The 57,671-nt window shown below is 55.0% G+C and carries 49 protein-coding genes and 1 riboswitch (1 of these 50 running past the window's edge); of the genes, 8 read left to right on the top strand and 41 right to left on the bottom strand.

All coding sequences use genetic code 11. The annotated features are described in order from the left end of the window. From KQX66_RS13570 to KQX66_RS13540, 7 genes are all read right to left on the bottom strand, one after another. On the bottom strand, window positions 1–699 hold the 5' end (the start) of the coding sequence (locus tag KQX66_RS13570) for an alpha-glycosidase (protein WP_216793205.1). It extends 1,044 nt beyond the left edge of the window; the window shows 699 of its 1,743 coding nt (coding positions 1–699); the start codon lies at window positions 697–699; its stop codon lies off the left edge, out of view. 30 nt (window positions 700–729) lie between these two features. Continuing rightward, on the bottom strand, window positions 730–1,563 hold the full coding sequence (locus KQX66_RS13565; protein ID WP_216793203.1) for a sugar ABC transporter permease: 834 nt from the start codon (window positions 1,561–1,563) through the stop codon (window positions 730–732). Window positions 1,564–1,581: 18 nt separating this feature from the next. After that, window positions 1,582–2,880 (bottom strand): sugar ABC transporter permease, encoded by a 1,299-nt coding sequence (locus KQX66_RS13560; protein ID WP_216793201.1) that lies wholly within the window; start codon window positions 2,878–2,880, stop codon window positions 1,582–1,584. A 43-nt stretch (window positions 2,881–2,923) separates the two neighbouring features. After that, window positions 2,924–4,216 (bottom strand): sugar ABC transporter substrate-binding protein, encoded by a 1,293-nt coding sequence (locus KQX66_RS13555; RefSeq protein WP_216793199.1) that lies wholly within the window; start codon window positions 4,214–4,216, stop codon window positions 2,924–2,926. Between the two features lie 237 nt (window positions 4,217–4,453). Then, window positions 4,454–4,876 carry a hypothetical protein gene (locus KQX66_RS13550; RefSeq protein ID WP_216793196.1) on the bottom strand — a complete coding sequence of 141 codons (423 nt, stop codon included), beginning with the start codon at window positions 4,874–4,876 and terminating at the stop codon, window positions 4,454–4,456. 147 nt (window positions 4,877–5,023) lie between these two features. Further along, entirely contained in the window at window positions 5,024–5,446 is a 423-nt protein-coding gene (locus KQX66_RS13545; protein WP_216793194.1) for an SRPBCC family protein, read from the bottom strand. Next, entirely contained in the window at window positions 5,443–5,772 is a 330-nt protein-coding gene (locus KQX66_RS13540; protein WP_216793192.1) for an ArsR/SmtB family transcription factor, read from the bottom strand. The genes KQX66_RS13545 and KQX66_RS13540 overlap by 4 nt, the downstream gene beginning before the upstream one ends. 381 nt (window positions 5,773–6,153) lie before the next feature. Between KQX66_RS13540 and KQX66_RS13535 the strand changes: the two genes are divergently transcribed. Then, a complete protein-coding gene (locus KQX66_RS13535) occupies window positions 6,154–6,600 on the top strand; it encodes a MarR family winged helix-turn-helix transcriptional regulator (RefSeq protein WP_216793190.1) in 447 nt (148 codons plus the stop codon). Between the two features lie 67 nt (window positions 6,601–6,667). Beyond that, window positions 6,668–8,959: an ATP-binding cassette domain-containing protein gene (locus KQX66_RS13530; protein WP_216793188.1), complete on the top strand. Its 2,292-nt coding sequence runs from the start codon at window positions 6,668–6,670 to the stop codon at window positions 8,957–8,959. Window positions 8,960–9,116: 157 nt separating this feature from the next. Here KQX66_RS13530 and KQX66_RS13525 read toward each other — a convergent pair whose 3' ends face one another. The 8 genes from KQX66_RS13525 to KQX66_RS13490 all read right to left on the bottom strand — a co-directional run bounded on the left by KQX66_RS13525 (window position 9,117) and on the right by KQX66_RS13490 (window position 15,615). Further along, on the bottom strand, window positions 9,117–9,542 hold the full coding sequence (locus tag KQX66_RS13525; RefSeq protein ID WP_216793186.1) for a hypothetical protein: 426 nt from the start codon (window positions 9,540–9,542) through the stop codon (window positions 9,117–9,119). 2 nt (window positions 9,543–9,544) lie between these two features. Continuing rightward, a complete protein-coding gene (locus KQX66_RS13520; protein WP_216793185.1) occupies window positions 9,545–10,045 on the bottom strand; it encodes a MauE/DoxX family redox-associated membrane protein in 501 nt (166 codons plus the stop codon). Window positions 10,046–10,059: 14 nt separating this feature from the next. Next, a complete protein-coding gene (locus KQX66_RS13515; protein WP_216793183.1) occupies window positions 10,060–10,473 on the bottom strand; it encodes a hypothetical protein in 414 nt (137 codons plus the stop codon). A 311-nt stretch (window positions 10,474–10,784) separates the two neighbouring features. Continuing rightward, window positions 10,785–11,243, bottom strand: a complete 459-nt coding sequence (locus KQX66_RS13510; RefSeq protein ID WP_216793181.1) for a TlpA family protein disulfide reductase — start codon at window positions 11,241–11,243, stop codon at window positions 10,785–10,787. 24 nt (window positions 11,244–11,267) lie between these two features. Further along, the gene (locus KQX66_RS13505) at window positions 11,268–13,016 is read right to left on the bottom strand and encodes an ATP-binding cassette domain-containing protein (RefSeq protein ID WP_253957128.1); all 1,749 of its coding nucleotides are present in this window, start codon (window positions 13,014–13,016) and stop codon (window positions 11,268–11,270) included. A 17-nt stretch (window positions 13,017–13,033) separates the two neighbouring features. Then, complete coding sequence (locus KQX66_RS13500) at window positions 13,034–13,528, bottom strand: hypothetical protein (RefSeq protein ID WP_216793177.1); 495 nt, start codon at window positions 13,526–13,528, stop codon at window positions 13,034–13,036. A gap of 428 nt (window positions 13,529–13,956) precedes the next feature. Then, a complete protein-coding gene (pdxS, locus tag KQX66_RS13495; protein ID WP_216793176.1) occupies window positions 13,957–14,838 on the bottom strand; it encodes a pyridoxal 5'-phosphate synthase lyase subunit PdxS in 882 nt (293 codons plus the stop codon). A gap of 18 nt (window positions 14,839–14,856) precedes the next feature. Beyond that, window positions 14,857–15,615 (bottom strand): type 1 glutamine amidotransferase, encoded by a 759-nt coding sequence (locus tag KQX66_RS13490; protein WP_216793174.1) that lies wholly within the window; start codon window positions 15,613–15,615, stop codon window positions 14,857–14,859. Window positions 15,616–15,721: 106 nt separating this feature from the next. Here KQX66_RS13490 and KQX66_RS13485 point away from each other — a divergent pair, with 106 nt between their 5' ends. Beyond that, window positions 15,722–16,618: a LysR family transcriptional regulator gene (locus KQX66_RS13485; protein ID WP_216793172.1), complete on the top strand. Its 897-nt coding sequence runs from the start codon at window positions 15,722–15,724 to the stop codon at window positions 16,616–16,618. Window positions 16,619–16,669: 51 nt separating this feature from the next. Here the strand turns inward: KQX66_RS13485 and argD are convergent, their stop codons facing one another. The 3 genes from argD to KQX66_RS13470 all read right to left on the bottom strand — a co-directional run bounded on the left by argD (window position 16,670) and on the right by KQX66_RS13470 (window position 20,304). Then, window positions 16,670–17,866 (bottom strand): acetylornithine transaminase, encoded by a 1,197-nt coding sequence (gene argD, locus KQX66_RS13480; RefSeq protein WP_216793170.1) that lies wholly within the window; start codon window positions 17,864–17,866, stop codon window positions 16,670–16,672. 17 nt (window positions 17,867–17,883) lie between these two features. Next, on the bottom strand, window positions 17,884–19,128 hold the full coding sequence (gene glyA, locus KQX66_RS13475) for a serine hydroxymethyltransferase (RefSeq protein ID WP_216793546.1): 1,245 nt from the start codon (window positions 19,126–19,128) through the stop codon (window positions 17,884–17,886). Between the two features lie 306 nt (window positions 19,129–19,434). Continuing rightward, window positions 19,435–20,304, bottom strand: a complete 870-nt coding sequence (locus tag KQX66_RS13470; protein ID WP_216793168.1) for a helix-turn-helix transcriptional regulator — start codon at window positions 20,302–20,304, stop codon at window positions 19,435–19,437. A 129-nt stretch (window positions 20,305–20,433) separates the two neighbouring features. Here KQX66_RS13470 and KQX66_RS13465 point away from each other — a divergent pair, with 129 nt between their 5' ends. Beyond that, complete coding sequence (locus tag KQX66_RS13465; protein ID WP_216793166.1) at window positions 20,434–21,798, top strand: MATE family efflux transporter; 1,365 nt, start codon at window positions 20,434–20,436, stop codon at window positions 21,796–21,798. 315 nt (window positions 21,799–22,113) lie between these two features. Here KQX66_RS13465 and KQX66_RS13460 read toward each other — a convergent pair whose 3' ends face one another. Further along, complete coding sequence (locus KQX66_RS13460) at window positions 22,114–22,560, bottom strand: hypothetical protein (protein ID WP_216793164.1); 447 nt, start codon at window positions 22,558–22,560, stop codon at window positions 22,114–22,116. Between the two features lie 227 nt (window positions 22,561–22,787). Between KQX66_RS13460 and KQX66_RS13455 the strand changes: the two genes are divergently transcribed. Then, window positions 22,788–24,011 carry a hypothetical protein gene (locus tag KQX66_RS13455; RefSeq protein ID WP_216793161.1) on the top strand — a complete coding sequence of 408 codons (1,224 nt, stop codon included), beginning with the start codon at window positions 22,788–22,790 and terminating at the stop codon, window positions 24,009–24,011. A 1-nt stretch (window position 24,012) separates the two neighbouring features. Here the strand turns inward: KQX66_RS13455 and KQX66_RS13450 are convergent, their stop codons facing one another. The 11 genes from KQX66_RS13450 to KQX66_RS13400 form a co-directional block, all read right to left on the bottom strand. Then, complete coding sequence (locus tag KQX66_RS13450) at window positions 24,013–24,678, bottom strand: MBL fold metallo-hydrolase (RefSeq protein ID WP_216793544.1); 666 nt, start codon at window positions 24,676–24,678, stop codon at window positions 24,013–24,015. A 211-nt stretch (window positions 24,679–24,889) separates the two neighbouring features. Then, window positions 24,890–25,294: a DoxX family protein gene (locus tag KQX66_RS13445; protein WP_216793159.1), complete on the bottom strand. Its 405-nt coding sequence runs from the start codon at window positions 25,292–25,294 to the stop codon at window positions 24,890–24,892. A 194-nt stretch (window positions 25,295–25,488) separates the two neighbouring features. Beyond that, window positions 25,489–26,337 (bottom strand): M56 family metallopeptidase, encoded by an 849-nt coding sequence (locus KQX66_RS13440; protein ID WP_216793156.1) that lies wholly within the window; start codon window positions 26,335–26,337, stop codon window positions 25,489–25,491. 3 nt (window positions 26,338–26,340) lie between these two features. Beyond that, window positions 26,341–26,754, bottom strand: a complete 414-nt coding sequence (locus KQX66_RS13435; RefSeq protein WP_216793154.1) for a BlaI/MecI/CopY family transcriptional regulator — start codon at window positions 26,752–26,754, stop codon at window positions 26,341–26,343. A 116-nt stretch (window positions 26,755–26,870) separates the two neighbouring features. Next, complete coding sequence (ptsP, locus tag KQX66_RS13430; protein ID WP_216793152.1) at window positions 26,871–28,607, bottom strand: phosphoenolpyruvate--protein phosphotransferase; 1,737 nt, start codon at window positions 28,605–28,607, stop codon at window positions 26,871–26,873. Window positions 28,608–28,609: 2 nt separating this feature from the next. Continuing rightward, complete coding sequence (locus KQX66_RS13425) at window positions 28,610–28,891, bottom strand: HPr family phosphocarrier protein (protein WP_010492478.1); 282 nt, start codon at window positions 28,889–28,891, stop codon at window positions 28,610–28,612. A 68-nt stretch (window positions 28,892–28,959) separates the two neighbouring features. Beyond that, the gene (locus KQX66_RS13420; protein ID WP_216793150.1) at window positions 28,960–30,426 is read right to left on the bottom strand and encodes a PTS transporter subunit EIIC; all 1,467 of its coding nucleotides are present in this window, start codon (window positions 30,424–30,426) and stop codon (window positions 28,960–28,962) included. Window positions 30,427–30,455: 29 nt separating this feature from the next. Beyond that, complete coding sequence (locus tag KQX66_RS13415) at window positions 30,456–30,956, bottom strand: PTS sugar transporter subunit IIA (RefSeq protein WP_216793148.1); 501 nt, start codon at window positions 30,954–30,956, stop codon at window positions 30,456–30,458. Between the two features lie 3 nt (window positions 30,957–30,959). Beyond that, the gene (locus tag KQX66_RS13410) at window positions 30,960–31,844 is read right to left on the bottom strand and encodes a BglG family transcription antiterminator (RefSeq protein ID WP_216793147.1); all 885 of its coding nucleotides are present in this window, start codon (window positions 31,842–31,844) and stop codon (window positions 30,960–30,962) included. A gap of 218 nt (window positions 31,845–32,062) precedes the next feature. Then, on the bottom strand, window positions 32,063–32,338 hold the full coding sequence (locus KQX66_RS13405) for a hypothetical protein (RefSeq protein WP_216793144.1): 276 nt from the start codon (window positions 32,336–32,338) through the stop codon (window positions 32,063–32,065). A gap of 74 nt (window positions 32,339–32,412) precedes the next feature. After that, window positions 32,413–33,735, bottom strand: coding sequence for a globin-coupled sensor protein (locus KQX66_RS13400; protein WP_216793142.1), 1,323 nt, complete (start codon window positions 33,733–33,735; stop codon window positions 32,413–32,415). A gap of 108 nt (window positions 33,736–33,843) precedes the next feature. Continuing rightward, window positions 33,844–33,935: riboswitch (cyclic di-GMP riboswitch) on the bottom strand. Window positions 33,936–34,098: 163 nt separating this feature from the next. Between KQX66_RS13400 and KQX66_RS13395 the strand changes: the two genes are divergently transcribed. Further along, on the top strand, window positions 34,099–35,694 hold the full coding sequence (locus tag KQX66_RS13395) for a stalk domain-containing protein (RefSeq protein ID WP_216793141.1): 1,596 nt from the start codon (window positions 34,099–34,101) through the stop codon (window positions 35,692–35,694). A gap of 393 nt (window positions 35,695–36,087) precedes the next feature. Here KQX66_RS13395 and KQX66_RS13390 read toward each other — a convergent pair whose 3' ends face one another. From KQX66_RS13390 to KQX66_RS13355, 8 genes are all read right to left on the bottom strand, one after another. Beyond that, window positions 36,088–36,963: a carbohydrate ABC transporter permease gene (locus tag KQX66_RS13390; RefSeq protein ID WP_216793139.1), complete on the bottom strand. Its 876-nt coding sequence runs from the start codon at window positions 36,961–36,963 to the stop codon at window positions 36,088–36,090. 18 nt (window positions 36,964–36,981) lie between these two features. Then, window positions 36,982–37,890, bottom strand: coding sequence for a carbohydrate ABC transporter permease (locus KQX66_RS13385; protein WP_308647235.1), 909 nt, complete (start codon window positions 37,888–37,890; stop codon window positions 36,982–36,984). 109 nt (window positions 37,891–37,999) lie between these two features. After that, window positions 38,000–39,382, bottom strand: coding sequence for an ABC transporter substrate-binding protein (locus KQX66_RS13380; protein WP_216793137.1), 1,383 nt, complete (start codon window positions 39,380–39,382; stop codon window positions 38,000–38,002). A gap of 356 nt (window positions 39,383–39,738) precedes the next feature. Then, a complete protein-coding gene (locus tag KQX66_RS13375) occupies window positions 39,739–41,373 on the bottom strand; it encodes a response regulator (protein ID WP_216793136.1) in 1,635 nt (544 codons plus the stop codon). Further along, window positions 41,348–43,198, bottom strand: a complete 1,851-nt coding sequence (locus KQX66_RS13370) for a cache domain-containing sensor histidine kinase (RefSeq protein WP_216793134.1) — start codon at window positions 43,196–43,198, stop codon at window positions 41,348–41,350. Before KQX66_RS13370 ends, KQX66_RS13375 begins: the two co-directional genes overlap by 26 nt. A gap of 159 nt (window positions 43,199–43,357) precedes the next feature. Beyond that, the gene (locus KQX66_RS13365) at window positions 43,358–44,083 is read right to left on the bottom strand and encodes a response regulator transcription factor (RefSeq protein ID WP_216793132.1); all 726 of its coding nucleotides are present in this window, start codon (window positions 44,081–44,083) and stop codon (window positions 43,358–43,360) included. A gap of 35 nt (window positions 44,084–44,118) precedes the next feature. Continuing rightward, window positions 44,119–46,266, bottom strand: coding sequence for a sensor histidine kinase (locus tag KQX66_RS13360; protein ID WP_216793129.1), 2,148 nt, complete (start codon window positions 46,264–46,266; stop codon window positions 44,119–44,121). A 382-nt stretch (window positions 46,267–46,648) separates the two neighbouring features. Next, a complete protein-coding gene (locus KQX66_RS13355; protein ID WP_216793127.1) occupies window positions 46,649–48,550 on the bottom strand; it encodes a DUF2334 domain-containing protein in 1,902 nt (633 codons plus the stop codon). A 214-nt stretch (window positions 48,551–48,764) separates the two neighbouring features. Between KQX66_RS13355 and KQX66_RS13350 the strand changes: the two genes are divergently transcribed. Beyond that, window positions 48,765–48,956 carry a hypothetical protein gene (locus KQX66_RS13350; protein ID WP_216793125.1) on the top strand — a complete coding sequence of 64 codons (192 nt, stop codon included), beginning with the start codon at window positions 48,765–48,767 and terminating at the stop codon, window positions 48,954–48,956. Window positions 48,957–49,353: 397 nt separating this feature from the next. After that, window positions 49,354–50,898, top strand: a complete 1,545-nt coding sequence (locus KQX66_RS13345; protein ID WP_216793123.1) for an ATP-binding protein — start codon at window positions 49,354–49,356, stop codon at window positions 50,896–50,898. 87 nt (window positions 50,899–50,985) lie between these two features. Here the strand turns inward: KQX66_RS13345 and KQX66_RS13340 are convergent, their stop codons facing one another. Genes KQX66_RS13340 through KQX66_RS13330 form a run of 3 tightly spaced genes read right to left on the bottom strand, consistent with a single transcriptional unit; the run spans window position 50,986 to window position 57,408 of the window. Further along, complete coding sequence (locus KQX66_RS13340) at window positions 50,986–52,935, bottom strand: hypothetical protein (protein WP_216793121.1); 1,950 nt, start codon at window positions 52,933–52,935, stop codon at window positions 50,986–50,988. 27 nt (window positions 52,936–52,962) lie between these two features. Then, the gene (locus tag KQX66_RS13335; RefSeq protein WP_216793119.1) at window positions 52,963–54,279 is read right to left on the bottom strand and encodes an efflux RND transporter periplasmic adaptor subunit; all 1,317 of its coding nucleotides are present in this window, start codon (window positions 54,277–54,279) and stop codon (window positions 52,963–52,965) included. A 21-nt stretch (window positions 54,280–54,300) separates the two neighbouring features. After that, the gene (locus tag KQX66_RS13330; RefSeq protein WP_216793116.1) at window positions 54,301–57,408 is read right to left on the bottom strand and encodes an efflux RND transporter permease subunit; all 3,108 of its coding nucleotides are present in this window, start codon (window positions 57,406–57,408) and stop codon (window positions 54,301–54,303) included. Window positions 57,409–57,671: the final 263 nt, after the last annotated feature.

Genomic DNA, 57,671 nt, shown 5'->3' with positions numbered 1-57,671 from the left:
AATCCCGCGCTCGTGACAGGCCTGAACCAGCTTCTTCAGCATTCCGGTATCCCCGAACTGCGGATCGATCTTCAAATAGTCCGTCGTGTCGTACTTATGGTTCGTCTCCGCCGCAAACAGCGGGGTAAAATAAATCGCATTAACGCCAAGCGAGCCAAGGTAATCCAGACGGTCCAATACGCCCTGCAAATCTCCGCCGTAGAAATCGTGCGGCCCCGGGTCGGCCTCCTCCCATGAACGAACGCCGGCCGGATCGTTCGACGGATCGCCGTTCGCAAACCGCTCGGGAAATATTTGATAAAACACAGCCTCTTTTACCCACCCCGGCGGCTTCAACACTTCATCCGACCACAGAAACGGATAGTCGAAGAAGGAAAGCGGGTCCAGCGGCTTTTCCTTCTGAAAGCCGGTCTCCGTGTACCAGACCGTTTCGTCGTCCGAGATCAATGCAAACGCATAGCGCAGTCTGCGATGCAGCGGGACGAGCTCCGCCTGCCAATAATCGAATCGTTCATCGCTTGCCAGCTTATGAAGGTATTGCTCGCTGGCGGTTTGCTCCCAGTCGTACTTGTCGCCGTAGAGCGCTTTTACCGCGCGCAGATCATTTTTCTTCGTCCGCAGCCGGATATGGATCGTCCGGTCGTCGTAAGCGTAACAATCCGCATTGCCGGACCGGTGATAAACCGCTTCTAATAGCATGTCATACGCCTCCTTTGGAATAAATTTGTGCTACCCTTTATCCGCGCCGGCCGCGATTCCGTGAATTAAGTACTTCTGGAAATACATGTACAGCAGTGTGATCGGCAGCGCTACAAGCACGGCTCCGGCCGCAAATAATGTAAAGCTGGAATTGGTCTCGTTGGCGACCATCGCATACAGCCCTTGCGCCAGCGTCATTTTGTCCGAAGACCTGAGCACGATTTGCGGTAAAATAAAGTCCATAAACGGCGTGATGAAGCTGTTCAGGGCTACGAACGTAATCGCCGGCAGCGATAAAGGAAATATAATTTTGAAGAATGCGTCGGCATGGCTTGCACCGTCGATAAACGCGGCTTCCTCCAGACTTTTCGGGATCGTGTCGAAGTGCCCTTTCATGACCCAGGTGCCCATGGACACCGCTCCGCCGGCATAGATGAGAATCAATCCCAGATGCGTGTCGAGCAGCTTCGTTTGCAGCAGCAGCACAAAAATCGCCATGACGGATAGAAACCCCGGAAACATTTGCAGGACCAGCAGCATCATCAAGCCTTGCTGTCTCCCTTTAAATCGGAATCTGGAAAAAGCATACGCCGTCGCTGCTACCAATGCCGTCGATACGATCGCATTCACCAGCGCGATCTTGATCGTATTTTGATACCACAGCACAAAATCGGTCGTTTGCATCAGCTCGATGTAATGCGCGATCGTCGGATGGTCGGGAATCATCTTGCTGACGAGCAAGTTATCGCCCGGATTCAGAGACGTGCCTACGATCCACACGATCGGGTAAACCGTCGTGACGAGCAGCACCGCAAATACTAAGTAAATTCCTGTGACGACCAGGTTGTTTTTGAATTTGGACATCCAGATCAAATCCTCTTCTTAAACGGACTTCATCCGCTTGTAATTCCATAAAGAAAATGCCGCAATGAGAATGAACATAATGATAGATACGGCCGAGGCCATATTAAACTGGCTTTGGTTCAGCGTCATCTTGAAGATCCACGAGATCAAAATATCCGTGCTTCCGGCGTAGTAATAATCCGGATTATTCGGCTTCCCGTCCGTCAGCAAGTAAATCAGGTTGAAGTTATTGAAGTTAAACGCAAACTGCATTATAAAGATCGGCGCCGTCGCCATCAGCACGAGGGGCAGCGTAATTTTGACGAACTTTTGCAGACCCGATGCCCCGTCGACGTCCGCCGCTTCGTACAGATCGCGCGGCAGGGTCGTCAAAATTCCCGACATCAACGCCATCAGGAACGGCGTCGAGAACCACAAATTCACCAGAATGACGGATACTTTCGCCATCGTCGGATCGGAAAGCCAAGGCACGGGAGAGAAGCCGAGCTTCACGATCAGATCGTTCACCGGGCCGAACGTCCCGTTCAGCAGCACCCGGAAAACGAGGATCGAGATAAACTGCGGGATCGCCCAAGGCAGGATGAACACCGTTCTCCAAAATTTTTTGAACCGGACCTGTGGGTGGTTCACCATCATCGCGAGCAACAGTCCGCTGAGAAAGACGGTGGAGGTCGAAGCCGCCGCCCAGACGATGTTCCAAACGGAGATGCCGAGGAACGTGGACCTCCATGCATCCTGCGTGAACAGATCGTAAAACGTGCGGAAGCCGATCCAATCCACCAGCGCCCGGTCCGGAATATGCGACGGAGCCGAATAGTTGGTGAAAGCGATCAACACGTTAAATACGAGCGGAATGACCGTAACGAACAAAATGAAAAATGCGGCAGGAATCAGCAGCAAATAAGGAAAATGCCGGAACTTCGCCTGCTTCACCGATTCGACGAAGCCGAGGACATGGCCGCCTTCGTCCCGAAGCTCCCCGTTCTTCTTCGCATCGTAAACATTCATCGCATAAAACCCAAGGAACAGCAGGATGACGACGAGGGTAATGAGACCGTTGATCAGTAGAAAGATCGAATGGTCGCCCTGTACGATTTTTCCCCGGATAATCCGGGTCGGCACATCGCCTAGCGTGATCAGCCCCAGAATGCCTTTCCATGCGATCGAATAATAGTTCCAGAAAAACAATTGGGCCAAGACGATAAACAGCAAGCCTTTGATATATTGTCTGTTGTAGAGCTGGCCCAAGCCTATGAACGCCGCGGAACAAACGGCTGCCGTGACCTGATGCCGCCGGACGCTTGGTTGTGATTGCATACGTAAAACCGCCTTAGCCGAGTTTTGAGGATGAATCCGTGCGTTACTTCGTCGTTTTCATGGCTGTCTTGATCTGCTCCACCGCGGTAGTCAGAACGGCTGCCGGATCTTGACCGTCGTTCCAGATCGCAGCGAGCGCGGCGCCTGCGGGCACCCATACATTGCCCATTTCCGGAATGGACGGCATCGGCGTCGAATATTTCGCCTGCTCCAGAAACGCCGCCGCTTTCGGGTCTTGCGTAATGATGGGATCGTCCATCAGGTCCTTCCTCGGAGGAAGCTGGGTTGTCATCTTGAACCGCTTGATCAGATTGTCCTTGCTGGTCGCGTAGCTAGCGAACAGCTTGGCGGCAGCCGGATACTTCGTGTACGAATTGACGTACAAGGCCCGAATGCCGGAGAAGCTGACCGGATGCTCGCCGTTCGGCAGCAGGGGCAGCGGCGCTACGCCATAGTCAAAATTCGCCTTCGACAAGCTGGCCATCAGCCATGAGCCGTTGATGACGGCAGCGGTTTTTCCTTCCTGGAAAAAGCCCGTAATGATGTTGTCGTTGATGTCTCCGGCGTTCAGCGGCAATATTGTTTTGAGCGATTGCAAATATTTTGCCCCTTCAACCGTTTTCGCGCTGTTGAGACCGATATCGTTCGGGTTCGTGCCTTGATTACCGAACACATACCCGCCGTAACCGGCGAGGAACGAGTACGATTGATACAGTTGGCCGACGTCCCACATCAGGGCGAATTTTTTGGTTTTCGGATCGTTGTAGGTTTCGGCGAATTTCACGATGTCGTCGTACGTTTTCGGAGCTTTGTCCATCAAGGACTTGTTGTAAAACAGCGCATACGTATCGATCGCCGTCGGAAAGCCATAAAGCACGTCCTTGTAGGTAACTCCGGCCAGCGCCGAGGACATGATCTCGTTTTTCATGCTGTCGCCCGAAGCGTCGTTTTCCAACACGAGCCCGGCCGTCACCGCGTTCCCCAGTTGATCGTGCGGCGCCGAGAAAACGTCGGCTCCAATGCCCGCCGGACCGTCGGTGGTCAGCTTCTTAACGGTGTCGATCGCGGGAACCGGCTCCACCTTCACTTTTACGCCGTAGTCTTTCTCGAAGCTTTCCGCTACCGCTTTCAAATAATCGAGCTCCGGACCTTTCGATTCCCATACGAGCAATTGGGCGCCTTGCTCCGGTTTTAACGGCTCCGCGTTTGCGCTTCCTTCGGTTTCGTTCCCCGGCTCCTGCCCGGCAGGCGAAGGACGGCCCTCTCCGCAAGCGGTTAGCAGGGAAGAACTCAGACAAAGGACAAGAACGGCGGAAATGAAACATCGTTTTGACATGCGGGGTCCCCCTTTTAAGTCTACTGCATTGTTCGTGAACTGAATCGTTTAAGTACTGAAACGTTTAAGTACTGCTTAAGTGATATCATAGCTTTTCATTTCCGCAGGAGTCAATGATAAAAAATGGAAAACAGCCCTGTCCGGCAAGACTCGAATATAGAAGCAGCGGCAGCCCAGGATGAAAACTGCTGCTGCTTTTATTGCTAACGCAACGCATCCTGTTAGTTCAATCCTGCCTCAAACAATTGTTGCACAGTAGCCCGTTTCTTTACCTTTTTCAATTGCCTGGATATACCCATCAAAGTAATAGGGTATCTCATCCTCTTTTCCATTTTGAAGTCTGCTTCTAACTTTTTCGAATGCAAATATTGAAATCGAAAATTCCGGCTCGCCAGTAACTAAAACAGGCTGATCTCTTTCTTGTACCCAGTAGTACTTTCCGCCATAGTTCCTTCTTGCTACTTCGAAAATATAACATCCAGCCATAGAAGAGGCAGAATCCAAAATATCATCATCTAATTCAAAGTCACGTAATTCTTCAAGAATATCGTCTACGTTTCGCAGGCTATCTACGCTAAAATTAAAATTCCCTTTATCAGAAAAGTTCTTTGTGAAGTTTTCTGCCGTTATAATAATATCTTGTTCTAAACTACTTTGCATCAATCTCGCCCCGCTTTATGTGTATTACCTGCCCTTAAGCAGAACAAGGCTGCCGAGTTTTGCTGGCAGCTGCTCCGCAATTTTAATAAGCTGTAGTCATCCGTTAGCTTAACACTGAGGAAGAAGATGTTTTCGTACCGAATGCGGTTATTGTTCCAATACCTTTTCAAGTTCGCCGCACCATTTACTCCAGCCATACTTGGCTCCATTGAGTGCTGGTTCATTGGAGATTCCGGTTTGCTCGAGATGAAGGTTAACCTTTCCGTCCCCTAAATCCTGCAGCGTCCAGGTAACCGTGTGCTTCTCCCCTCCGCTGGCCCAAGTATAGGACAACCGGTTTGGCGCTTCCACGATAAGCACTTCGCCGTCAACAATCCCGTCCCACCACTCGGTCGGTTGAGTGCGAAACTGAAAATGGTGTCCGACGACGGGCTTAAAATCATTTTCCATCGCCTGACCGTTATGGATGTTGACCACCCACTTGGCAAGCTTGCTTGAATCGGTTAAAGCGGACCAAAGCTTCACGATCGATGTCTTGTACTGAAAATCCAGGGATAAGGTTAAACTCATTCTTCTTCCTCCTCTAATAGTTTGTTCAAGTTCAGCATATTCGTACTCCAGAACTTGCTATAGAAAGCCACCCAATCCTGAATTTCTCGGAGTGGAGAGGCGTTAAGCCTAAATCGCGTTTCTCTGCCGACTTTTCGGTCAAGGACCAGTCCGGCCTCTTTAAGGATTGTCAAATGCTTGGATACCGCTGTCCGGCCCATTTGAAACTGTGCCGTTAATTCGTGAAGCGGTAACTCCTCTGCCTCTGCTAACAGACGAATCAGCCGGCGCCTGGTTGGATCTGCAATCGCGTCATACACATCCCGCAATTGGTTGTTCTCGCTCACAACACCCTCTCCTAAATATTATTTTCTGTCGTAGAAATCTATTGATGGTACGAAGGGACAACCGTTGATTTCATCACCTCCCTAAAGTTTGCGACTCTTCGGACGTAAAACTTTTTCAGATTCCAATTTTTCTAAAAGACTCGCCCCCAATTGGACACCATTTGGTGACGGTTCGATTATAGGACACCATTCAGTGTCGTGTCAATACCATTTTCAAACTCAACATGTTCAAAAGCCTCTGTGCGATAATGCCGAAGCTTTAGGATCATGATTACGTTTTGAATTTGAACGACACGTATGGCCTTCGCAATTAGTTGCCAAAAAGAAACTATTTTGATACGATGACGAATAGAACGTACGATATCGACAGGGGGTATTCCTATGATACAGCCAGATCAACCCGGTGAGCTGGAAAACGCTTTGTCCCATCTCCAATGCGTGCTGGTCGCCAGACGCACCCGGATCAATCCGGAGCAGCTTACTTGGGCACAATACGACATCTTGGAGATTCTGCGCATCCGCGGTCCCCTGATGCCTTCGCTCATCGGCGAAATACTGGGGATGTCCCGCCCGGCTACCTCAAAAAATCTCCGAGTTTTAAAGGATAAGCAGTTGATTGAGCAAACGGCGCGCGAGGAAGACCGGCGGGAACAAACGACGTCGCTCACCGATAGCGGCCGAGCTTTTCTGGAGCGTGCGGCCTCAAGCCGGCGCGAGGCTGCCGAAATCGCCGCCTCCGTTCTTACGCCCGGCGAACAAAGTATTTTTGCGGAGCTGTGCCAAAAGATAGCGGCCGCTCTCGATGACAATCAGTCACGATCCGTTTAAATATATTTTCCGATTGGAAACTAATATCCTTAAATCATCATTCTTGAAGAAGGAGGAAATCCAACCGATGAACCTGCAAAACGGCGCCCCCGACAACCGGCACGATCTGATCCGCGTTACAGGCGCGAGGGAAAATAATCTGAAAAACGTGACGGTGAGCATACCGAAGAAGCGGATCACCGTATTTACGGGCGTATCCGGCTCCGGCAAATCTTCGCTCGTCTTCGATACGATTGCCGCGGAATCGCAGCGCCAGCTCAACGAAACGTTCACCAGCTTCGTCCGGCACCGTCTTCCTCATTACGGTCAGCCGGATGTGGACTCGCTGGATAATCTGTCCGTCGCGATCGTCGTCGATCAGAAGCGGCTCGGTGGCAACGTCCGCTCCACCGTTGGAACCGTCACCGATATTTACTCCTTGCTGCGCTTGCTGTATTCCCGGATCGGGAAGCCGTTCGTCGGTTATTCCAATGCCTTTTCGTTCAACGATCCGCACGGGATGTGCCCCAAATGCGAAGGATTGGGAACGGTAGCGGCGATTGATCACGACCGGCTGCTCGACCGGCAAAAGTCCCTGAACGAGGGGGCCATCCGTTTCCCCACGTTCCGCCCCGGTGAATGGCGTTGGAAACGGTATGTTTGTTCCGGATTATTCGACAACGATAAAAAGCTCGGAGAATATACGGACGAGGAATGGGACACGCTGCTTTACAAAACGGATATGAAGCTGAAGCATCCCGGTCCCGGATGGCCGCCGTCCTCTAAATACGAAGGTGTGATTCCCCGTTTCGAACGGAGCTTTCTGACCAAGGAATCCGAGGAGGCCAAAACACGCTACAAGGAAGAGTTCGATCGGATCGTCACCCGGGGTGCTTGTCCTCTGTGCAAGGGGGCCAGACTGAATCAGGAGGTGCTCGGCTGCAGAATCAATGACAAGAGCATAGCGGACTGCACGGCCATGCAGATCAGCGAGCTCGCCCCCCTAATACGCGCCATTGACGCGCCTGTCGCCGCAACCATGGTCGACGCCATCGTCGAACGGCTGGAGCATCTGATTTCCGTCGGCTTAGGCTACCTTAGCCTTAACCGGGAAACGTCCACGCTGTCCGGCGGCGAATCGCAGCGGGTCAAAATGGTGCGGCATCTTGGCAGCAGTCTGACGGATATCACGTACATTTTTGACGAGCCGAGCATCGGACTTCATCCTCACGACGTTCACCGGCTGAATTCTCTGATGAAGCGTCTCCGGAACAAAGGGAATACGGTCCTTGTTGTGGAGCACGATCCCGATGTCATCGCCATCGCCGACCATGTGATCGATATGGGACCGGAAGCAGGCGCCAAGGGTGGCAGGATCGTCTACGAAGGCGATCTGGCTGGTCTGGCGGCTTCTGGCACCCTGACCGGAACGTATCTCGGCCGCCGGCCCCGGCTCAAGACGCCGCCGAGACAACCTTCCGGTTCGCTCGTGATCGGCCCCGCCTCTCTTCATAACCTCAAAGACGTGAGCGTCCGCATCCCGCAAGGCGTGATGGCAGTCGTCACCGGCGTAGCGGGCTCAGGGAAAAGCACGCTGATCAACAAGGTGCTGCCCCGGCATTATCCGGAAGCCGTGTTCATCGATCAAGGAGCCATCCAAGGCTCGAAGCGCTCCAATCCCGCGACCTACACCGGGATGCTCGACCCGATCCGCGAGCTGTTTGCCCGAGCGAACCGGGTTAGCCCCACGTTGTTCAGCTTCAACTCCAACGGCGCATGTCCGGAATGCAAAGGGCTTGGCGTCACGTATACGGATCTTGCCTTCATGGACCCGATCGTCAGCCGATGCGAAGGCTGCCAAGGACGCCGGTTTACCGAGGAGGTTCTGAGCTATACGCTGCGCGGCAAATCGATCGACGAGGTTTTGGAGATGAGTGTAGCGGATGCGCGGACCTTTTTTGGGGAGGAAGCGATTCGGACCATTCTGGAGCGGCTAGGCGATGTCGGGCTGGACTACATTACGCTCGGGCAGCCGCTGAACACGCTCTCCGGCGGGGAACGACAGCGCCTGAAGCTCGCGGCCGAGCTGGAGCGCAGCGGTCAAATCTACGTCTTCGACGAACCGACAACCGGATTGCATCTCTCCGATGTCGACCGCCTGATCGGCCTGCTGAACCGGCTCGTGGACAACGGCAGCACGGTGATCGTGATCGAACATAACCTCGACGTGATCAGTCAAGCCGATTGGATCGTCGATTTGGGTCCCGGAGCCGGACAAGAGGGCGGGACGGTCATCTTCGAAGGCGTTCCCGAACAGCTCATCGAGCATCCGCATTCGCTTACAGGGCATTACTTGAAGCGGCATCTCCACGGCGATTAACGACAAAACGCCTGCCGCAAAAGGGCAGGCGTTGCAATGATATAGCAGCTTATTTTCGCGGCTTTTAGCGCATATTGCCGATAATTTTGGAGCGGCTATCCTGCAAGCGTCCGGCCATTCCCTTACAAGGAGTTACTACACACAAAAATGAACTATTTCACGTGTTCGGCCGGCTCATCAGCCTTAGGAAAGCCGGGACCTCGTAGAACACACGGTATTTTCCATATTTATCCTTCACGATGCAAGCCGTGCTCACTTCCAAGGAGGGTACGTTCAGACTGCTCGCGTTCACGACGCAATGCCGCTCCCACTTTTTGGATTTGGCGGCTATCAGCCATTCGGGAGCGGTGAAAACGACGGTAATCCTGCCCAGCGGGTCCGAGAGCAAAAGAGCATCGATTTCCTTGAAGCCTGGGGCCGTATAGTCCAAGAATAAGATCAGCTCATTCGTTTCATTCGCCAACTGCCCGATCTGCCGGACTTGCGCTTGAATTGCCCTTTGCTCCCGCCTTCTCAAGATGTAAAGTACCGCTGCACTTATGGCAAGCCACAGCAACGTACATAAAAACAACGGATCGGCCATGGTCAGACCTCTTTTCTTTTCCAACGCATCGTCATGAGCTCAACGGTAAACGACAACGCCATGACCAAAACAAGCGAATGAAGCATGAAGTAAGCATCTGCCGGCTCCCGCTTCAAGCCTGCGTCGATCACCAAAATACCAATAAGAACAAGGTTTCTATAGATGGGAAACCGGTTGAGAAAACCGACATCGCCATAGCAGGCGCAGGCTTCGGTCCCGGTGCTTTTTTTCTTTCTCCAGGTCAAACAAGTAAACACGGACAGCAGCCCGATCCCTGCGATTTGTTTCCAGCCTTCCGCCAATCCCGTTGCAAACAAGAAAAACAGCAAAAACTCCGTGATCAAAACGGCACAGGCCGCCAAAGACAGCATGGATGCCGGCAGCACCCCATAGGCATAAATTTCCACTTTTAAACCTTCGAAGCTGCGCAGCTTCATGTAAAAGGGCAGGAAGAACAGAACCGCTATCGTGACGTCCAGAACATACGCTATCAAACCCGTCATCGTCGTCGCTCACCTCATCCGGTACTAGACGTTTTTTGCAACTTGTCCTCCTGCAATCGGATCGTCAGCGGATACCATGCCGCTTCTTCGCCGTCGGCAAAGCACTTGATGTGAACGATTCCCGGCTCCGTCAGCACCAGCGTAAATGCAAAATCTTTGTCGACGCCCGGAATTTGATCGTCCGCTCGGTAATTTCTGAGGACGGTCATCGCCGTTTTGCCAAGCCGATCTCCACGGTCATTATTGAATTCAAAATGCGTATCTATCGATTTTCCCTGCGGCAAATCAAAGATTTTGAGCAAAACGTACAAATCCAAGGCATACGGCAGAACAGGAATCGTCCGATGGTTTAGTACGGTACCTAACTGATGCCCCTTCGCCTGTTCGTTATGGGTAATCCGGTCGCATACGATTAATTGAGCTTTCAAAAAAGATCCCTCGTTTCTTGAAAGAATAAAAAGAGAAGAGGGATGATCCCCCTCCTCTAATCGGTTTAGTAGCAGCAGCCAACTCTGTCCTGATGGCATGGTACCGTTCTTCCATCTTCGCAGCCAAGAATCTTATTAGAGCCCATGATTTTCGGATAGTTTGTACCGCCAGCGGTGCAGCTGCTAAGGTAACAATAGGTTTCATTTTCCAATACAACTTGACATTTCGGATCAGTGCAAGACATGGTTCTCACCTCCTTTCATTGGAATATGAAGCTTTATCTTAAGGTGTAAAAACCGGGATGCCACTATCAAGCCAGCGCATGACGGGCGTAATCCTTCACAAGCTGCTCGAAATCGTCGGCATTATAGACTACTCCTTTGGCGGCCACTTTTCCCGAGTCGTCGACGAGGATAGCGAAGGGCAGATACGTCACCGCAAAATACGCCTCCATGTCGCTCTGGTCCAGCGAACAAACCGGGAATGTCCATCCGAAATATTCGATCATGCTTCGATGATCGTCCTCGTCGCCCGTAGATAAGAGCCGGAAGGAAAAGGACGGGTGGTTCCGCGTCATCGCGTTGATATACGGAAGCAAATCGATGCAATGCGAGCAGTAGGTGGACACGAACAGCAGCACCGTATCGGTCGCTTCGTCCGGCTCCGCCGGCGTTCCGATATTGCTGATATGGGGCGGCAGCTCCGATAACACGGAACCGATCGGCGGGCCGCTGTCGGCTGATCCGCCCGGCTTACGGTTGAACGACATCGTTACTCCCTCTTTTCGCCTGAATTAGTCGTACCATTGCTTTTGCTGATGCCACATCTCATGATAAAGTCCTTGCTTGTGAAGCAGCTCGTCGTGCGTTCCGGCCTCGGCAATGCGCCCGCCCTCCATCACGAAGATACGGTCGGCTCTCCGCGCGATCCCCACCCGATGGGACACCATAATTACGGTCTTGCCCCGGCAGTGCTCAAGCATTTCATTCATCAGCCGAACTTCACTGACCGGATCGAGTGCGGAGGTCGGTTCGTCAAACACGACCAGTTCGTGCTCCTCAGAGACAAACACGCGCGATAAAGCGAGCCGCTGCCACTGTCCGCCGGATAAGTTAACCGCGTTATCCTCCAGCGTTCCCAGCTTCGTATCCAGTCCTTGCTTGAACGTCTTGGACAGCCCGACCTTCGCGAGTACCGCTAGCAGCTTGTCCGTGTTGTGCGCCTCGGCAATATTGCCGACGGCGATGTTATCCCGCACATCCGTCATATAGCGGATGTAATCCTGGAAGACGGCGCTCGTTTTGTGCCACATTCCGATCCGGTCCATCGTCCGGACGCTCACACCGTCGTACAGTATGGCGTCGGTATCGCTCCGGTAAAGACCCAGCAGCAGCTTGATCAGAGTCGATTTTCCCGAGCCGTTCTCCCCAAGGATGGCGATCATTTCGCCTTTGCGAATCTCCGCGTTGATGTCGGTCAGCGCCGGCTCGTCCCGATTCGGATAACGGAACGTCAGGTTGCGGATTTGAAGCTCGTCCTGAAAGCGGAATGGGCGGGGCCCGACCTGCTCCGGCAGGCGGGCGGCGGCATGCACGTCGCTTTCGATCTTATTCAGCCTTTCGATATGGGTGGCGTTTTCCGTCAGCCTTGAGATCGAGGCGAACATCATCGTAATATTGCTTTCCGTCATCGTTAGCGCCATCGTGATGGCCACGTAATCTCCAATCGTCAGCGAGCCTTTATAAATGAGCAGCGCGGTGATCACGATGACAATGCCCGAACTAATGATGGACAGCAGTTCGCCGGAAGCTTGTCTTTTCAGATTTAAGGTTTCGAGCTGCATGGACAAGGCGTTGGCCTCGTCCTTCTTGCGCAGCCACTTCTCCCGGAAATACGGCACCAATTGAAACAGCGTCATTTCCTTCTGCGTCTGGGAGCCCGTCAATACATCGAAATAATAATGATATCCCCGGGATTGCCTCATCATTTCTTCGTTGATCGCTACCCTTCGCCGGACGGCGCGAAGGTCGTAGATGCCCTTGAGCGTACCGACGAGCAGCGCCAGCAGGCCGATGTACAGATGATAGTACAGCAGATAGCCCAGACTTACCGCCGCGATCAAGCCCTGCTTGACGAGTCCGGTCACGGTGGAATACGATTCCAGATATTTGCCGTTAATAAAGGACCAATAAGAGAAATCACCCGTAAACTGGGGATGCTCCTTATCCAGCAACTCCGTCCTCGCAACGAGATCGACCAATTCGTTCTCGCAATGAACGGCAAACGCCATATGCATCCGTCTGCTTTTGAGCTGGGAGTACGTTTCCAGCAGCAGCCGCACAACCTGAAACGAGAGAAGAAGCGCGATGCTACCCAAGAGCAGGTACAGATTATTCGCGGAGAGCTGGTCTACGATCTGCTTGCTTAAGTAAATGCCGATGTTGGATTGCAGAGCCACTACGATGTAAACGAACAGTGACAGCAATACGATGGGTCTATTGAACCGGTATACTTTGCAAAAGGCTTGACCGGCGCATCTCATAGTGTGCGCGAACGACTTCATACTTGTGCCAGGCTGCGCTCATACACACGAATCAACGGGGCCGCCAACCGCTCGAGCTTCTCGCAGTCGTTGAAGATGTCAGCGCCGACCGCTTGTCCAAGCTTATTCAAAATCAGGGCGTAAGGAACGATTCCCACCTTCAGTTGGCTGTGCAGCTTAACGGTATCGCACAGGTAGAACGGCATGTCCAAGTCATAAATCTCACGCTGCTGCTCCATCGCTTCCTCGCTTCCCTCGAATAACACGCAATAGCGGAATGCCTCAAACCGTTCCGTGAACTCTTGAACAGGTGCCATGCTGCAGGCCGAGCAGGAAGCGCTCATCAGGAATACGACGGAACCATGCTCCGTCTCTCGAAGCCATTGGAAGGAGACAGGCTCCGATTTGGCGAGTAAAGTCAGTTTTTCGGGAAAATACGTTCCCAGCTTGTATTCTTCGGCATGTTGTTTTAAAAATCGTCTGTGATCATCGGGCGGGCGTTCAGGCTGCACTTCAACTCCTCCAATGCTGTGAACTCGAGTGAGCGGTTGTTCGTCTCGCCTCTGGTAATATTGTATAATTTAGGATGAATACCCCACAATGGAATATCATTACTTTATTTGGTAATTCCATGACTTGAAATTCAACGATTCGACATTGTATTAAAATAAAAAACCCATCGCAAAGGATGGGTTTCAGAGTGTTGAGAAAGTGGTCTAAGCAAAAGTAGAGAAGCGTACGGAGGTGGGGAATTCACTGGAGAAGCGATAGCGGCCGCCTTTGTCTTCGGGAAATGTCCGCTAGTAAGCGGCTTCCAATCAAATTTCCCGAAGACAAGAGTGGTCGGAAGTGGATACCCCACCCCTTCGTTACCTCTATAATCCCGTTTGACCACTTTCTCAACAAGCTCAAACCCATCGCAAAGGATGGGTTTCATCACTTACCAGCCACGCTCCTGCATCCGCTCGGAGGCTTGCAGCGTGGCAATTTCGATCCCTTTCATCGGGGTACCCAAGTTTTTGGATACCTGCGCAATCAGGGAATAGTCCGTGTAATGCGTGGCCGCCGCCACAATCGCTGCGGCGAACTTTTCCGGCGCGTCGGATTTGAAAATGCCCGACCCGACGAAGACGCCGTCCGCGCCCAAGTGCATCATAAGCGCGGCATCCGCCGGAGTCGCCACGCCACCAGCCGCGAAATTGACGACCGGCAGACGGCCGGTCTCGTGAACGTGCAGCAGCAACTCGTAGGGCGCGCCCAAAACTTTGGCTTCGGCCATCAGCTCGTCCTTGCTCATGCTCTGCACCTTGCGCATCTGGCCGATCATCATCCGCATGTGCCGCACGGCTTCCACGATGTTCCCGGTGCCCGGCTCGCCCTTCGTGCGGATCATCGAAGCGCCTTCGCCGATCCGCCGCAGCGCCTCGCCCAAGTCGCGCGCTCCGCAGACGAAAGGCACGGTAAACGCCCGTTTGTCGATATGGAACAGCTCGTCGGCCGGCGTCAGCACCTCGCTTTCGTCGATATAGTCGGCTCCGAGCGATTCCAGCACCCGAGCTTCCACGTAGTGGCCGATGCGGGCTTTAGCCATCACCGGAATCGTCACGGCCTTCATCACTTCCTCGACGACCGTCGGATCGGCCATCCGGGCCACCCCGCCGGCCGCGCGGATATCCGCCGGCACCCGCTCCAGCGCCATCACCGCCGTCGCGCCCGCAGCTTCCGCGATTTTTGCCTGCTCCGCGTTCATCACGTCCATAATGACGCCGCCCTTTTGCATCTCGGCCATTCCTCTTTTTACACGTGTCGAGCCTGTCTCCATCCCGATTCCCCCTATTTTCTAGTCTCCGATCGTCCGGTAAACCTGTCCCTTGCCGGAAGCGTACAACCTACGCTCCGTCTCCGAACAGCGCCTTTCCATTGCATCCAGCAGCGTGTACAAAATCGTTTTCGACGCGTCCACCAGCTCCGTGCGGTCCGCCATCTCCTCCGGCTTCTGCACGTAGGGGCCTTGCATCAAATCGTCCTTGCCGTGCTTCAGCATCCGGCCGATTCCCGCTTCGTCCATCTCCAGATGAAACTGCAAACCGACCACATGGTCTTCGTACACGAATGCCTGATTTCGACAGCCCTTGCTGCTAGCGGTGCGTACCGCCCGATCCGGCAGCTCAAACGTATCCCCGTGCCAATGAAACGGGACAAACCGCTCAGGAAAGCCCCGGAACGCCGGGCTTTGCTTCACCGCCTCGGTCAGCTCGACCGGGAACCAGCCGATTTCCCGGTAGTAGTTCTGGCGAATCTTGCCTCCGATCGCCTCCGCGATCAATTGGGCACCCAGGCAGATGCCGAGCAGCGATTTCTTCTGCCGGATCGCGGCGGCGATCCACGCCTTCTCTGCGCTCAGCCACGGATACAGGCGCTCGTCGTAAACGCCCATCGGACCGCCCAATACGACGGCCAGATCGAAATCGCCAAGCGCGGGAAACGAAGCCTGCTCGTATACCTTCGTTCCCGTAACCGTATGGCCCTTCTCCCGGGCCCATGCTTCAATAAGGCCGAGCGTTTCAAACGGCACATGCTGAATGAAATGAAGCTTCACGGAACATCAACCTGCCCTTCCTTTTTCCTATCGTTTACTATATAATGATCGTCAAAATCTATGATTAAGCGATAATAAATTCGACATCATCCCGGAGGAATGCCCCTTGGAGCTCAGACAATTGGAATATTTCATGGCCGTATGCCAGGAGCTGCATTTTACGCGTGCCGCAGACAAGCTCGGCATCGCCCAACCGTCGCTCAGCCAGCAAATCCGCACGCTTGAGCACGAAATCGGCTCGCCCTTATTCGACCGCGTCGGCAAGAAAACGATCATTACCGAGGCGGGCAAAATTTTGCTCAGCCACAGCTACAGCGTGTTCCACGAGCTGTCGCAGGCCCGCGCCGCCATCAGCGAGCTGCAGGGCTTGAAGCGCGGATCGCTGACCATCGGAGCGTTGCTGACGGTCGTCAATTATTTGCTGCCCCCGACGGTCATCTCGTTTCACGAGCGGTATCCGAACGTCAAGCTGTCCGTTCAGGGCCTCCGCACCGGCGATATTTACAGCGGCCTACTGCACAACGAGCTCGATCTCGGCATCGTCTTCATGCCGATGGAGCACGAGGAGCTGGAGACGATACCGTTATGCAAGCAGGAGCTCGCTCTGGCGGCTCCGCTCAATCATCCCGTCACGCAGGAGCGCTCCGTGACGATCGAGGCGTTGCGGGAGACGCCCAGCATTTTGCTGCCGGGGAACTATCATTTGCGGCAGCTTCTGGACGAGCGGTGCCGGGCGCTCGACTTCGCTCCGCAGCCGGTGCTGGAGATGACAACGATGGAATCGATTATCAATATGGTCGCTCAAGGCGTCGGCGTAACCGTGCTGCCCAAGGCTTACCTCGACTATATCGCCGACCCGCGAATCCGCATCGTACCGATCGCGAATCCCGCGATCACGACGCAGATCGGGGTCGTCTACCGGAAAAATAAATATTTGTGCGCGGCAAGCCGGGTTTTTATGGAGCAGCTTATCGCTACGGTCAAAACCCAAAGCCCCGGGTAACCCCTCCCGCAACGGCAGACCATCAAACACCTTGGCGCCCGTCCGCGGAAACTACTTGTCCGAAGCTTGGAAAAGGACATGCGTAAGCCGTTCCACCGCCTGGTCGATTTCATCGTGGGCCACGTACAAATTCGGCATAAACCGGATCACGTAAGGCCCTCCCGGCAGCACCAGCAAGCCCTTATGCTGTAGCTCGCGGATGAACGGCTCGACCGGCCGGTCCAGCTCGATGCCGATCAGCAGCCCGAGCCCGCGGACTGCCTTCACCGCCGGGGCCTGCTGCAGCTCCGCCACCAGCCGCCGCAGCGCGTAACGCCCGGCCGCTGCCGCCCGCTCCGGCAGCCGCTCGTCCAGCATCGCCCGCAACGTGGCGATGCCGGCCGCCATAGCGAGCGGCGATCCGCCGAACGTGGAGGCGTGGCTGCCCGGCGTGAAAGCTTCGCGCAGCTTGCGTTTCCCCAGCATCGCTCCGACAGGCAAGCCGCTCGCCAGCCCTTTGGCCAGCGTCACGATATCCGGCTCGATGCCGTAGTGCTCGTAGGCAAACAGCTTGCCGGTCCGCCCCATCCCCGTCTGCACTTCGTCGACGATCAGCAGCAATTCCCGTTCTTGGCACAACAGGGCCAGCTCGCGCACAAATGCCGGATTAGCGGGATGCACGCCGCTTTCACCCTGCACGAGTTCCAGCATGACCGCTGCGGTCCGCTCGTTGATGCACGCCTCCACCGACTCGATATCGTTATACCGCGCATAGGCAAACCCTTCAGGAAGCGGGTAGAAGCCGTCCTTCACCTTGTCCTGTCCGGTCGCCGTCAGCGTGGCTAACGTCCGGCCGTGGAACGACTTCTCGAACGTCACGATCTCGTACCGCTGCTTACCCTGCACCCGCTGGGCATAGCGCCTGGCCAGCTTGATGGCCGCTTCGTTCGCCTCTGCGCCGCTGTTGCAGAAGAACGCGAGGTCCGTACAGCTATGATCCGCCAGCAGCTTCGCCAGCGTCTCCTGCTGAGGACTTTGAAACAAATTGCTTACGTGCCACAAACGCCCCAGTTGCTCCTCCACGCTCTGCTTGACTTGTGGGGGAACATGCCCCAGGTTGCATACGGCAAGTCCCGACATAAAATCCAAATACACGTTCCCCCGATCATCCCACAGCCGCGAGCCTTCGCCGCGGACGAAGGTCAGAGGATACCGCGCATAGGTCGGAAACAGCGCGCTTTCCTTCGTTTCAAGCGCCGCTAACTCCATGGCATTCCCTTCTTTCTTCAATCGATGTCGTCATAGAGCGGAAAAGCCGCCGTCAATTCCTTCACCTTGCGGCGTGCCTGCCCACGGACTCCGGCATGGTCCGGGTGCTTGAGCACCGCACCGATCACGCCCGCAAGCTCGGCCATCTCCGACGGTCCCATGCCCCGCGTCGTGACCGCCGGGGTCCCGATCCGGATGCCGCTGGTGACCATAGGACTAGCCGTATCGAAAGGAATCGCATTTTTGTTCACTGTAATGCCGACACTGTCGAGCAGCTCCTGCGCATCGACGCCGGTCATCTTGATGCTGCGCAGATCGAGCAGCAGCAGGTGATTGTCCGTTCCGCCGGTCAACACATCCAACCCCTGCACAAGCAGGCCGGCGGCCAACGCTTTCGCGTTCGTCAGCACGCGCGCGGTATACTCGGCGAAGTCCGGCTGCGCCGCTTCGCCCAACGCCACCGCCTTGGCGGCGATCATATGCATCAGCGGCCCCCCTTGCGTCGCCGGGAAGACCGCCTTATCGATCTGGGCCGCCCACGATTTGCGGCATAAAATGATGCCCCCGCGCGGCCCGCGCAGCGTTTTGTGCGTCGTCGTCGTGACGAAGTGCGCATGTGGCACCGGGCTCGGGTGCAATCCTGCGGCGACAGGACCGGCGATATGCGCCATATCCGCCAGGAATAAAGCTCCGACCTCGGCGGCAATTTGCGCCAGCCGTTCGAAATCGATGATCCGCGGATAAGCGCTCGCGCCGACAACCAACATCCGCGGCTTGTGCTTGAGCGCCAAGTTCCGCACTTCGTCGTAATCGAGCCGGTGCGTCTTTTCGTTCACGCCGTAAGGTACGAACCGGTACATCTGGCCGGAGGCGTTCACCGGACTTCCGTGCGTAAGATGGCCGCCGTGCGCGAGATTCATTCCGAGAATCGTATCGCCGGGGCGGACGGCTGCCAGGTAAACCGCCATATTGGCCTGCGCACCGGAATGCGGCTGCACATTGGCGTGCTCCGCTCTGAACAGCTCCATCGCCCGCCGGATAGCGAGCGATTCGGCCATGTCCACATACTCGCAGCCGCCGTAATACCGTTTGCCGGGATAGCCTTCGGCGTATTTGTTGGTCAGCACCGTCCCCATCGCCTTTAACACAGCCGGGCTGACGAAGTTCTCGGAAGCGATCAGCTCGATATGGTCCCGCTGCCGGACGAACTCCTTTCGGATGGCTTCGGCCACCGCAGGGTCTTGATTTTGCAAATGCCGCATCGCTTGCCCCCCTTTCGATTCCATCGTTCGGTCTCCGTATGACGGTTAACGATTTTCATTATAGGGAGGGTAGTCCGAGCCATCAATTACGAATTCCCTATCGCTATCATAGGCTGGAGCAATCGTTCATCCCGTTTGCATCGGCGTCCCCAATCGTTTTTCCAAGCTCCCGAGCTCAAACAAAACAATGCCGCGAGCAGCAAAAAGCCGTCTCCTCCGAAGAAGAAACGGCTTTATCACGAAACGTGCGGATGTACGCTCCCTGCATCCACTCCGCTCCCCTTTGTTCCGGCAACACCGATCCGGTCAGGCATGGGAAAAGCGCTTGCGGTAAGCGCGCGGAGTCAGGCCTTCCACTTTAACGAAGCAGGACGTAAAGTAGGCCGCTTGGTTGAAGCCGACCTCTTCGGCCACCCGGGCGACCGGGAAGTCGGTTTGCAGCAGCAGCAGCTTGGCCTGCTCCAACCGGTAACGCAGCAAATACTCGAAGGGCGAGCAGCCGAACTCCCGCTGCATGCAGCGCGCGATATATACCGGGTGAAAATTAAGCGCCTCCCCCAAGCTCTGCGCAGTCACCGGCTGCTTGAAATGCTGGCGCAAGTAGGACGCCGCCTGATCCGCCACTTCCGCTCCGGGCGGTGGCGTTTCCGCTTGCAGCGAAGCGTTAAGCTGCTCCAGCACCTGCTGAAACAGCTGCTGATGCTTCCAGCGCGCCCAGTTGCGGTGCGACTCCTTCTCCAGCTCGCCGAGCTGCTGCAGCGTCCGGTAGACGGACGTCGGCTTCAGCAGCTTGGTGAACTGGGGGAGCTGAATCGCGAAGGTTTGCATCGTGAAACTTTTTTCCTCCATCGAAACGGACGGCAGCTGCGGGGCTTCCTCTTCCGTCTCTCTCCATGCGCCCGTCGTGTTGAAATGAAGCCAATAATGCGCCGTGTCCGTCGTGCATCCCTGCGGCGAATAATGGTGCCGGTCAGGCCGGAGAATGATCGCATGGCCAGCCGTAACTTCGTAGTAAACGCCGCCTTCCATGATATAGATGCAGCCTTCCTGCACGACGAGCAGATCAAACACGCCGATGTTGTGCCGGTTCGGATGCTTGCGCCCGGGCGCAATGACGCAGAAACCGCTGGCCAAATAGTGAGGAAGCGGCGGGGATGTAAATTCCAGAATTGGCATCGCTTTCACCTTCACATCATATAAAGTCAGGTTTATAAATTGATATTTTTAGTTCGGATACTGATACATGCTTTCAAGTATACGCTCTATAATGTGATATGGGAATACGGCATCAGGAGGATACGGAACATGAATGACGACAAAAAGTTTACGCTATGGGCGCTCGCCTGGCCCATTTTTATTGAAATGTTTTTGCAGTTTTTGCTGGGTACGGCGGACACGCTGATGGTCAGCCGTATATCGGACGGCGCCGTTGCCGTCGTGGGCATTTCCACGCAATTGTTTGCCGCCGTCACGATCTTGTTTATGACCGTCGCCAACGGGGCCGGCGTGCTGATCGCGCAGAAGCTCGGGGCCCGCAAGCCGGAAGACGCGCGGACGGTCGCCATCATGTCAGTCAATATATCAATCGTGATCGGAGCTCTGCTCAGCCTTGCGCTCTATGTTTTTGCCCGCGATATCGCAGCGCTGCTGCAAGTCCCGGCCGCGCTGCTGCCGATGGCCGATACGTACATCTCCATCGTCGGCGGAGGCATGACGCTGACCGCCGCCATGGCCGCTCTCAGCACGGCGATTCGCAATACGGGGAACACGCGCGGTCCGATGTATATCGCGATCGGGATGAACGTCATTCACGTCGTGCTGAACTACGCCTTTATTTACGGCGCCCTCGGCTTCCCGCAATGGGGGCTGGCCGGCGTAGCCGTCTCGACCCTGGTCAGCCGTCTGCTGGCCACGATCGTGCTCGCCTTCCTGTTCGTGCACTCTTTCGAGCGCAGGGTCGGCTGGAAAGATCTATTGCAGTTCGACCGCCCTTTGTTCCGCGAAACGATGCAGATCGGCTGGCCCATGGGCGTGCACTCGGCTTCGTGGGTATTCTCGCAGCTGATTCTGTTTTCGTTCATTGCAATGCTCGGGGCCAAGGAATTGGCGGCGCGGACCTATATGAACACGATGGAGTCGTTTTGCTTCACGCTCGGCTATTCCGTCGCCATGGCTTTGCAAATTCAGATCGCCCATCTTTTCGGGGCCGGACGGGCACAGGAGGCTTACCGCGCCGCTTATCGGGGAATGTGGACGGGACTTGCGGTCGTCATGACCAATGCGCTGCTGCTGTACGTATTCGGCAGCAAGGCGCTGTCCCTGTTCACCGTTGATACGGAGATTGTGGCGCTCGGAGTTGCGCTGCTCGGCTTGAACCTGCTGCTGCAGCCGGGGAAAATGATCAATATGGCTATGGGCAGCGCCTTAACGGGAGTCGGCGATACCCGGTTCATTATGATTACCGGAGTATTCTCGCTCTGGCTGCTCGCAACGCCGTTTTCCTACTTCCTCGGCATTCGGCTCGAGTGGGGCTTGGCCGGAATTTATGCGTCGATGATCGCCGACGAATATTTACGCGGCTTTCTCGTTCTCCGCCGTTGGAAAAGCGGCAAAATGCTGCACCCGTCCGCAGCCTCGCCCGGACATCAGACCGTCTCGGCACAAAGCTAGCGCGCACGGCAAAAGCCCGTCCGATTCGTCATTCGGACGGGCTGAGCTTGTTTAGAGACCAGCTTCGCTTAGAGAAATTCCCCGCATACACCGGTTGGGTATATCCCTCCAGCCGCTGCCCTCCCCCAGAAAGTGAAGCAACCACTTGGAAGCTTATTCCAATCTCTTTCCGGGGACCCCCTATCTACCCGTGAACTTGATTAGAATTTGCGGTATTTTCACGGGTTTCAAGGCGGACGTAAACTCTTACGGGATATACCCCACCTCTATTTGTCTGAGTTTTTCTACTTCTAAGGTTCCTCAACACTCAGCCGGTCAACCCGGCTTCGCTCCGCTGCCGGACGGCTTGTCCGGGTTGGCCCGCCGTCTTTTCACGAAAGCGGCATGACCTCCCAGCAAGGCGGCGGGAATGACGGCCACGAAGCCGATGAGATGATACCATAAGGGAACCTCGGCGTTGGCGAAGGAATAATAAAAGCCGATCGCGGCTCCCACGACGCCGATAATCGAAGCGTGGAAATAGGCATCCCGCTTCGCCACCGAAGCCGCTACATACCCGCCGAGCCCCGTGCAGAACAAGCCGACAAGCAGGTAAATCGCCAAAATCGGCGTATTCGCATACACCTTGGAAATTTCGCTCGGACTGATATGGTTGGACGTGATGTAGATCGTGCCGATCAGCAGCGAAGAGACGAACGAAGTGACCTGATCCACCAAAATGCCGGCCAGCACGCCGCCGAAATGTACGTTTTTCTTTTCCATGATTTGAGTAAGTCTCCTATAATGATGTAGTTCGACTTCTTTTTCCGGCGCTGCTCCTATGCCCCCTACGTTCCAACTATACCATACTCCAATCCGGATCGACAGCGTTCGATCCCGAACCAGTATTGCGCTACCACCGATGCTGAAGTGCAAATTTCCCGAATAATCGGGCAAAGAAAAAGACAAGCAGGGCTGGTATGATAACGTTAAGAAAAGGAGCGATGTCTATGGAAAAATGGGTGAAACCCGATGTTCCGGAAAACGCCGGAACGAAGAACCCCATTCGCGGAAAACGTCTGACAAGGAGAACGCTGCTCGCTTCCATTGGTATGGCGGGCGCGACGCTTGCTTGCGGAACTCTGCTCCGGCCAAACGTAAGCGGTGCCGGGGCTGGCGCCAGCGTTTTCGAAAGCGTTTACACCAATCCTCCCGCGGATTCCCCGCTGCAAGAAGGCGCTGCTTATCCGCCGCAAGTCGACTTCGTCCGGCTGCTTCGGGAGCATAACGAAACGGCGGCCACGCTTTACGCGAAAGTTTCCGGAAACCGCGCCCTGGAAGTGCTCATTCCGTTTAAGGGAAAGCGGTGCGCCCATTACGCGTTCGCCAAAGATCTGAATGACGATTTCATCAAGCTGATGAACGGGTCCGTATCGGTCATGACCCCGGTAAATCCCCCATCCGGCGCAGTCCACGCAAGCAAGCAATTTGACGTGCTGCATTCCTGGAGCAACAAGGAATTTGCCTTCTCTGTTACGCCTGCGGGCTCCGCCCTCCCGACGCAGTGGCTGCCCGAGCATGTCAACGTCGGCACCGTCTACGCCGTTGCCCAGCGCATCTATTTCGATGATACGGAGATTGTCGATTGGACTCCGGAGACGTCCTTCCGACCCGTCAAATCGGTAAAAATCGTACAGCGCATGCTCGGCAGACACCCCTCTGATCCCGGCAATCCGCTTGCCGAGATCGATTGCGTGCATACGGCTTCGGCAAGCGGCGTATCGGTCAAATCGAAGGTCAAATGGCTTCGTCCGGTTACGATTTCGACAGGCTACGGCATGATGTTCCCCGTGCCCGGTTCGTTCGCGGCCAAGCTTCTCACCGGCTGCGGGAGGTCGTATGACGCCGTCGCTACGGATGGCAGTACGACAGACCTGACGGAAAACGATCAATCGTCGAGCTATGCCTACGTGCATAACAGCGCCGGAACGAACGGAGAGCCTGATACGATGGTCGCGATGACGATTCACGACATCGCCAACGCGTTCAGGCAGGGCATGCCGGGACGCAGAGCCGCCGGCTCGATCGTTTGGCTGCAGCACCGCGACGCGAGCATGCAGAAGCTGTATCCGCAAGTATTCGATCGTTATACCGCCGCCGCAGGAGAAACCTACGAAGCGGGCGGCACTTATTTCATCGGGGAGCTTCCGCTGGCGGACCGTTTCTTTGGCTGAATCAGCTGTTTTGGCAAAGACCTACTATCTGATCCTTAACATTTACATTGCTTATTCCCCCGTGATAACAAACCACGGATGCAATGTCGAGGTCCAAATACTTTTTTAAAGAAAGACGAGCTGTATTCATATCCGGTGTCGTCGGGACATGAATTCCCCCGAGAATCCCGTTTACACTGTACATCGAATCCCCGGCAATGAGAGTCTTGCTTTGCCTTAAATAAAGGCTGATATGACCGGGAGTATGCCCGGGAGTATGGATGACGCGAATCCCGCCGCAAAACGGCAGCTCCTGGCCGTCACTCAAGGTATCGTCTACTCTGCCTTTCGGGGGATTTTCAAGATGACCGTCTTTTAAAAGGGGTAGCTCCCCCTGAATATACGGCTTATCCAGTTCGTGCGCATAAACTTTAACATGATGACCGCACTCCTGCAAAATGTCGGGAAGACTGCCTATATGATCCACATCCTGATGCGTTAAAATCACAACTTTTAGTTTGTCGAACGACACTTCTGCCTTTTCCATGGCCGCGCGTAAATCTTCAATTTGCCCTGGGAATCCTGTGTCAATTAAAACAGCCATTTCTCGATCCCACAAAAGAATGGGGTGAATCATATTCCCATGAAAATCGAGATGAAGCATTTCTACTCCCTTTGAAATTTCCATCATATCGAGCCTCCGTAAAATAAAATTTTTACGCAAAGTAATATTATTATGCGGGTTAAGTTGTTGTCAACATCTTCTCTATCCATCCGCTCGACATAACAGAACGGTTCTGCACAGCTATAGAAAAAAGGCTGTCTCTCAAGTAAATCGCTCTACTTTTTTGAGACAGCCCTCGTATATGGCCCATATGCTGCACAATCGCGAAAGCGCGCTAGGCGCTCGCCCCCTCCGTGCTTCGCTTGCGGAACAAGCTGTCCACCGCCAGCACACGGTTCCCGCTGATCAGCAGGTGCAGGGACATGGCGAACAGCGCAAGATCCAGCTCATACCCGCCGACAAAGCCCTGCGGCAGCTTGACGGTCAGGATCGCGCCAAGCATAATGATCGAAAACAATGCGCCAAATACGCGCACGCCCAGACCGAGAATCATGCAAATGCCGCCGATCAGTTCGATGCCGCCGACCGCATAGGCCAGAAAACCGGGCAACCCGACGCTTTGAAAGAAGCCTGCGGCTTTTTCAATCCCCGATTGAAATTTTTGCAGCCCGTGCAAAAGAAAAGTCACGCCCAAGACGATACGTACAATTAAAGCTCCCAGTTCAGAAAACATGGTCATTTCACCTATTCCTCCTTGAATTAAATTCTGATTTCAGGCTGACTCGAGGACCAACCGCTCCCTTCATCCGCCCTGCTTCATTCGATCCGCGTCACCTCCTAATCACGGCACACTACTTATTGTAGTGTCCGACCGCAAAAAAATGCGCCGGCCGGTAAAATAATCCGCCTGCGCAGCGGTTCTTTACTGCACGATTAGAGGGTGGCGAAGAAAAACATCGCGCCAAGCAAAAGCACCGCATGGAAAGAAATCATGGTCAGCTTCAGCGGCAATTTGAACGGAATCTCGTATTGCGGGTCCAAAATTAACTGAATGCGGCAGTTGATCGAGTTGTCTGCGAACGAGACGTAGGAAAACACCATCGTCTCCGACTTTCTATGCTTCAGGAGCTTCAGCAAGGCGCTGCCGATCTCTACGGACGAACCGAGCTGTTCGATGGCATAGTTGTCCGCGAGCACCTCGCGAACGGTCCGGTATTTCTGGTGCACCCAGCGGAGCAGCGGGACGTATCCCATGACCGACGAGCAGAGGGACAGCACGAACGTTTTGAGCGGATCGCCGTGCTTCCGGTGATACATTTCATGATGGATGACCGCCTCCAGCTCCTTTGCATCCAGCAGCCGGATCAACCCTGTCGATAAAACGACTTTCGGGTTCAGCAGGTTCATCGTAAACGCCCGCGGCTCCTCGCACGCGACGACCAGAATCGGCTCGCCGCCGCTGCCGTACTGCTCGTTCAATTCCGCCGTCATCCGTTCGTCCCGTTTGCTTTGCAAGCGCCGGAACGTGCGCCACGACGCCCATTGCTGCTGGACGATGAGTCCGACGGTCAGCAGCAGAGTGTAGAGTACGACAATGTCGAAGGCGTACACCAGCCCGTCCAGGCCGTAAATGCTCGCCGTAGTGGCGCAAAATTGGATCAGGTTATGCTTGAGTTCCAAGCCGAACAGCAAATGCAGCGCATACGCGATAATTTGGGACATGATCAGGGCCGACAACCCAAGGCCCGTAAGGAAGAGGGTCCTGGAACGTTTTTCCCACATAGGCTATCTTTCCTTTTTCAGAGCTTGAATTTTTTGCTCCAGCTGCTCAATAAGCGCCGGGTCCGCTTCTTCCAAGGCGTCCAGCATATGGTTCACGACAAGCGGTCCGAATTCTTCAAGCAAATCGTTCGTCAGCTCTTTGGATTGGGTTTCGAGAAACTGCTCCAGCGATTGGGTAGGCTGGAATAAGGAAACGCGCCCTTCCGCTCTTTTGCGCAGCACGCCCTTGTCCACCAGCCGGTTCATGACCGTCATCACCGTGTTGAAATTGATTGCCTGCTCCTTGACCAGCCTCGCCTGCACGTCTTTGATCGCCATCTCCGGACCGTTCCACAGGATATGCATGATTTTCGCTTCCAGAGGTCCGAAAAAGCGGTTTAATCCGCTTTCGTTCGTTTTGAATGAATGTATTTTCATGAAAGCACCTCACACTACCTATTGTAATGTTCGCAAAAGGCACCGTCAAGTTTACAGTTCGTTCCAGAAAAAAAGCACGGCGCGGGCTCCTACGCCTCTGCGCCGTGCTTTAACTTCTATAAGTACTCGCGCAGCCAAGGAAGCTGCGATTCGATCTCGCTTCGAACTTCGTCCGGATCGCTCAGCTCAAGTACCGCTTCCGCCAGCTGGCCCATCTCGCTCCGGTCCAGCTTCGCGATAAGCGCCCGCGTACGCGCCACATGGACGCCGCTCATGCTGAACTCGTGCAGCCCCATGCCGAGCAAAATCGGCACCGCGTGCGGCTGCCCCGCCATTTCCCCGCACATCCCGACCCATTTGCCTTCCCGCGCCGCCGCGCGGATGACCTGATCGATCAAACGCAGCACCGCAGGCTGAAGCGGATCGTTCAATTGCGCCAGCTTCGGATTCATCCGGTCGGCCGCCATCGTATACTGCACGAGATCGTTGGTCCCGATGCTGAAGAAATCGACTTCCTTGGCCAACCGGTCCGCCATCAGCGCCGCTCCCGGTACCTCGATCATGATGCCCGTCTCCAGATCGTCCCGGAACGCCCGGCCTTCGGCCCGCAGCTCCGTTTTGGCTTCCTCCAGAACAGCCTTGGCCCGTCTCCATTCGCGAAGCGAAGCGATCATCGGGAACATGATCTTGACGTTCGCCTCTGCGCTGGCCCGCAAAATGGCGCGAAGCTGCGTCTTGAACAGCTCCGGCCGGTCCAGGCAAATGCGGATCGCCCGGTAGCCGAGGAACGGGTTCTCTTCCTTCGGCAGCTCCAGCAGCGGCAGCTCCTTGTCCCCGCCGATATCCATCGTGCGGATCACGATCGGCGCCTCCGGTCCGAAGGCCCGGGCCGCCGCCGCATACGCTTCGTACTGCTCTTCCTCCGTCGGCAGCGAATCGCGGCCCATGTATAGAAACTCCGTGCGGAACAGCCCTACGCCTTCGGCCCCGCCGTGCGCGGCCGCTTCCGCATCGGCCGGCGAGCCGATGTTGGCGACGAGCTCGACGCTCGCGCCGTCCAGCGTCACAGACGGGCAGTCTACAAACGCGCGGTACCGTTCGGCCAACGCCTGCTGCTCGCTTGCTTTTTGGCGGTAGGCAACAAGCTGCTCCTCTGCCGGAGCGACGAGCACGACGCCTTCGCGGCCGTCGACGACAATCCGCTGGCCGTCCTGCACCTGGAACAGGCTCTCGCCCAAGCCGACGATCGCCGGAATGCCGAGCGAGCGGGCCAATATGGCGGAATGCGACGTCTTGCCGCCGGAAGCAGTGACGAAGCCCGCCGTCGCTTTCGGATCAAGCTGGGCCGTCTGCGAAGGCGTCAGCTCATCCGCGATCAGAATGAAGGGCTCATCCGTCAAGCGCGTATCCAAAGGCTCGTCAGCATGGAGCAGCTTGCGGATCACACGGCGCGTCACGTCGCGGATATCCGCAGCTCTCTCCCGCAAATATTCGTCGTCCAGGCTTTCCAGCAGCGCGACGGTCTCCTGCATCGCTTCGTCCAGCGCCGCTTCCGCGCAGATTCGCTCCTCGCGGATCATCGTCTGAGCCTTGCCGATCAGCTCTTCATCCTGAAGGAACAGCCGGTGGCCTTCAAAAATTTCCGCTTCCTGCTCCCGGCCCCGGTCCGTCAAGTCCCGGCCGATCTCCTGCAGCTCCTCGTCCGCCCGGCGGATCGCCTCAGCCAGCCGTTCCAGCTCGGTGTCCGTCTCTTCCGCCCGGATTGGAAGCCGCTCCGGCCGCTGCTCCTCCCGCATCACTTTCGCGACGCCGATCGCAATCCCCGGCGCCGCGGCAATTCCCTGCAGCCGCACGGTTACCCCTCCTTCCGGGCCGGCGCTTCGGAATATTCGGCCAGAATGCGGCCGATCTCCTCCTGCGCCGCTTCTTCCTGCTCCCCCTCGGTAATGAGCGTGACCGTGTCTCCGTGCTTGGCGCCGATGGTGAGCACGTTTACCAGGCTTTTTGCGCTGACGCGCTTACCCGACTTTTCCAAAAAGATGTTGCATTCCTTATAGCGTCCGGCCGCCTCCACAATTTTTTTGGCGGGACGTACGTGAAGTCCCAACAGGTTTTGAACAATATAGTCGTTTTGCATCGCTCTGCACTCCTTGTTCCGTATAGTTTATATTTCTCTATCTGAATGATTGCCTGCAGCAGGCAAATCTACATGATCTTCTTAATCTCGTCTTTCAACTGCTCGGATTGCGGTCCGAAAATAACCTGCACCGCGCCTTGACCGAGCCGCATGACGCCGGAGGCGCCCAGCCCCTTCAGCGCTTTGTCGTCAACCGCCGCTTCGTCCTTCACAACCAGCCGAAGCCGGGTAATGCAGGCGTCCAATCCTACGATATTGTCGGCGCCGCCGATGGAAGCCAGGACTTGGCCTGCCTTTTGAGAGACCGGCGTTTTGCCCGCAGACGCCGCTCCCGTTTCTACGGCAGCAGCCTCGACGATGTCGTCGTCCTCCCGCCCCGGCGTCTTCAGATTCAGCTTCACGATCAGGATGCGGAACATGAAGTAATAGACGACCGCAAACGCAAGACCGATCGGGATAATCAAGAGCGGCTTCGTTGCCAGCGGGTAGTTAAGCGCATAGTCGATGAAGCCTGCCGAGAACCCGAAGCCGTGCTTAATGCCAAGCGCATACGTGACATAACCGGCTACCCCGGCCAGTACGGCGTGTACGGCATACAAAGCAGGAGCGAGGAACATGAAGGCGAATTCCAGCGGCTCCGTAATTCCGGTCAGGAACGAGGCGAATGCCGTTCCGAACAGCATGGACGCTACGATTTTGCGCTTTTCCGGCTTCGCCGTATGCACCATCGCGAGCGCGGCAGCCGGGAGCGCGAACATCATCATCGGGAAGAATCCCGTCATGAACATCCCGGCCGACTTGTCGCCTTTGAAGAAGCGGTACAAGTCCCCGTGAATCACTTGGCCGGTCGCATCCGTAAAGTCGCCGATCTGGAACCAGGCGATTGAGTTCAGCACGTGATGCAGGCCGAACGGAAGCAGCAACCGGTTGCCGAGCATATACCCTGCGGCCCCGAAGCCGCCCAAGCCGACGATGAAGCGTCCGAGTTCGTCCAGCGCATGCTGAATCGGTCCCCAGATAATTCCGAACACGATCCCGATCAGCACCATCGCAAGCGAGGTAATGATCGGCACAAACCGCTTGCCGCTGAAAAAGCCTAACCAATCAGGCAGCTTGATATTGTGATACTTTTTATAAAAATACGATGCCAGCGCCCCTGCGAGAATGCCGCCGAGCACGCCCATGTTCAGCTTCACGTCTTTATCGACAAGCATCGGGAAAGCCGCGGGAATTTTGGACAATACGTTGGTCAATACCAAGTAAGCGATTACAGCAGCCAACGACGCGACTGCGTCTCCGATGAAAGCAATCGCGATGCCGACCGCGAAAATCAGCGGCAGGTTATCGAATATGGCGGAGCCGCCGGCGTTCAGGAACGGCGCGATATACTGGTTCAAAAACCCGCCGACGCTATCCCCCATATGAAAGTCTTTGACGTAATCAATATTCCCGAACCGCATCAGGATGGCGGCCGCCGGAAGAACGGCGACGGGAAGCATCAGGGCTTTTCCGACTTTCTGCAAAGAAGCGAGCATAATCACTCAACCCTTTCGAAATGGTTATGTTATTTTTTTAAAACCGCGCTCAGCAGTCCGGCGTCTCCCGCACGAACCGGTCCCAGTCGGTATTCCACGGCCGACACGCTTTCTTCGCCGTTGGCGATGATAACCGGGGTAATCAGCGGGTAGCCCGCTTCCTGAATACGCTCAATATCGAATTCGATCAGCGTCTGGCCGGCCGTCACCTTGTCGCCCGTCGATACGTGGGACGTAAAGCCTTCGCCACGCAGCGCCACCGTATTGATCCCGATATGAACCAGGAGCTGAACGCCCGACTCATGCTCCAGAATCAACGCGTGATTCGTGTCGATCCGATGCGCGACCGTGCCGTCGAACGGAGCGACCAGCTTGCCTTCCGTCGGCTCGATGGCAACTCCTTCGCCCATATGCTTGCCCGCGAACGCTTCGTCGGGAACCTGTTCGAGCTCTACCGCCTTGCCCGTTATCGGAGACGCGATTTCCAGCCGGTTCGTCTTCGACTTGTTCGATAGCCATTTTGAGAACATCTGTTACTTCCTCCCTTGTTGTGTTGACCGCTCTCCCGGATACGTTTGAAACAGCCGGTACAAATGCATGACCATATAGCCGATCTCATCTTCGGGAACGTCCGTCTCCAGCCGCTGCCCGATCAGAGAGCCAAGCTCGGCGGCCAGCCGGTATTCCTCCGGGTATTGGGTTTTGAATTCGTTCATAAACGGGTTGCGAACGACTTTGCCATGGGCAATCCGTTCGATCGCATGACGCAAATGCGTGATAAGCCGGACATAATCCATGCTGTCCCGCGGAACGGGAACGCCCAGTTCGCTTTCAACTACTGCGACCGCTTCATTCACCAGATTGGAAAACTTCACCAGCTCTCCGACCGGAACGCTGGTAACCGCCGAGTGGACGTGAAAGGTCAAAAATCCGATTTCGTCCTCCGGGATTTCGATGTCGAACGCCTCGCTGATCATGGCCGCCGCACTTCGCGCAATTTCGTACTCCTTGGGAAACCACAGCAGCGTTTCCTGCAGGAACGGATTGACGATATCCATCCCGTTCTTGAGCCGGTATACCGCGAACTGAATATGGCTTGGCAGCGCGAAGTACACCTTGTTGTTCAGCGGCTCGGAAAATTGCCCGGTAATGCTGTCGATGATCCGCTCGGAGATTCGGATCACCTCGGGGTCGATTCCTTCCAGCAGCGTGTGATACTCGCTCATCTGATCGCGGTCGTCCAGCCGAAATCGTTTTTCAATACGGGGGTCTTTGGCCTCGATCGTCCCGCTTCCTTTAGAGGAAAATCCGATGCCCTTGCCCAGCAGCACGTACTCCTTCCCGGAATCCGAATCCAACACCATAAGCACATTATTGCTGATGACCCGCTCGATTCGAAGCAGACGATTCGCTTGCATAGCCTAACCCACCACCTTTCCTTACGTTCCGAGCTGACGGCAAACAAAAAAGAGCCAAAAAAAGACCTTTGAACTTAGTCTTTTCCTGGCTCATGCCCTTTTATCGGTAACACGCCAATTTGTATTCGGTTACAGTCACATCATACCCATTTGTAAACGTTTCGTCAATAGGATTTGCGCGGAATTAAAAGGCGAATTATTGAACAAACTGCCAACGGCTATCCTTCTTGACGGGGCAAGCTTTGCAGCGCCGCGTTCACGAGCAGATCGTAGAAATCGTCGTCTTCTTCCAGCCTTTCTTCTACCGCAAGAATGTCCTCTTCCGATCCCGATTCTTTAGAAAAAATCAGGCTGTAGCTCCAATCCTTCGCATTTCTGCTATGCAGCGTAATTTCATACGGCGCTTCATGGCCTTCATATTGAAACTCGACATGGCCCACGTAGCCGCTCTCTTTGCTGTGCGTCATCCGGCTTCCGATGATATTCACGTTCATTTTCGTCAGCTCATTCCTTTCGGTTTGTCTATAGACATTATCGCCTTTTCCGCCCGTTATGCACCAGCCTTTTTTTACGCTTTATCCCGCAGCGTCTCCGCGGTCGATGCCACCCGGCTTACCGCACTGCCTATTTCGCCTATCGTATGTACCAGCCGGTCCATCTCACAGCCGATCTCATCTGTCTGATCGATATTCGTTTGCATCGAATGTACGATTTCGCTGAACACCCTCCGCGCTTCCAGCGCTTCCGTACGGCTCGTTTCCACAACTTGACGCACCTCGTGAATGGAACGTACGACCCGATCGTTGCACTTATCCGATTCGGTGACGATATCCGCAATGCGCGTCAGCGTCTTCTTCGTATCGTCGGACAATTTGCGCACCTCGCCGGCGACAATCGAGAATCCTCTTCCGTGCTCGCCGGCCCTGGCCGCCTCAATAGCTGCATTCAGGGAAAGCAGATTGGTCTGCGCCGCAATGTCTTGTACGATCGTGACGATATCCTTGATCTGCGACGACAGCTCGTTCAGCTGCGCAGCGGACTGCTGCATATGATCGGCGCGCTCATGAATGACGACAATTTTCGCTTCCAGCGCCTGAATTTGCTCCTGCCCTGTGCCGGCCATCTCCTGGCTCGATCTCGACTGCTCCGCCATCGAGGCAAAGGCTTCTTTCACGTCGCTGCTCGTCGAGATTAACGTCTCGACCGCCGCGTTGTTTTCCTGCGTCAGCGCGGCGAGCTCCTCGCTTAACATGCGCAGATCGTTCCGGTATTTTTCATGCTGCAGCTCCCGCTGGCGCAAATTTTCTTTTTCGTACGCTTCCAGCACGAGCTGCTGCTCGAAGTTGAACAGCTTGGTCAACACCCGGTTAATCGCCACCATGTCGTCTTTGTGCTGAACTTGGCTGACGACAGCGTCGATAAATCCATTCTGCAGATTTTGGAAAGCGCTTAAATACCACTTTGGTTCCAGTCCGATCCGCTCGTGAATCAGGGCGATTTTCGTTCTCTTTTCTATAAACGCCCGGTCCATTTTGCCATCGAGCAGCTCGGTCAAATGCGTCTTCATCGTCCGGGTCAGCCGTTCGACGGTCGAATTGTCCCGTATAATCCGGTCCAGCTTGTCCACTTGCAGCACGGCTTTGTAAAACGAATCGACAATCTCGCCGATCCGCCCCTCGATCATAGGCTTAAACATGGCCAGAATGCGCAGATCCTCTTCGGACAAAGCGATCATTTTGAGCTGCGCCTCCAGCTCCGCATCGTTCACTTTACAGGTGACCTCAACCCCGTTCAGCTTGTCCTGCTGCAATAACGAAACATGTCCCTCCGGTGCGGTACCGCCGCCTTTCCCAAACCAACGGGCAATGGTGTGAAACGGACACTTGCTCATAAAACGGACCCCCTCTAGTTTATCTGTGTCGGTCCCGAACGCACGAAAAAAACCGCAGCGGCGCGCGCGGCTTCTATGGTTGGCGTTGAAGTGGCGGAATGTCACAACAGTGGCAACCTGGCGATCGTTCTTCCCGTTCGGGAAGGGCAGACCCATGGCTTTGCGTCCCCGCTTTTCAGACAGGTATGCCTTATTCCATATGCACTTTGTAAATACTCGATCTATTCTACTACAGTTTGTCAGCGTTTTCTAGCACGATTTATTTTTCTTTACCACCAGCGGCGGCGAATTAATTTTTTTCGACACACCCTGTAGAATATTGTAAAATGGAAAAGTATAGGACGAATAGGAGGGAAATTCTGTATGAACAAATGGTACGCCATGCTGCCGGCCTGTTTGCTGTGGACGGCGCTTGCGGCACCGGGCTTGGCAGGCGCAGCCGATCCGCAGGTGCGCGTGTATCTGGACGGCAAGCCCATCAAATTCGAAGTTCAGCCCATTTTGGAAAATGGAACGACGCTGGTTCAATTCCGGCCGATTTTTGAAAAAATAGGGCTCACGGTTGGCTGGGACGAGGCTACGCAAACCGTGACCGGCACGAAGGACGACCTCTCCATTAAGCTGGTTATCGACGACGTGGACGCTTATATCAACGACCGGCTGAACGAGCTTGAGCTTGCGCCCCGCCTGGTCGAGGGCAATACGTTCGTCCCGCTGCGGTTCGTCAGCGAAGCAAGCGGCAAAGAAGTGACATGGGATGGAAAAAGCATGTCGGTACATATAAAAAGCCCGGCGGATTCGACAGGGCCCGGAAATTCCGGCGGGACCCCAGGCGGCGGCTCCAAGCCTGGCGGCGGAGACTCCGGGACCAAACCGGGCGGCGGCACGGACACGACCAAGCCCGACAAAGGAGACTACACCTACCCGAACGGGGACAGATATACCGGCCAGATGGTGAACGGGTATCCCGAAGGACGGGGCAAGCTGTACAACCTGGGCGGCAAGCTGCTGTTCGAAGGCACGATGTCGAACGGGCTCCCCGGAGACGGTCACCTCAAGAGCTACTACGAGAATGGCCAGCTGGAATTCGACGGCAATTTAAGAAACGGGGTGCGCACCGGCTCCGGCAAGCAGTACTCTTCCACAGGCTCACTGCTATTCGACGGCACCTTCTCGGTCGGCGAGCGGGAAAAAGGTACACTGTACTACGACAACGGCGACAAATATACCGGTCCTTTCGATAACGACAAGCCGAGCGGAGCCGGCAAGCTCATCTACAAAAACGGCGACGTATACGAAGGCGATTTCTTCGACGGACGGCGCGAAGGCAAAGGAACCTATACGACGACCAAGGGCGAGAAGCTGGTCGGGGATTTTAAGAACAATATGATGAACGGCATCATCTCTCATTATGACAAAAAAGGCACCTTGCTGTCCGTCAGCGAATTTTCCAATGACGTCCTGATCCGCAAAGTCGATATGGGCAACGGCAACACGACGCTCCCGAATACGAATCCTTCGGCGCAGCCGGACAGAGTCAAGCTTGAGAATGAGCGTCACGAGAAGCTCGTGAATTCGATCCGGGATAATTACAATCAGAACAAAAAGCAGTTGGAGGACCAAATTGCCCAAATCCGCAAGGATAACCCGGGAACCTACTCCAGCCAGGCGGAATATAACAAAGCGCTGAAGGAAGCCGAGACGAAGCAGACGGATATTTCGAATAGGCTGAATTCGCTGGCAGGCGATTATTCCAAGGCGGCGGAGGCGGCCAAGGCCGAGCTGAACAAGCAGCTGACGAATGTTCAGACGCTGATCACGCAGATCCATGCCAAAGGGTCGGCCCAACAGCGAATCGAGGCGCTGCGAGATCAATTGAACTTCCTGAGAGACAATTTCAACAACGAGTTGAAAAGAGCGAACGACCAGCACTTGGAAATCATCAAGCAGTTGAAGTAATGATGTTCCATTGTTCGTTATAACTTACAAAAGCGCAAAAAGGCCTGCACCGCTAACCGGATGCAGGCTTGAGCTTGTTGAGAAAGTGGTCTAAGCAAAAATAGAGAAACAAACGGAGGTGGGGTATCCACTGGAGAAGCGATAGCGGCCGCCTTTGTCTTCGGGAAATGTCCGCTAGTAAGCGGCTTCCAATCAAATTTCCCGAAGACCCGGGGTCCCCGCAAAGTAATCGGACTAAGCTTCCCCGATTCAACTTCACTTTGCGGGGTGGAGCAGTGGTCGGAAGTGGATACCCCACCCCTTCGTTACCTCTATACTCCCGTTTGACCACTTTCTCAACACTCTGAGGCCTGCATCGTTGCTGATGCAGGCTTCTTTGCGCAGCCCTCGGGCTTATCCTTTGACGGAGCCGCTGGTCATGCCCGCGATGAACGACTTGTTCATCAGGAAGTAGACGACCAGAATCGGGAGCATTGATACCATCGAGCCGGACAGCATCAAGTGCCACTCCGCCGCAGCGTTGGCGGAGTACTTCAGCGAGATGACGCCGACCGTCAGCGGCCGCAAGTCGGGGTTCGTCATCGTAAAAATAAGCGGGAGCACGTATTGGTTCCACGACTCGCGGAACGTGAACAGCCCGACGACGCCGAGGCCCGGCGTAAGCAGCGGCAAAATAATGCGCCAATAGATCCCGAAAAATCCGCAGCCGTCGATTGTTGCCGCCTCATCCAAGTCTTTCGGGATGGAGCGTACGAACCGTTCAAGCAGAAAAATATTAAAGGACAGGTGCGTGCCGACGAAGATCAGCACGATGCTCCACAGCGACTTGTGCAAATGCACCTCGCGCATCATGTCGTAGAGCGGACGGTACGTAATGGCCCCGATCGTGATGAACATCGTGACCGCAAGAACGCCCATGATGAGGCCGCGTCCCGGAAACATCCGCCGGCCAAGCGCATAAGCGCCCATCGAGCAGACGATGATATTGATGACCGTGGACGCGATAGAGATAAACAAGCTGTTCCACGTATATTTCGCGAAGTTGGCCCGCTCCCACGCCTCGGCGTAGTTTTTCCAATGCCATTCCTTCGGCCATATGCTCGTGCTGTTCAGCAGCTCGAAATTCGACTTAAACGAGCCGAATAACGTAAAGACGACCGGATACAATATCGCGATGACGATGCTCAGCAGAAAGATCCAGACGATCGTCCAGGCCAGCAGCGGGCCGACGCGTACGGAAGCGCCCTTTTTGGCGGCGATTGTGCTCATGATACGGTTCCTCCTTCCTTAATGCGCCTGACTGGATTTGCGCGAGATATATAAGTAAGCCGACGTAAGCAGACCGACGATTAGTGCGGAGACGAAGCCTACGGCAGCGCCATACCCGTACTGCTGCACGACCGCATCCCCTTCGGATACCGGGAAGAACAGCTTGTAGATGTACAAGTACATGACTTCCGTTTTTCCGCCGGGACCTCCGGCCGTCAAGACCATGATGCTTTCGTAGCTCTTGAGCGTGTTGACAATCGCCAGCATGACGATGATCTGCATGACCGGCCCCAGGAGCGGAATCGTGACGTACCAGAACTGCTGGACCTTATTCGCGCCGTCGATGGCCGCGCTTTCGTACAAATCGTTCGAGATGCCCTGCAGGCCTGCGAGAAACAGCACCATGTAGTTCCCGACCGCGCCCCAGATGGCGACGAGAATGGCGGTGAGCATCGAATACTTGACGCCGAGCCATTCGATCGGTTGATCGACTAGTCCGATCGACATCAGCATTTTGTTAATAATCCCGTTGTACGAGTTGAACATCAGGTAGAAGACGAGCGAGATGACGGCCGTACTGATGATGGTCGGCATGAAAATGATGGCGCGCATCGTATTTTTGCCGAACAGCTTGTTGTTCAGAATAAAAGCTAGGATAAGAGAAAGCGGCAAAGTAATGACGAGCTTCCCGGCCGTAAACACCAGCGTGTTCCAGACCGAATGCCAGTACTGCGAGTCGCGCGTGAACAGCCGGACAAAGTTTTCGAGCCCGATGAAGGTCGCATCCGAAAAGCCGTCATAGTCATAGAACATATATTTGAAAGCCCATGCCAGAGGATAGATGGCAAACAACAGCAGGAGGACGACTGTTGGCAGAACCATGACATAAGGTCCCGTATATTCCTTCAATCTTTTTTTGAGCGGCACGCAAATCAGCTCCTTCCAAAAGCGGTTTTTGGCAAAAAGAGAGCAGGCGACTCCCGGATACCCATATAGGAGAGCCACCTGCTGCCCGGTCGTTTATGCAACGAGAACTTTATTTTTTAATTTGGCTGCGCGGGTCGAAATTCGGCTCGACGATCCGCTTCATGTTACCGGCCTTTTCTTCGTTGTTCAAGCCGTCGTTGTAACGCTTGTTCAGATCTTCGATCCCTTTGTCAAGCGGTGTCAAGCCGAGAATCGTCTCGGAGATGACGTTCTGCCACGGCTTGCCTTCAATTTTGTGTACGGGATAGGCCGGCCACATGACATCGTCCTTCGGCGCGAATTCCTTGAAGTTTTTGAGCGTCGGCTCTTTCGCTTTGGCGAGAACGCTGGGCACGACGCTGATGCCTTTGCCCTGCTCGTAGTAAGGAACGAGCACGTCGTCGCTGTAGAGGAAGTTCAGCAGCTCCCAGGCTTCTTTTTTGTGCTTGCTTTTCCCGGACATGTATAACCAGGATGCGCCGCCGTTGATATAGTTCGCGCCCTTCGGCGCTCCGCCGTCGAGCGTCGGCACCTGTGCTACGCCCCAGTTGACTTTGGTCGGGAACTGCGTATCGTACACGCCCGGCTCGGCGGATAGCGAGAAGTACATGCCGATTTTGCCTGCCGCAAACTGGTTGCGCAGCGGGTCGATGTCCAGCGATTCGTAGCCCGGAAGAATGCTTTTGTTATCGACGATTTGCTTCAGCGCTTGGACGTAAGGCTTCAGCACTTCGAAATCGTACTTCCCGTTTTTCCAGTCGTAGTAGTCTTTGCCGTCGAGACGAACCATCGGCAGCAGTCCGCGCTCGAAGGCTGCGGCAGGCGTCTTCATGTTTAACGCGAAGCCGTATACGTTGTCCGCTTTGCCGGCTTCAGTAATTTTTTTCGCATAGTCCACAAGCTCCGCCATTGACTTCGGCGGCTCGCTCAGGCCGGCTTTGGCGAACAGGTCTTTGTTATAAACCAGTCGCCAGGTTGTGCCGTAGTTCGGAAGGCTGTAGGTTTTGCCGTCCAGCGAGTTTTGCCGGTCGACCTTCAGCAGGTTGTCGCCAAAGCGGGACTTTACTTCCGGCGTCAAAAATTCGTCGAGCGGTTGAATCGCTTTCATTTTTACCAAATCTTCTAACTTGAGCTTCATTTTGGCGTTGAAAATGTCCGGCGCCTCGTCCGCTTGAATCGCCGTTTGCAGCGCTTGCTCGTAGTTGTCCGTCATGATCTGGGATTCGACTTCGATCTTGCCTTTAAACTTTTGATTGAACTCGTCCAGCTTCGTTTTCATCAAGTCGGCATCATGCCGCGCATTGGTCCAAAATTTCAGCTTGACCGGTTGACCGCTTGCCCCGCCTCCGCTTTCGGATCCGGCTTTCGTTTGTTCGCCGCCGCCGCATCCTGCCAGCGCCGATGAAGCCAGTGCCATCGCCAATCCGAGCTTTACATAGCCTTTTGTATTCACGGACTTCGTCCTCCCCTGTAAGATTCTCTGCGTATACGTGAGTTGATCTTCCTATTTCCAAGTATAGCGAACCGTGTCGAATTTCCTAGGGAGGGAATTTTCATGAGCGAGGGGGAGGATTTTCTCCTCCTCGAGCTGTTGAGAAAGTGGTGAAATTGAGGTAATAGAGATGTACGAGGGGGTGGGGTATCTACTTCCGGTCGCTGTTGTCAGCGGGAAATTTTGATTGAAGCCGCTTAACAGCGGGTATTTCCCGCAGACAAAGGCGAACGCTATCGCTCCTCCAGTAGATACCCCACCTCCGAAATGTTCCCCTGCATTAGACAAACCACTTTCCCAACACTCTGGGGGAGGATTTACTCCTCCCCTGTCGAGGTGCCGAGCCGCTGCTCGCGGTACTCGGACGGCGTGATGCCGTTCTTTTTCTTGAAAATTTCGCGGAAATATTTGCGGTCGTGGTAGCCAAGCCGCTCGGCAATTTCATAGATGGGAATGGCGGCGTCCTCCAGCCAGTCTTTGGCTTGGGCCAGCTTCAGATCGGTGACGTATTCCACGAAGGAGATTCCCGTCTCCCGTTTAAACAGGCCGCTGAAGTAGTTGGGGCTGACGCCGACATAATCCGCTACCGCCGACAACCCGATTGGCTGCAGCAGATTCTGCTCGATGAACGTCTTCGCTTCGCCGACAATCGATTTGGAGCCCGCTTGGACGAACTGCTTGACCTGCAGCGCCGCTTGATGGAACCAGACCGGAATATGCTCCTTTAACTCGCCCAGCTTCGCGCGGTTGCACAGCTCAAACCACGCCTCGGGCAGCGGGCCGCGTTCCCCTTCCGCCATCCCCAGATCGTGCAGAAGCCGGTTCAGCGCAGTAACAAGCTGAATACAGGAGAAGCGGAAATCGGCCGGCTTGCCCTCCTCCCCTTCGAGCGCACGGAAGAAGGAAGCCGCCGCTTCCTGGGCCGATTCCGCCTGGCCCCGCCTGACGAGCGTCAGCAGCTCCTGCTCCTGAAGCGACGGGTAGCCGGTCCGCTTCATCCGAAACGGGATCAAGTCCTCCACGTGTACCACTTGGTTGTTCCCGAAAAAATACACATGCTCGATCGCCTCGCAGGCTTCCCGATATGCGCCGGGCAGCTCACGCAGCTCCGGACATAACGAGCTGATGCCGATCGTTACCGTAAGGCCCGAATGCTTCTCCACCGAAGTGCGGCACCAGTCGGCAAACTTCAACAGCTGTTCCTTGACCTCTTTGGCCGGCTCAGCCGGGTCGTAATTGACGAGCATCGCCAGCACCCCCCACTCGGCATAAAAAGCGATGCCTGTCCCCCACGACGACAAGCAGTCGCCGATAATGTTCTCGACGATAAAGCGGCTGAGCTCGACTTCCTCTACGGGCTTATGCGAAATTTCGTCGAAACGGTCGATCGCGACGGCCAGCAGCCCGAAGCTCGAAGGCTTGAGCGGGATTTCCGCAAAATCCCATTTATCCCGCAAGCGTACTTGCCGCTCGTCCCGAAATCGGATCATCTCGTTCAAATATTGCTGCCGCAGAGCAGGCAGGCTGCGCCGGATCGTTTGCTGAAACTTCACCCGCTGCGCGTCCCGCTCCTGCTCCTTGCGAAGCTCGCCGAGCAGCTTGGCGATAATCCCGGTCATTTCTTTAATGTCAACCGGCTTTAATACATAATTCGAAGCGCCGAGCGCGAGCGCTTGCTTCGCGTAGTCGAATTCCTCGTAGCCGCTAAGTACGACGAAACGGACGGACCGCTCGAAGCGTGCCCTGATTTGCTCCATCAGCTCGATGCCGTTCATATTCGGCATCTTGATATCCGTCACGATGAGATCGGCCGGATCGCTTGCATAGCGGTGCAGCGCCTCCTTGCCGTCGAGTGCGATCTCGACCTGCGATACGCCGAGCGTCTCCCATGGAATATGCTTGCGGATGCCTTGCACGACGCTCTCCTTATCGTCCACCAGCAGTACTTTCATGCAGTACCTCCTCCTTCGCATCGCGGATGCGGATCTCAAATCGCGTGCCTTCCCCAACCCGGCTCTTGGCCCGGAACGATGCGCGTTCCCCGAAAAAGTAACGAAGCCGTTCCTTGATATTCATAATCGCGTAGCCTTCTCCGCTCTGAGAAGCGACGCCCGGCGCCGCGTCCGCGGCATGCAGCCGCGCGTTGAAAAGTCCGAGCAGCTCCGGATCGATCCCCGAGCCGTTGTCTTCCACGGTCAGCACGGTCGTGTCCGTTCCTTCCCGGAAGCTTCTCACATAGATCCGGTTATTTTGATACTCGTTGTCTCTAAACGCGTGCAGCACCGCATTTTCCGCCAAAGGCTGCAGGATGATTTTCGGTACAATCGTTTCCTTCGTCCGCTCGTCCACCGACACCTCGAACGTAAACTGCCGCTTGTATTGATAATTGACGAGCTTCAAATATTGCTCGACGTGTTCCATTTCTTTCTCCACAGTCGTCGCTTCCTCGCCACGGTTCAGACTGAGCCGGAAGAAGCGGGACAACGACAAAATAATATCGCTGGCCGACGAATCGTTGAATTCGAGCGATTTCCAATAAATTTCGTCGAGCGTATTGTACAGAAAATGCGGATTGATCTGCGCTTGAAGCGCGCGCATCTCCGCCCTCCGCTTCGCGAGGCTCTCCTCCACCACCTGCTTCAGCAGCCGCTGAATTTGGTCCAGCAGCTCGTCGAACCGCCGCCCCAGCTCGCCGATCTCGTCCCGGCTCTCGGAAGCGAAGCGCACGTCGAGGTCGCCTTTTTTGGCTTGGGACATGAGCCGCTGCAGCCTGCGTACCGGAAGGGTAACCCAGCGGGCGATCGATTTGTTCATGAAGAAAGAGAACGCCAGCAGCGCCACCGTCAGCAGTACGGTAAAATATTTAATGTAAGCGATCTTGACGAGCAGCTGCTTTTTCGGCTGAACGACCAGCGCTTGCCAGCCGGCAATCGGAATCGGCTTATGATTGACCAGATACGTCTGATCTCCCAGCTTCACTTCGAAAAACGACGGTTTGCCCGAGACATCCGGTACCTGCGCCTGCTCCAGAAACTGTTCCGTCGCTTCGCTCCGGGAGGACAGCAGAATCGGCCGGCCGTTCTCGTCCAAAATCATCGAGAATCCGTCGGGCACCAACTGGATGCTCTGCAGGTTGCGTTCGAAATAGTCTGCCCGCAGCGTGATCGCCAAATAATTGTCCAGCTCCAGCGCCCCGTTGGCCGTGGCTGGCCGGCTGACCAGACCGATCACCGCTCCTTCCTCGACAAAGAGCGGATTTTGCCCGGCGTAGACCCAGCGGTTCGTCGACGAAGGCTTGATCGCCTTGTAATAGGCCGTCTCCTTGAAATCGGTTTCCTTTCTTGCTGCAGGAACCCCTTCGAAAAATTCTCCCCTTGGCGTATATAAATAAATCCCGCGAATCGTGGGAGAGGACAGACTCGCTTTCGAGAACAACGAAAATACATTGTTGAAGATGACGGAATACGCTTCATCCGACCGGTTCTGGCTCCAGTCGATCGCCCTTGCCAGCTCGTCGCTGGAATTGATCCAGTACAGCTTGTCGCTGACGTTCTTCAGCTCGTTGCCGACATTGGCGCTAAGCTGGCTGACCGTCCGGTCTGCGGCGTTATAGGCGTACTCTTCGATATAGCGGGCCGCCTGATTGAACGAGAATGCCCCCGTCAGCGGCACGGCGATCAGAATGACGACCGACGTCATCAGGAACACCTTCCACTCGAGCCCCCAATCGCGGAAACGTTCCGCCGCCCGGCGCATGCGGGCTCCGAACCACGGCATAGCCACCACCTCTTTCTAGTCTGTTTTAGCATAAACCTCCGGGGCCGAAAAGGGATAAAAATTACAGGCTGCCGCGCTTCCACCGTAAATATACCGCCTCTCCTCCCTGACGCCCGGCAAAAAAAATAAACCGCGCCTTGAATGGCTCAAGGTTACGGTTTACAGTTTCAATGCATGGCTGGCGCCCCCGGCGATGAATTTATAGCCGACGCCATGGACGTTGATAATATATTTCGGATTCGACGGGTCCGGCTCGATCTTCTTGCGAAGGTTGCTGACATGGACGATAATCGTTCTCGTATCGTTGAAGCTCTCCTGCCCCCAAATTTCGCGGAACAGCTGCTCATGGCTGAAGGTCTGCTCCGGACGCGAGGCGAGAAAGCTCAGCAGGTCGAATTCCTTGCGGGACAACGTTACTTCTTGCCCGTTCACTCTCACCACACGGCTTAACCGATCGATCCGCAAATGGCCGACGACCAGCTTGTCGGGCTGTCCTCCCGCCTGCTCCGCCGCAGCCAGATGCGGCCTGCGCAAATGGGCGCGCACCCGGGCCATCAGCTCGTTCGGGCTGAATGGCTTCGTAATATAATCGTCGCCGCCCAGATTCAAGCCGGCGATTTTGTCCGCTTCGTCTTTTTTGCAGCTCAAAAATAAGATCGGCACGGGAGAAACCGCCCGAAGCTCCCGGCATACTTCAAAGCCGCTTCGCCCCGGCAGAAGCACATCCAATATCGCCAGATCCGGCCGCTCCGCCTCCGCGATCTTAAGCGCTTCTTCGCCGCTGGTTGCGAGCAGGACACGGTAATTGTTTTTTTCCAAGTAAAGACGGATCACTTCCCGAATCTCGGGATCATCTTCCACAACTAACACTGTTTGCTCCGTCATCCGTTTCACCACCGCATCGATGTAGTTCCCTGGTCCTAAGAAGAGAATAAACAATTGGACTGTTGCCGGTCAAGCTTTTTTTGGGGATTGGCAACGGGTATCGTGAAGCAGAACACGGTTCCTCGTCCCGGTTCGGTCCGGTCAACCCAGATTCGTCCCCCATGGTATTCTATGATTTCTCTGGATATGGACAGCCCGAGTCCTTTGCCGCCCGCAGCGGAATTACGCGATCGGTTGCTGGTATAGAACCGGTCGAACACGTAAGGCAAATCCTGTTCGTTGATGCCGCCCCCCGTATCGCTGACCCGGCACAGCAGCTGTTCCCCGTCGTCGATCATTTCTACCTGAATGGAGCCGCCTTCCGGCGTGAACTTGATCGCATTGAAGATCAAGTTGCTGAACACCTGATGCAGCCGCTCCAGATCGACCTCCACCGCGGAAAATTCACGCGCCGGATCGTCTCCATCGGCCCGAAGCGTCAGCATATAATGAATGCCCGCATTGCGCGTATCCAGCTCGTAGCGGCTGAACAGCAGCTCGATCAGGCGGTCGGTGCGCATGAGCTGCTTTTTGAAAGTCACTTGTCTCGCTTCAAGCTGGGAGAGCTGGAACAGGTCCTCGATCAACCGGTCCATGCTGACGACTTTGCTGTGAATGAGCCGCAAATAACGCTCCTTCTGCTCCTCCGTATCCACGATGCCGTCCAGCACGGCCTCCAGATAGCACTGGATCGTCGTCAGCGGCGTGCCCAAATCGTGCGATATGTTGCTGAGCAGCCGACTCCGGGACTTCTCCATCCGCGACAGCTCGTCGTTTTTCCGCTGCAGCTCCAGGTTCGCCTGTTCCAGATCGGCCGTCCGTTCCTTGATCTTGTCGTGTAACCCGCTGTTCAGCTGCGTCAAAGCGGCCGACAGCTTCTCCTCGCTCCCGTACCCCCGCGACAGCTTGACCGAAAGCAGCACCGACTGGGAGAAAATAAAGATCAACAAGCCGAAAGCGGACATTTTGTCCGTTGTCTGCACCAGCTCGTGAGCGTACAGCATGTCGTTGACGATCGTAGCCGCGAAGATCAAGCTGGCGAACAGCAGCAGTCCGCTGCCCTCTCTGCGGCGCAAAAAAGCGAGCACGATGATGCTTATGATGTAGCAAATGCACGCTCCCACGATCAGTTGCAGGACGACAAGCCATTTCGAAAAAAGCACGGTTGGCAGCAGCGGAATGACCACGGCGTAACCCAGCGTGACCGCACAGAAGAAGGTCGTGATTTTCCGCGAGCTTTCCCTCGGATACATGCTGGCGAAAAACAAGACGAACAGCGGCATGCTTAAATCCGCCGTCAAATACTCCAGAACCAGCGCCAGCGTCCAATCGAAGCGGGGAAGCGCCTGGGTCACGACCATTTCCCCGATCAGCGCCATGCGCAGGCAGAATACAAGGCAAAATAAGCCGAAATAAAGCATAGCCAATTCTTTGGTCCGTACGACAAACAAGCCGAGATGGTAAAGCCCCATGATCAGCAGGCTGCCGATCAGCAGCGTATCGAAGCCGACCGACAGTTGCTTCGCTCTCGCCACCGACTCAAACGGGCCGAACTCGATCGGCTGCCGGATGCCGCCCTTCTCGTGCGAATAATTCGATATCTGGAGAATCAGCTCCATCTCGCTCAAATGGGTATGGGCCACAGCCAACCGGGTCATAAAATGAGGCTTCGCTTCCGGCTCGGATCTGCTTACGGTACCGGCCGACGCGATTTCCTCGCCGTTAATCCACAGCCTATAGGACGTATAGATCGGAGGAAGCCGCAGGGCGAACATCCGCTCATGATCGGACAATAAAATCTTGAGCCGGTAAGTGGCGTACCCTTCGCCCGTCAGTACTTTTCCGTCCTCCGTCGTGCCGTTCCAGGAACCCGGAAGCCTGGCGTAGCGTGGCGCTCCGAAGCGATCCGCCGCCAAGTCTTCGGGGTGCTTGAATTCGTTCCAGTAAAACTCCCATTCGCCGTTCAGCGGAAGATGCCCTGTCCGGTCCCAATCCCATCCCCGGAGATCCAATTCGCCCTGAACCGCCGTCGGAGAATTGCCGTAGTTGAAGAACAACCGTTCTCCCGCAATCAGTCCTACGATCAAAAAAACGACAATGGTGAAAAATGCGGCAATCCGCCTCGATATTCGTTCCAGCGGCATGTGTTACCTCACGCTCCTCCGGCTTCGAGATACCGGCGGATGCCGCTTGCGATTCTTTCAGCCAATTTCGTTTGGTGTTCTTGTTGACATGATAATGGTTTAAAACTGATCGGTTCGATCAAATGTTTATTCGCCCCTCAAGCGTTAAATCCTGCTTTTTCCAGACTCCGGTCTACCTATCTCTTCCCATTGTGCCTGAATTTTCCCAACTGAACAAGGGAGAAAATACTATAGTCTTTTCTTCCTATTCCAAGGCAGATTCCTGCTGCTTTCTTTCCTATGTAAAACGGCCCGGCGTAATCCGCCGGGCCAGGTAACAGCTCAATGAATAATATATGCAAGATCATAGCTGAGGCTCTGGCGGTACATTTCCATAGCTTGCTTATTTGCTTTGGTAAGATAGGGCGAAGTCCAAAGTGCCGCCAGAGCGGTCGATCAATGCCAAGTCGGCTTTTCCATTGCCGTCGACGTCCCGGACCATCAGATTAACGCCTTTTCCCGGCGTCCCCCACGGCCCGAAGGTGGAAAGCAGCCTCCACTCCCGGTCCTCGTCCCTTGCATAGACGGTGCAGCGCATCGTCTTCGAGTCCCACCGGAGCGCGTCTTCCCGGCCATCCCCGTTGAAGTCCCCGAGCCGGATCAAGCCGTCTTCATTCGGGAGACCGAGATCCACACGGGTCAGCTTCCAGCTCATCTCGAAGGTATCCGGCTGAAGCTGAATGCCGCCCGAGGCGCCGTCTTTGGAGGCAAACAGCGCAGGTCCGCCCTCCATGCGAACCTGAAGCTCCTGATTCATTTCGCTTCGGAGCTTGTACGGTTTAATCGGCTTCAGCTCCTTCCCCCGGATTCGCCAGCCGTATAGCTGAAGCTTATCCTTCGTTAGTCCGGCCACAACCACATCGCCGTTCGATAACGGGAGCGTATATAGGGAGCTCCAAGCTTTGGCTTCAATTTTCCAGCTCTGCGCCAGATAGAACTTCCGCCCGTCCGATACGTAGCGGTCCAAGCGCCCGCCCGGATTCGCCGTCCAGAAGCTGCACAGCCCTTCCGCATCTTTGCCGCTGACGGCGGCGGTAGCCCCGTTCGCATCTTCCGCCTGCCCCCATCGCACCGGCGCCGGCTGCGCTTCATTGCGCCGTCCCTCGAACCGGCCGGGAATCACGCTGATCTCCCCATTCGCCGCATTCCACTGCACCGTATCGGCTTGCCCGTCGCCGTCGACATCTTCGAGAAACACGTTCTGTTTGCCGCCCGGCAGCAGCTTGACGCTCTGAGCAGGCGTGAACGGAACATAGTCGTGGATGGAGCGGAATGCATATCCTTTCGCCCGCAGGCCGGCGATGAGCTTTTGCAGCACGCTCTTATTCTGCTCGGGGTAACGGAATTCCGGAAGCCCGTCCCGCAAGACCGGTTCGCCTCCCGGGTCCAGGACGGGGGTCAAATATTTAAACTCAAGAAAGGGATGATAAAAAAAGGAAGCCACGTGATTCGATTGACCGACCCGGTCCACAATCATTTTCTCGTCTTTATTATAAGGAATGTAGTCGTAAGGTGTCGGAACGTAAACGGCGCCAAGCGTCGGACTGCCGTAGCCGGAATTGCGCTGATTCCAATAAAAGACGCCTTCGGCATTGCGGTGAGACTGTACCTCCGCCTGATAGTTCAGACCGAAGTAGGAGCGGAACACCCCATCCTGTTCGGGAGTCGTCCGGTAATGCGGCGCCTCCCAGAACTGCGGCTTCACTCCCGCACGCTCGAATATCGCAAGCCCCTCTTTTATACGCTGCTCCGCATACGATGCCTTCATCGTTTCTTCCACATCTGACACTTGGAACTCGTTGCCGATCCCCGATTCGTGGTGGCCGTCATCCCGGCGCACGCTGCCGACTTGGTGCGTATAGCCGTGCATGCCAATGACCGCGCCGCTATCCGAAGCCTGCTGGAGCACCTTGCGGAAAGCCGCCGCGTACGGACTGCCCTCCTCGTCAAGGGGTACGTCGTACCGCGATCCGTCCGGGGGCAGATTGATCCAGCGGGGAATGACCGCGATATGGTACGCCACCTTCTGGTCGCGCAAATATTCCAGCACGGTTCTCAGCTTTCCAAGTTCCTCAAGCGAAGCATATTGTCCGCCGGGTCCGATATCCTCCAGACGCATCAAGACAAATTTGGGCGTACGGGCCTCGCCTTCTACGGTAAAAATCCGATACGCCGACACCAGCAGCGTAAGCGCGATTAAGGAAACAACAAAACGTAGCCATTTCGAATGGCGCAAATAGATCATCGGGTGTCCGGAGCTCCCTTCTTGCTGTGTAAATCTACACCCGAATTGTACCAGATTTCCCGCCGAGCGAGTACGTTTTTTTTGCGGTCATAGGGATGAAAGCATAGCTTAGTCGCCATATTTCCCAACTCTCCCTGCCGACGGACCTAAACAGCTCTGCGCCGCCCGAATCATATAAATAACGAAAAATCCGAGAGAGGGGTGCTTTCGACGCATGGAAAATCAATTGAAAGCGATCACGAAAGAGCTGACGGACCTGCATAAGCGTTATGCCGGAATTTCCCTAAGCTTTGCCGCTCTTGAGCGCAAATTGTCAGCCATGGAACACCGCATGACTACGCTTGAAACCGAGTTTGCGAGGCACGTCCCCTTTCCGCCGGAAGAAACCGGCGCGCCAGCCCACTAAAGGTATCTTCAACCGCTGTTCATCTTCATCCGTATCCTTATTCCGCCAAGAAGCTCTTCACCTAGGTCGTCCGGAGGCTTGCGACTTAACCGCAAGCTTCCATATGCGGCTTATCTCCCCGGTTGCCTGTTCAAAATAAAGCCCATGCGCTTCTCCCTCTGAAAAATCCGCTATCCAAGCTCGGCATTTACTTCCCGATTCGGCACGCTATATAATGAAATGGCCGCTTCTCCGCGCCTTTACCGGCCTTGAGATATCGTTTGGATGCCGGCTTAGCTCTTACGCTCCGAAGCATCTGAACCCCGTTCGGATTGCCTTTGGGCCTATTTTTAATCTGTTACGATGGGGGCAAGCATGGTATAATGAATCGAATGCGACAGGCAGGTGATATCAAAATATGCAAAAAATCCCAGTCATTCGTGATAAAAAAAGTTCTGACATCACCATCATCCCTTCTGATGAAGTCGTTAAAATCGAATGCGTACGGGATAAAGAATATATCATTCACACGGTTTCCGATAAATATTACTGGGCAGCGTCGCTGGAAGCTTTCGAAGAGTGGCTGTACGAGGAAGGCTTTCGCCTGATCGATCAGATGAATGTGGTCAATATGAACCACGTAACGGAGTACGAGCCCCGCAAAGGAATCGTCACCTTGCAGCACGGCCAAACGACCCGTTATAAAACTGCTTCCGCGGCTTGGATTCACGGCGAGCATATTACCAACGTCATGAATCTTCTAGGAAAGATGAAGGATCTTGACAAAGGCATCATCGACGACGAAGCCGATCGCATCTTCGAGAACATACTGGCCCAGGAAGAGGATCACCGGTTCGCCCGGTCCTACGCGATGATCAAAGCGCTCTACGATAAGAAAAAGACCGAACTGCTGCTTGAAGAAAGCGAGCTGCGCTATAAATCGCTGTTTGAGCACAATCCCGATCCAATTTGCTCGTTGAACCTGGCGGGCCTCATTACGAGCGTCAATCCCGCCATGTTCGGCGTCACCGGCTACGCGGAAGCGGATTTGCTTCACCGCACGATCAATCCGCTGATTTCCCCGGACGATTATACGCGATGGCTCGACCATTTCGAGGAAACGCTCAACGGCATGACACCCCATTATGAAATTACGTTTGTGCGCAAGGACGGCAACCCGGTCGAGCTCAGCGTATTTAACTTTCCGATCTTCGTTAACAAGCAAATTGCCGGCGTTTATATGATCGGCCAGGACATCAGCGAGCGCAAGCGGGCCGAGGAGATGATTCTCCGCTCCGAGAAGCTGTCGATCGTTGGGCAACTGGCCGCCGGGGTCGCCCATGAAATCCGCAATCCGCTAACCTCGCTCAAAGGCTTCGTCCAACTGCTTCAAAGCAAGGTAAGCGGCTACGACAATTACTTCGAAATCATGATCGACGAGCTGGAGCGGATCAACTTTATCGTCAGCGAATTTCTGGTCATCGCGAAGCCGCAAGTCGTCAAATACCAGCCGAAGAACGCCTTCATCATTCTAGAAAATACGATTATGCTGCTCGGCTCTCAAGCGATGATTCATAATGTCGACATTGTCACGGAAGCGGACCCCGATCTTCCCGAAATCAACTGCGACGAGAATCAAATCAAGCAGGTATTTATCAACATTTTGAACAACTCCATCGATGCCATGCCGGAAGGCGGACAAATCCGCGCCGAATTCCGCAAAATGGAGGGCGGAAAGCTGCTGATGCGATTTACCGATCAAGGCTGCGGCATTCCGGAAGACCGTATTCCCCGACTGGGGGAACCGTTCTATACGACGAAGGAGAAAGGTACCGGGCTCGGTCTCATGGTCACCTTTAAAATTATCGAAAATCATGGGGGCAGCATGAAGATAAGCAGCGAGCAAGGAAAAGGCACGACCGTAGACATATACATGCAGGGCGTCCGAAAAATCCGGTCCTAGCAAGCGATACGGAAGCCCGATATAAGCAAACAGCCTTTCGAGTCCAACAGGATTCGAAAGGCTGTTTTCGTTATGCAGCACCGCCGCTTATTGTTTGAGCGTGGTAATATACCGTTTGGCTAGCCCGCTTGGCGTATCGAATGCTTCATAAACACGGATGGTAAACGGATTTTCAAGTTGGTCCGTTTTCGCGGTGAAGGTCAAAATCTGCTTGCCTGTAATCAGCTTGTTCGGACCGGTGAACGGGCCTTCGGCCGTGCCGAGCATGCGTCCTTGCGAGTCCACCAGCTCCATATAAAGCCTGGAGAAGTTCTGATCGACCACGACGTTATCGGTCTGCTTCACATCCAGCGTAAACGACAGCTTGTAGCCGTAGGACAGGCCGGTCATTCCGGGTGAGGTTGTAGCGGACAATGTCCAATCGACGATTTTCAGATCAAACGGGTACATAGCGAACGTATCCCCTGCCGCCTCGCTGCTTGCAGCCGTCTGTAAGGAAGCGATTGTGCTCGTGTAAGGAGCTGTGGACTGCGTATCCAAGAGCTTGATCGTCAGCTGCTTGCCGTTCTCCGTCTTCGGCACGTTGAACGAATAATTCACGACATAACTCATGTTCGGGTTCAACGCAGTCGCGACCCCGGATTGCCGCGCTCCGGCATAAGCGGCTCCGTCTCCTCCGAGGATCTCGGTCTGGAAAGCAGGCACCGGCACCGGCTTATCGCTCTTGTTCGTGATCCGGAATTTGGCGACTACCGAATGAAAGCCGTTGTCACTCTCATGAAGATGCATTTCCATCAGAGTCACTTCCGTATTGGCATCGATCATCTTATTCAACGAATCGAAGACGATCGGGCTGCCGATCCGGTAAGAAATCGCAGGCGCCGTATCCGTCTGCGCGCCGCCCGGAACCGCAATCTGCACGCGGCCGACGTCAAAGCCTGTTGCCGTAGTCGGCGTACCCTGTCCTCCTCCCGATACGAACGTTTCGGTCGTTGTAACGAATAAGGAGGTCAGCGTCACGTTGTGTTCGACCGGTATGGCAAAATGAATATATTTTTTCTCGCCGGCTTCGACCATCACGGCGCCATGCTCGGTACGGCTGCCGGTATACGTCTTATTCTCCGATTGCCCGTCGATGCGGAATTCGGGTACCGTCTCCCGCCCAACGCCAGGGTTTTCCACCAATAAGGTGACGAGCGCCACAGGCCCCGTTGCTTCTCCTGCAGCGTTCGGTGCGGCTGCTGGAGTCCCAGTGGATGCGCCAGACGCACCGCCGGGCGCACTGCCTGACGCAGCCGCTGCACCGTCCGGGGCAGCGGCTGCCCCTCCCGCTTCCGGCACGGATGCGCCACCGGTGGTCCCGCCGGACGCGGCTCCCGCGGAAGCTCCACCGGACGGCGTGCCTGACGCTCCGGCAGAAGCACCGCTTATCGGATACTGTACCTTGATAGCCGCAGGAGTGTAGCGCAGGCTGGAATTTAAGCCCGGAATCGTAAACGCTTCTCCCCATCCTTTCGGCTCGGCGGCTTTATCCGCTCCTGCCGCCGACGCGTACCACACTTGCCTCGCGCCTAGCGGAATCGTCAGCAGGTTCGTTTCCTTTTTCGGATAAACATACTCATCCACATTGACGAAGGACAGCTCTGACAGTTTAATCGCCGGCGTACCCTCAATGACGGTCATATATACGAGTTCGCCGATTTCGCCCGGCTCAAGCGCAGCCTTGTTCGCGGCGCTCGCCTTCAGCGTATACTGCACTCCGCCCGTCGTACGGACGTGCACCTGATGATCGGGAACCCGAGTTTTCTGCGTTCCCCCGTTATACAAGCGAACGGACGCGCCTATGCGTGTGCCGCCGGCGGTCGTTTCGATCGCCAGACTTTTCACCGCGGCACGGATCGAATCCGTTAAGCCGAAGTTGCTCGGAGCGGCCATTGTCGTTTGGGTCGTATCGGCCGCCAGCGCCGGCACATTTGCCGGAAGGAGTGTCGTCCCGATTATGACGAAGGTTAGCGCTGTTTTCCAAGGTTGTTTCATCGATGATTCCTCCTTATGCCGTGGATCTTATTTTTTAGCCGGCTCTTGAGCCGGTGGGGCGGGTTGGCCTTGAGGGGCTGGTTTGGCCACCTCCACCTTCTGGCCGTCCTTCAGCTGATGCTGCCCGCTCGTTACGATTTGCTCTCCTTCCTTGACGCCCTCCAGTACTTCCTGATAAGCGTCGCTGATACGTCCCAGCTTGATTTTACGTTTCTGGGCCGTATCCCCTTGAAGCACGAACACGAACGAATTCGATTCTTCGCGGACAATGCTGAGCGTCGGAACGGCTGCGACCTGCTCCTCCGCCTCGGTGGTGAGCTGAACTATAGCCCGGGTACCCGGTTTCAGCTTCTGATCCGGATTCTGTACTTCCAGCTCCAGAGAATACGATTTTGTGGCTGCGCTCATGACGTTCGATAAAAACGTAATTTTGGCCATTCCTTTCTCGGCCGGATTATCCGGGCTGTAGTAGGCAAGCTCCTGCTTGTTTTTGACCAGCTCATACGACGGCTCCGACAGCTCGACCTTCAGCTTGATCGGATCGATCTGCTGGACTTGCCCTATCTTGCCGTTAGGCGAAACGCTCCCGCCAAGCTCTATCGTATAATCCGTCAGCACCCCGCTGACAGGCGCTTTGACGTCATAATTCTCAAGCGACCGCTGAGCCTCCTCCAAGCTGATCCGCGAGGATTCCACCTCCGTCTGCTGGTCGGCCAGCGAATTCGTTTTGTCCAGGGCTGTCAGCTTGTTGCGCTGTGCCTGCACCTCCATGCGCGCATTCTTCAGCGCCTGCTCGGCCTGTTCCACCTGCCGCTGCGTTGCTGCACCGGCGTCAAAATCATTCCGCATTTTGTTGTAGTCTTTCTCCGCGTCGCTCGCCTTCTGCTCCGCCTTCGTAATCTCGTCCTGCAAATTGCGGCGGGAATTGGCGTTGTCCTCCACTGTTTTCGCAAGCGTCTGCTCCGAGCTCTTCAGCTTGAGCTGGCTTTTTTTCAAGGACGATTCCGCCTCGCGATTGTCGATTCGGAACAACACCTCCCCCGCCTGCACGACATCTCCGCGTTTCTTCAAGACTTGCGTAATCTGACCGCTCGCCTTCGGGATAATGTCCATGGCGGACATCCCCACCACTTCCGCCACCTGCTCGCGCGGATCGCTTATTTTGCGCTTGGCGACCGCCTCTGTCTTTACCGGGCGGTTATCCAGCTTGAGGTCAACCGTGGATTCTCCCTTGGCGCCCGGGGCCGAGCAGCCTGCCGCAAGCAGGGCGGCCGCTGCCAATAAGGCGAGGACCCGAAGCGTGAGGGCTTTCTTCATCGCAACGTCTTTTCTAACCTTTCTCATCTTTCCGTGCCTCCTCCTTCGTTACATCTCTATCGTCGCCGGCTTCGAACCGTCGTCTGGTTTTTTTCGGTTAAACCAACCGGAAATCCGGCTTTTCCAGCTTTCGATCATTTCATAGACGATCGGCACGACGACCAGCGTGAGAATGGTCGAAGTCGTCAAGCCGCCGATAACGACGACCGCAAGCCCTTTGGAAATCAAGGTGCCGTGCGCAAATCCGAGCGCGAGCGGCAGCAGCGCCATGATCGTCGCCGCAGCGGTCATAATAATCGGACGCAAGCGGACCTTACCCGCTTCCATCAGCGCGTGGCGCACCGTGTACCCTTCTTCCCGAAGCTGCTGCACCCGTTCGAGCAGCACGATGGCGTTCGTAACGACGATCCCGATCAGCATCAAAAAGCCAATCATCGACGTGATATTAAGCGATTCCCTTGTTATGAGCAACGCCAGCAGACCGCCGATCGCCGCAAGCGGCAGCGAGAACAGAATGGCGAACGGCGCCGAGGCGTTGCCGAAGGCCAGCACCATGACCAGATACACGATAAATACCGCAACGCTCATCGCCATATACAGTTGGCCGAAGTTTTCGTCGGTGTCCTTGTTGACTCCTCCGAGCTCGCGGGTTACCCCCTCCGGGAGCTCAAGGGTCTTCAGAGCCTCGTTCACCTGGAGACTGACGCCGTTTTTGTTCGCGCCATTAATTTTCGCCGTGATCGAGACCTCTTGCTTTTGGGTTTTCCGTGAAATGCTCGCCGGAGCCTCTACCTCGCGGATTTTGGCCACTTCGTTCAAATAGACGGTTCCCGTTTTCGTAGATATCGGAAGCCGGCCAAGCTTCTCAAGCGTATCTTTATCCTTTTTACTAAGAGAAACGGTCGTTTTGTACGTTACGTCGTCCAGCTTAACATCGCCGAGCTGCTGCTTCTGAACCCAGCCCCGCGCCGTTTCGCGGATCGTGCTGACATCCAAGCCGTACGTTCGCGCCTTTTTCTGGTCCACGACGATATCGACTACGGTTTTGGCGTCGCTTAACGCGTCCTTCACTTCGTAAAGCTCCGGGAACTCCGCCAGCTTCTTCTTGACGATCCCCGCCGCAGCAATCAAATCCTTCTGATTGTTTCCGTACAAGGTGTACCCGAAATCAGTCGTCGCCGGACCTCCTCCGCCGAGGGAAGAAGGGAGAACTTCGGAGCCCTTCGGCAGCTCGGCCAAAATCGCGTTTTTGAATTGATCCCTGACTTGATCGGGCTTCACGTTCTCGTTCATTTCCACAAAGAGCTGGAACGCATAGGGCACCCGGTCGTTATTCACTCCGTCTCCGCCGTTATATCCGACAAGCGCCTCCACGTAACGCAATACGGGATCGCCGTTCGAATCCTTGCTCTCCATCAGCATCTTTTCCAATTCCTTGGATTTAAGATCGGTCGCGGCATAGGAAGTCTCGTAAGGCAGCTTCACGGTATAATAAATATTGCGCGGTTGAGCGCCGTCCGGGAATAGCGCGATAGCCAAATTAGGTACGACGATGACAATCGAAAGGATAAACAGCAGGCCCGATATGAGCAGCGACTTGATCCTGTGCGTCAAAGACCACTCCAGAGCCGATTCGTACATCGAGGTAAACCGGCCGACTTTCGTTTCGTCGTGCGCTTTGAACTTACCTCGCAGCACCAGCAGCTTGGCGAGCATCGGAATGACGGTCAACGCCACCAATAATGAAGCCATCAAGGCAACGGCTATCGTAATGGCGAACGGCCGGAAAAATTCACCTACCATCCCGCTGACCATCCCGATCGGAGCGAATACGGCCACAGTTGCAATCGTCGAGGACGTAATGGCCATGGCCACCTGCTTGGTCGCCATCAGGATGACCGATTCGTTGCGCTCCTGCGCTTTTTCCAGCGACGTATAGATATTCTCGATAACGACGATCGAATCGTCTACGACCCGTCCGACAGCGATGAACATGCCGCCGAGCGTCATCATGTTGAGCGTGATGTTTAAATAATGCAGCAGCAGCAGCGTGATCAGCATGGACAGCGGAATCGAGACGAGTACCACGAGCGTCATCCGGACGTTGCGCAGGAAGATGAGAATCATGAGCGAAGCAAGTATCGCCCCCATCACGCCTTCCCGCAGCATGCCGCTGATCGATTCCTTTACTTCGTCCGCCGTATTAAAGATCGAGCGGAAGGTGACGTTCGGCATCGTCGTCTTCCAATCGTTCATCAGCTTGTCGGCGGCATCCGAGAACTCCACGGCGTTCGCATCGCTTGTTTTAAACAAATGAATGCCAAGCGCTGCCTTGCCGTCGAGTCTGGCCATGAATTTGGATTCCGTCACAGCGGAAACTTTCGCCACCTGAGACAAGAGGACCGTTCCACCGGAGCTCACGGTCAGCTCCAGCTGTTCCACAGCATACAAGCTTTCCAAATCGCCGAATACGCGGGCCATCTTCTCGTTGCCGCTCAGCTCGACGGAGCCGATCGGTCCTTTGGACAGCGCGGATTCGATCGAAGCGGTCACCTGCGATGGCGTCAAGCCGAAGGCGCTCAGCGCGTCGGCATTAAGCTGAATGTCCATCGTCGTTTCCCGGTTGCCGATGGCCGTGATATGGTCGATGCCTTTAATGCCTTCGAATCCCGGCTTGATCTTGTCCTTATACAGCTTGTCGAGCTCGGTTTGACTCACGCCTTCGTTCGCCGACACGACCAGATAATAGGCCGGCATCGACGAGAACCCGAACGTCATGGCTTTCGGCCTTTGTGCCGTAGAAGGCAAACTGACATCCTGGATTAAGTTTTCGACTTCCCGCTTTTTCTTGTCCAGGTCCACCCCATGCTTGAACATCACCTGAATAAAAGAATAGTTGTCGTTAGAGGTCGAAGTCAGCTGGTCAAGGTCCGGTATATTCGCCAGCTTATCTTCAATCGGCTTGGTCACGTTGTCCATCACATCTTTGGGCGATCCCGGGTAGGTGGTGCTGATGAAAACCGCAGGGAACGAGATGTTAGGGTAGTTCTCCTGCTTCAGCTTCGTAGCCGAAAACATCCCGCCGCCGAACAGCATGGCGACGATGATGATCACTGCCGCGACGTTCTTCATCGAAAATTTAATCAGTCCGTTCATTCCACTCCTCGCTCCTTTATAAATGTCCATCCGATTCTGGAAAATACTTTACCTTGCAAATATGAACGGAGCGTGAACCGGACAAAAAAAGATCAACCCGCTTTGGGTTGATCTCAGCCTGTTGAGAAACCCTCAGCAGGCTATTTCTTTGTTTCCGTTTTTTATCCATTCACCGCGTTAATATGGTATAATATTGTTATCCTAACAAGGCGGTGGTTGCATGCTTCGCTCTAATCCGAATGTGCAAAACAGCTACGAATTCG

Origin of the sequence: Paenibacillus oleatilyticus (genome assembly GCF_018998565.1) — a bacterium.
GTDB lineage: Bacteria > Bacillota > Bacilli > Paenibacillales > NBRC-103111 > Paenibacillus_G > Paenibacillus_G oleatilyticus.
The sequence above is the reverse complement of the archived record's forward strand: the minus strand, read 5'-3'. Positions and strand labels throughout refer to the sequence as shown.

Bases quoted from the DNA above. Each gene is read 5' to 3' on its own strand.
- KQX66_RS13565 (WP_216793203.1), bottom strand. From the start codon at position 1,563: ATGTCCAAATTCAAAAACAACCTGGTCGTCACAGGAATTTACTTAGTA.
- KQX66_RS13560 (WP_216793201.1), bottom strand. From the start codon at position 2,880: ATGCAATCACAACCAAGCGTCCGGCGGCATCAGGTCACGGCAGCCGTT.
- KQX66_RS13555 (WP_216793199.1), bottom strand. From the start codon at position 4,216: ATGTCAAAACGATGTTTCATTTCCGCCGTTCTTGTCCTTTGTCTGAGT.
- KQX66_RS13550 (WP_216793196.1), bottom strand. From the start codon at position 4,876: ATGCAAAGTAGTTTAGAACAAGATATTATTATAACGGCAGAAAACTTC.
- KQX66_RS13545 (WP_216793194.1), bottom strand. From the start codon at position 5,446: ATGAGTTTAACCTTATCCCTGGATTTTCAGTACAAGACATCGATCGTG.
- KQX66_RS13535 (WP_216793190.1), top strand. From the start codon at position 6,154: ATGATACAGCCAGATCAACCCGGTGAGCTGGAAAACGCTTTGTCCCAT.
- KQX66_RS13530 (WP_216793188.1), top strand. From the start codon at position 6,668: ATGAACCTGCAAAACGGCGCCCCCGACAACCGGCACGATCTGATCCGC.
- KQX66_RS13525 (WP_216793186.1), bottom strand. From the start codon at position 9,542: ATGGCCGATCCGTTGTTTTTATGTACGTTGCTGTGGCTTGCCATAAGT.
- KQX66_RS13520 (WP_216793185.1), bottom strand. From the start codon at position 10,045: ATGACGGGTTTGATAGCGTATGTTCTGGACGTCACGATAGCGGTTCTG.
- KQX66_RS13510 (WP_216793181.1), bottom strand. From the start codon at position 11,243: ATGTCGTTCAACCGTAAGCCGGGCGGATCAGCCGACAGCGGCCCGCCG.
- KQX66_RS13505 (WP_253957128.1), bottom strand. From the start codon at position 13,016: ATGAGATGCGCCGGTCAAGCCTTTTGCAAAGTATACCGGTTCAATAGA.
- pdxS (WP_216793176.1), bottom strand. From the start codon at position 14,838: ATGGAGACAGGCTCGACACGTGTAAAAAGAGGAATGGCCGAGATGCAA.
- argD (WP_216793170.1), bottom strand. From the start codon at position 17,866: ATGGAGTTAGCGGCGCTTGAAACGAAGGAAAGCGCGCTGTTTCCGACC.
- glyA (WP_216793546.1), bottom strand. From the start codon at position 19,128: ATGCGGCATTTGCAAAATCAAGACCCTGCGGTGGCCGAAGCCATCCGA.
- KQX66_RS13470 (WP_216793168.1), bottom strand. From the start codon at position 20,304: ATGCCAATTCTGGAATTTACATCCCCGCCGCTTCCTCACTATTTGGCC.
- KQX66_RS13465 (WP_216793166.1), top strand. From the start codon at position 20,434: ATGAATGACGACAAAAAGTTTACGCTATGGGCGCTCGCCTGGCCCATT.
- KQX66_RS13460 (WP_216793164.1), bottom strand. From the start codon at position 22,560: ATGGAAAAGAAAAACGTACATTTCGGCGGCGTGCTGGCCGGCATTTTG.
- KQX66_RS13455 (WP_216793161.1), top strand. From the start codon at position 22,788: ATGGAAAAATGGGTGAAACCCGATGTTCCGGAAAACGCCGGAACGAAG.
- KQX66_RS13450 (WP_216793544.1), bottom strand. From the start codon at position 24,678: ATGGAAATTTCAAAGGGAGTAGAAATGCTTCATCTCGATTTTCATGGG.
- KQX66_RS13445 (WP_216793159.1), bottom strand. From the start codon at position 25,294: ATGACCATGTTTTCTGAACTGGGAGCTTTAATTGTACGTATCGTCTTG.
- KQX66_RS13440 (WP_216793156.1), bottom strand. From the start codon at position 26,337: ATGTGGGAAAAACGTTCCAGGACCCTCTTCCTTACGGGCCTTGGGTTG.
- KQX66_RS13435 (WP_216793154.1), bottom strand. From the start codon at position 26,754: ATGAAAATACATTCATTCAAAACGAACGAAAGCGGATTAAACCGCTTT.
- KQX66_RS13425 (WP_010492478.1), bottom strand. From the start codon at position 28,891: ATGCAAAACGACTATATTGTTCAAAACCTGTTGGGACTTCACGTACGT.
- KQX66_RS13420 (WP_216793150.1), bottom strand. From the start codon at position 30,426: ATGCTCGCTTCTTTGCAGAAAGTCGGAAAAGCCCTGATGCTTCCCGTC.
- KQX66_RS13415 (WP_216793148.1), bottom strand. From the start codon at position 30,956: ATGTTCTCAAAATGGCTATCGAACAAGTCGAAGACGAACCGGCTGGAA.
- KQX66_RS13410 (WP_216793147.1), bottom strand. From the start codon at position 31,844: ATGCAAGCGAATCGTCTGCTTCGAATCGAGCGGGTCATCAGCAATAAT.
- KQX66_RS13405 (WP_216793144.1), bottom strand. From the start codon at position 32,338: ATGAACGTGAATATCATCGGAAGCCGGATGACGCACAGCAAAGAGAGC.
- KQX66_RS13400 (WP_216793142.1), bottom strand. From the start codon at position 33,735: ATGAGCAAGTGTCCGTTTCACACCATTGCCCGTTGGTTTGGGAAAGGC.
- KQX66_RS13395 (WP_216793141.1), top strand. From the start codon at position 34,099: ATGAACAAATGGTACGCCATGCTGCCGGCCTGTTTGCTGTGGACGGCG.
- KQX66_RS13390 (WP_216793139.1), bottom strand. From the start codon at position 36,963: ATGAGCACAATCGCCGCCAAAAAGGGCGCTTCCGTACGCGTCGGCCCG.
- KQX66_RS13375 (WP_216793136.1), bottom strand. From the start codon at position 41,373: ATGAAAGTACTGCTGGTGGACGATAAGGAGAGCGTCGTGCAAGGCATC.
- KQX66_RS13370 (WP_216793134.1), bottom strand. From the start codon at position 43,198: ATGCCGTGGTTCGGAGCCCGCATGCGCCGGGCGGCGGAACGTTTCCGC.
- KQX66_RS13365 (WP_216793132.1), bottom strand. From the start codon at position 44,083: ATGACGGAGCAAACAGTGTTAGTTGTGGAAGATGATCCCGAGATTCGG.
- KQX66_RS13360 (WP_216793129.1), bottom strand. From the start codon at position 46,266: ATGCCGCTGGAACGAATATCGAGGCGGATTGCCGCATTTTTCACCATT.
- KQX66_RS13355 (WP_216793127.1), bottom strand. From the start codon at position 48,550: ATGATCTATTTGCGCCATTCGAAATGGCTACGTTTTGTTGTTTCCTTA.
- KQX66_RS13350 (WP_216793125.1), top strand. From the start codon at position 48,765: ATGGAAAATCAATTGAAAGCGATCACGAAAGAGCTGACGGACCTGCAT.
- KQX66_RS13345 (WP_216793123.1), top strand. From the start codon at position 49,354: ATGCAAAAAATCCCAGTCATTCGTGATAAAAAAAGTTCTGACATCACC.
- KQX66_RS13340 (WP_216793121.1), bottom strand. From the start codon at position 52,935: ATGAAACAACCTTGGAAAACAGCGCTAACCTTCGTCATAATCGGGACG.
- KQX66_RS13335 (WP_216793119.1), bottom strand. From the start codon at position 54,279: ATGAGAAAGGTTAGAAAAGACGTTGCGATGAAGAAAGCCCTCACGCTT.
- KQX66_RS13330 (WP_216793116.1), bottom strand. From the start codon at position 57,408: ATGAACGGACTGATTAAATTTTCGATGAAGAACGTCGCGGCAGTGATC.